The organism is Gordonia sp. KTR9 (genome assembly GCF_000143885.2).
Taxonomy (GTDB): Bacteria; Actinomycetota; Actinomycetes; order Mycobacteriales; family Mycobacteriaceae; genus Gordonia.
The window spans coordinates 5,103,707-5,159,653 of record NC_018581.1 but is presented as its reverse complement, the minus strand read 5'-3'; the positions used below and the strand labels follow the sequence as shown (position 1 = coordinate 5,159,653).

Below are 55,947 nucleotides of genomic sequence, written 5' to 3'. Positions count from 1 at the left end.
GGCCGAGTCTCGGTGTGGCGCGTCGATTCGAGATGTGGTGAGTCGCAGGGTTCCCGGGCAGCCGGGGAAGCTGGCTTTGTTGGGTGTGGGGCGTCGTAGTCGTGTGCCGACCAAGGCGTTGGTGCGGGCGTTGTTTGTGCGGGATCGGTGTTGTCAGATGCCGGGGTGTGGTCGGACGCGTCATCTGCATGCTCATCATGTGCAATTGTGGTCGGTGGGTGGGCGGACGGATCCGGACAATCTGATCTTGTTGTGCGGGTCGTGTCACCGGTCGTTGCATCGGGGTGAGTTCTCGATCACTGCGCATGGGTTGCAGCGGTTCACGTTTCACCGGCCTGACGGTGCCGAGATCGCGGTTGCTCCGCCGACGGTCAAACCCTATGGGTGGCGGCCTGATCCGCGGGTCGGTGTGGAGGCGACGGTCCCGGTCGGCGGGGGTCGGATGGATCTGGGGTACACCACCGAGGTGCTCTACGCCGTATGGGAATGGAAGGAACGCAACTCGTCTCGCGCAAATTTCGCAAGGTCGGCAGCGTAGTCGTCGATCGTCGAAGGCCAGTGATCACCGCGGTGCCCGGACAACGACGCCAGTCCGTCCCCGAGGGTGCAGGCCGATCCGGCGATGAGTTCTGGCGAGCAGGCGTGTCTATCCCTGCACAACCCACTCGCACCACTCGCCAGGAGGCCATCATGACTCGCAACAGCACCACCGGAGACACCGCCAGCCCGGCGGCCACGACCAACATCACGTCCTCCGACGAGGCGCGACCGGCCCGCCGGAACCGGCGGCGCACCACGGGAATCGTCATCAGCGTCCTCGTCGGCGCGTTCCTCGCCTTCGACATCGTCATCAAGCTGACGCGCCCGCAGGAGGTGGTCGATTCGATGGCGAAGCTGGGCTTCCCGATCGACCAGGCGCTTGTGATGGGTGTCGTCTTGCTGGTCTGTCTCATCGTGTTCGCCATCCCGCGCACCGCGGTCCTCGGCGCTCTGGGCATCACGGCCTACCTGGGTGGTGCGGTGACCGCCAACATGCGGATCGAGGCACCGCTCTTCGACACGGTCCTGTTCGCGGTCTACACCGGCGTGCTGATGTGGATCGGTCTGGCCCTGCGTCGTCCGGAGCTGCTGAAGGTGGCCGGCCTGAAGCGATGAGCCGGTCAACGTGACGGTGTTCGGCCCCGCGCCCGTTACCGATCTGGGATCGGACGGGTGTGGGGTCGTTGCGTATCTCTCGTACTGTTACGCGAGTGACTGGTGTTACCAGAGTTAAGCGGAGGACAACTGCGGCGGTGGCGGCGATCGCCGTCGCCGCGCTCGGTGGCGTCGCGGTCGGGACATTGCCGGCGCAGGACGCCTCGGTGGTGACGACAGCGTCCGCGATCGACCCAGCCGGTCTGTACAACAACGCGCAGTCGAAGTTCGCCGGGGGTGACGTCGCGGGCGGCCTCGAACTCCTGCAGCAGGTCCTCGCGGTGGCGCCCGCCGATTCCGATGCACTTGCACTCCAGGCGATCTGGTCGGACCAGCTCGATGACGTCGTGGTGGGCCGGTCCGCACTCAACCGACTGGCGATGATCAATCCGGCGTTGGCGACGACGGCGCGCAACATCATCTCGGGTGTCGCGACCGCCGCGCAGATCGTGCCGGCGACCACACCTCAACCGGTGTCCGGGCGAGTGGCCATCGTCGTGCTCGGGTACGGACTGAATGCGAACGGGAAGATGGCGCCGGAACTCGTCAACCGGGTGTCGGCCGGCAAGGCGCAGTCGGAGGTGACGCCCGGGGCTCCCCTCGTGGTAACCGGAGGCGTGCCGAAGAAGGGCATCACCGAGGCGGCCGCGATGCGGACGTGGCTCCTGGACAACGGTGTCAGCGCGAGCCGCATCCTCGTCGAGGACAAGTCCGGGTCGACGGTGGGCAACGCGCAGAACACCGCCGAGATCCTGCGGGCGCAGGGTATCCGGGACATCGTGCTCGTCACGTCGCCCAATCACATCCGACGCGGTGCCGCGGACTTCGGAGCCATGGGTCTGCGGGTCGTCGGGTCCCTCACCACCGCAACGGACCTCGAGAAGTACCGAACCCCCCTCACCAAGGCCCAGCAGACCGGTATCAGGTTGGAAGCCACCCGGACCGCACGCATCCCGGCCACCCATGAACCCGGTCTGCTTCCGCAGAATCTCCCCGAGACCGGCCCCGGTCTCATCCCGGAGATCGGCGGGAAGATCCTCCAGGAACTCCTGAAGGCGGGATCGTCGGCCTGACACCCGAATCCGGCCCCCGTGGCCGATCGGCGTGAAGTGAATCACAGTGCCGCCCTGCTGCGCTGCGGTTTCACAGCATTCCGCCGCGGGAGTTCATCTGATGTCAACAAACCGTCGGTAGCGTCGGACATATGCGAAAAATGGGGAGTCGGGGCCCCGGAATTCGCGAGGTGGTGCGGTACGACCTACCCGCATCTCTCGTTGTTTTCCTTGTGGCCCTTCCGTTGTCATTGGGTATCGCGATCGCATCGGATGCCCCCGTACTGGCCGGGCTCATCGCCGCGGTCGTCGGTGGGATCGTTGCCGGGCTGATAGGTGGTAGCGCACTACAGGTTTCGGGACCGGCCGCCGGTCTGACCGTGGTCGTCGCCGACATGGTCGCCAACTTCGGTTGGCGCGTCACATGTTTCATCACCGTCGGTGCGGGCGTCTTGCAGATCCTGTTCGGTCTGAGCCGGATCGCGGGCGCCGCGCTGGCCATCGCGCCGGTGGTCGTCCACGCGATGCTCGCCGGTATCGGCATCACCATCGCGTTGCAGCAGATCCATGTGCTGCTCGGCGGGAGTTCGGCGAGCAGTGCGTGGGAGAACGTGACCTCGCTGCCCGCGGGACTGGCGGACATCGAGACTTCGGACGCGCTCGTGGGTGGTACGGTGATCGCCGTCCTGCTCATCTGGCCGCTGATGCCGGCCGCGGTGCGCAAGGTGCCCGGCCCGCTCGTGGCGATCGTCGGTGCGACGGCGTTGACGATCGTCTTCGGCCTCGACGTCGAACGGATCAGCATCGACGGCAACTTCTTCGAAGCCATCACTCTTCCCGAACTCCCCGACAGCAGTTGGGCTGCAGTGCTTCTCGGGGTGCTGACGGTCGCGCTGATCGCCAGCGTCGAGTCGCTGCTGTCCGCGGTCGCGGTGGACAAGATGCACACCGGTCCGCGCAGCGACCTCAATCGCGAACTGCTCGGGCAGGGCAGTGCGAACATCACTTCGGGGATGCTCGGCGGACTGCCGGTCACCGGCGTGATCGTGCGCAGCACCACCAACGTCAACTCCGGCGCGCGGACCTCGGCGTCGGCGGTCATGCACGGCGTGTGGGTGCTGGTCTTCGCCGCGCTGCTCACCGGGCTGGTCGAGCAGATCCCGATGGCCGCTCTGGCGGGCCTGCTGGTGGTCATCGGCATCCAGCTGGTGAAGCTGGCGCACATGCGGATCGCGCTGCGCACCGGAGATCTGTGGGTCTATGTCATCACGGTGGTGGCGGTGGTCTTCCTCAATCTGCTCGAGGGCGTGGGCATCGGCCTGGCGGTGGCGATCGGACTCGTCGTGTGGCGGGTGGTCCGCGCCGAGATCATCTCGGAGGCAAGCGGTACCGACGATGGTGCGCAGCAATGGACAGTACGCGTGCGCGGCTCGCTGAGCTTCCTGTCGTTGCCGAAGCTGAACAAGGCGTTGTCGCAGGTGCCGGACGGGGCGCACCTGACGCTCGAACTCGACACCGACTTCCTCGACAACGCGGCGTCGGAGATGCTCGAGGACTTCCGCTGGGCGCACGAGGCCGGCGGCGGCACGGTGCTCGTCGTCGAGAAGGGGCGTGCCCGGCTCGTCGACGCCCCTCGACGTCCACCGCGGCGCCACACCTCCGGTTTCGCCGGACTGACACCGTGGCGCAATCGAACCGAGTCGGAGACGTCGGTGGACTCGGACCGTCCGGCCGCGCTCCGGTCGGTCCTCGGCGGAGTCGACGAGTACGAGAACGAGCATGCCGACGCCCTGCGCGCGATGCTGGCCGATGTCACCGAGGCGCAGGACCCCGATTCGTTCTTCGTGACATGTGCCGACTCGCGGCTGCTGCCCAACATCATCACCGCCAGCGGTCCGGGCGACCTGTTCACGGTGCGCAACGTGGGTAATCTGATACCGACCGACAGTGACGACGTATCAGTCGAGGCCGCACTGGAGTTCGCGATCGGGGAGCTGGGGGTGTCGTCCATCGTCGTCTGCGGTCACTCGTCGTGCGGGGCGATGCACGCGCTGCTCGACAGCGAACGGTCAGCCGATCACGACCACCAGACCGGATCGGCGACGCCGTCGGAGCAGACGCCGATTCAGCGTTGGCTCAAGCACGCGGTCCCGAGCCGAGTGGCCTTCCGGCACGGGCACCCGGCCGGACGCGCCGCGGCCGAGTTGGGAATGGCCGAGGTCGACCAGTTGGCCGTGGTGAACGTCGCGAAGCAGATCGAGACGCTCGCGCGGCACCCGCTCGTCGGACGCGCCGCGGCAGACGCGCGACTGCGCATCGTCGGACTGTACTTCGACATCGCGACCGCACGTGTCTACGAGGTCACCCCGCAGAGCATCGCGCCGGTCACCGGTGACGATTCGCTCCGCTCCCGGCGCCGCGATCCCGAAACGACATCTGCGCGTTGACGATGCTGCTGCGGGCACGCGTCAGAACATCACCGATCGGAAGTGGGTGACGAACCGCTCGTCCTCGTAGAGGTGGAACGCGATCCCCGGCGGCTGACCGCGATTGACGACCTCCCGGCCCTCGAATGGGAGGTTGAGCGTCGACGACACACCCGGCGCGACGCACAGCGGGCGTTCGGCGAAGGTGGTCACCGCCGGGGTGTGCGCGTGTCCGCAGAGGAACGCGACGATGTTCGGGTGTTGTCCGACCAGGGCGGCGAGGCGGTCCTCGTCGTACTGGCGGATCGAGTCCATGAACGGCATGTGCAACTCGACCGGCGGATGGTGAAAAGCGATGAACACCGGGGTGTCCGAGGGTGTAGCGCTGAGCCGGTCCGACAGCCAGGCGATCGTCGCGTCGTCGAGGCGGCCGTCGTTGCGGCCGGGTATGGAGCTGTCACACATCAAGAAGAGAACATCGGAACCGTCGCGTCCGCGCACCGTCCGGGCGTGATTGATCGGACCGGAGGTCTCGGTGCCGATGAGGGCGGCGCTGAACGGTTCGCGGACGTCGTGGTTGCCGGCCGTGATCAGCATCGGCAGCGGACTGTCGAGCACCCCGTGGGCCTCGCGGTACTCGCTGGCCGCACCCTCATCGGCGATGTCGCCGGTCACCAGCAGGACGTCGATGCCCGCGGCACGAGCATTGATGTAGCTCAGTGCGGCCTGGATGCGGGCCCGATTGAACCGCGTCCCGTTGAAATGCAGGTCGCTGATGTGGGCGACAACGAACACGAAGAGCTCCTGTCACGGTTCCTGACTCCCACGAGGCTAACCGCAGGCAGGGTCCGGCGATGCATCGCCCACTGCGCCACGAGGCGCAACGCACTTCCGCGCCGCCGATGTGGCTCAGCCCGCTTCTCCGATCGACGCCGGTAACGTCGGACGGCCCGCGAGCGACATGTGGGTGAGTCGCCGACCTGCCAACCCCCGACCTGGCAGGTCGGCGGCTGTCTTCGGGTGCGTCCCCGGGCGACCACCCGATCCCCGGCATCGAACTGTTTGCATTCTCTCCCGTGTGCGTGCACACTTGCGTTCGGCAACTAGTTGCACACCGCAACTAATTGCAAAGTGAAAGTAAAGACGTCGCCCGGAGGTGAGTGCTGTGCCGGCTCTCGATCACCAGGCGTTCGACGACCTGTTCGAGACGCTGCAGCGGTTCGTGCGGATCCGCGAGCGGGCGGTCCACACCACGTTCCGGACGCGCGAGGGTGAGTTCGAGGCGGCAGCGTTCAAGGCACTGTTCCCGCTGTCCCGACGATCGATGCGATCCCGTGAGCTCGCCGAGGCGATGAGTGCCGATCCGTCGACGGTGAGTCGTCACGTGGCACAGCTCGTGGACCACGGACTGATCCGCCGTGAGGCGGACCCCGACGACGGCCGCGCCACCCTGCTCGTCATCACCGACGCGGGCCGGGACCGCGTCCTGGGTATGCGCGAGATCCGGCGATCAGCGATGGCCGGCGTGATGGCGGATTGGTCGGACGACGAACTGCACACCCTGGTCAGGCTTCTCGGACGATTCGTCGACGCTGCCGATGCGGCCCTCAACCCGGCGTGCCCAGCCCGCACGCCGGACGCGGATGCATGAAACCCGTGAAAGGACGACAATGACAGACTCCCCGTCGGGCGCCGACACAGTGGCCCACGACGATGAGGTCGCCGGTGCCGGACTGACCCATCGCCAGATCCTGACCATCCTGGCCGGACTCATGATGGGCATGTTCCTAGCCGCGCTCGACCAGACCATCGTGTCGACTGCGATCCGGACCATCGCCGACGACCTGCAGGGCTACGACATGCAGGCCTGGGTGACCACGGCCTACCTCGTCACCGCGACGATCGTGACACCCCTGTACGGCAAACTGTCCGACCTCTACGGCCGCAAACCGTTCTTCCTGCTGGCGATCTCGATCTTCATCGTCGGTTCGTTGCTGTGCACGATCGCCACGTCGATGTACGAGCTGGCCGCGTTCCGCGCTTTCCAGGGACTCGGCGCGGGCGGGCTGATGACCCTCGCCTTGACCACCATCGGCGACATCGTGCCGCCGCGCGAACGTGCGAAGTACCAGGGCTACTTCCTCGCCGTGTTCGGTACCTCCAGTGTTCTCGGCCCGGTCCTCGGTGGCCTGTTCGCCGGCCAGACGACGATTCTGTGGGTGGCCGGCTGGCGCTGGGTGTTCCTCGTGAACGTGCCGATCGGCCTCGTCGCACTCTTCGTGGTCTACAAGGTGCTCAACTACGACCAGCAGAAGGGTGTCGGCGGGCGTACCGACTACTGGGGCGCGACAGCGCTCGCCGTCGCGGTGGCGCCGCTGCTCATCGTCGCCGAACAAGGGCGCCAATGGGGTTGGAGCTCCGGGCTCTCGATTCTCTGCTACGTGATCGGCGTGCTCGGTATCGCCGCGTTCATCTGGATCGAGCACAAGATGGGCGACGACGCGCTGATTCCGTTGCGCGTCTTCCAGAACCGGGTGTTCAGCCAGGGCATCATCATCTCGGTCGTCATCGGTGCCGTCATGTTCGGCGGAATCTCGATGCTGCCGCAGTACTTTCAGGTCCTCCGCGGATCGAGCCCGATGGTCGCCGGGTTGCAGATGCTGCCCATGGTGCTCGGTCTCATGACCGGCTCGATCCTGTCGGGCCAGCTGATCTCCCGTACCGGCCGCTACAAGATCTTCACGATCATCGGCGCGGTGCTGATCACCGCCGCCACCTTTCTGCTGCACCTGGTCGGCACCGACACCCCGGTCTACCTGGTCATGCTGATGGCGGCGCTGCTCGGTTTCGGTCTCGGCAACCTGATGCAGCCGATCACCCTGGCCATGCAGAACATCCTGCCGCCCACGGACATGGGCCTGTCCACCGGTACCGCCACCTTCTTCCGCCAGATCGGCGGGACACTCGGCGTCGCGGTCTTCTTCTCGATGCTGTTCTCGTTCATGGGGCCGAGCATCCAGGACGAGATGGTCGCCGCGGCAGCCCAGCCCGAGTACCGGGCCGCGGTCGTGGAGGCCTCCCAGAGCAGCGACCCGCAAGTCAGCGCGTTCGGACAGTCGCTCATCGCGGCCGCGCAGAACCCCGGCGCCGCGGCCGGATCGTCGGACAGCGTCATGAGTGACACCTCCGTGATCGAGAAGCTGCCCACCGAGGTGGCACAGCCGATCAAGGAGGGCTTCGCCGACTCGATGGACCGCGTGTTCCTGGCGGTGTCGATCATCTCGCTGCTGGCCATCATCGGCACGATCACGTGGAAGGAACTCCCGCTGCGCCAAGGGCGCCCGATCGGTGCACCGGGGTCGACGCCCGCCTCGTGAGGAGGCCTGATCCCAGAGGTGGGTCCGTGATCCTCAGGAGGCGCGGGCGGTGGGGAGATCGGTGGCGTAGCGGATCACGGAATCGACTCGGCCGAAGCGCCGTTCGATGATCACGATCGCCTCGGCGAGCTGCTCGGGATCGTCGACATCGGCGACGAGTGCCGTCGTGTACCCGTTGTTTCCCACCATGAACGGCAAGACGGCGGAGTACTCGCTGCTGACGACGGCCACCGGGATGTCGAGGCGGAACAGGGCGTGGGCGTAATCGATGGCGGCGGGATCTTCGAGGACCACGAGCGGGACGGAGACGGTGTTCTTGCTTCTTCTCATGTGTCGAGAGTGGACTCGTAGTGTGGTCGGGTTCGGAATCCTCTGTGGATTGGCTGTGAACGTCGCAGCGACAGCGCATCTCATTGCCGGTTGTCCGGCCACGTGCCGCGACCGACTCACTCGGACAAGGTCCTGCCGAACAGGGCCTCGAGTTCGGTGAAGTGATGTTCGCAGGCCTCGTGGTGGTAGGCCTCCAGGTCGGACATCGTATAGCCATGCGGTGCACCGGGGTAGACGGTCGCCGAATGCGCCACGCCCCCGCCGATCAGGGCGTGTTCGAACTGGGCCACTGCCATGGCGGGTAGCGACCGGTCCCTGTCGGCGTGGATCGCGAGGACGAATGCGTTGATGCCGACCAGATGCAGGTGCGGACTGTCGTGGTCGTCGGTGACGAGTTCGCCGGTGTGGAACATGCCGACCGCGGCCACATCGTCGGGCCGGGCGGCTGCGATGTTCAGCGCGAGCCGACCGCCCATGCAGTAGCCGGTGACACCGATCGGGCCGGGCGCGACGCCCGGCAGGGAGCGCAGCGCGTCGAGGTAGGCGACGAGGTCGGGGCGCACCGCGTCGGGGGTGAGGGTCCGCGCCCGAGGCATCGCGGATCCGAAGAACGCGGCCCGAGCCTCGGGCAGCAGGAGATCCTCGGTGGGTGCCCAGTCGGCGGGGGACCCGAACCGGTGGAACAGGTGCGGTACCAGCACGACATAACCCCACGACGCGATGCGGTCGGCCATGGCCTCGATCCGAGGTCGTAGTCCGATCACGTCGGTGAGGAACAGCACGCCGGGTAGAAGGGCGCCGGGTGACGACGAGTCAGGCCGGGCCACATAGGCATCGGTGTCATCGTCGGCCGCGGCGATGGTGATCGTCTCGCCGGTCATGTCCACGCTCCTGTTCTCGTCCGGTCGCAGTGCCGTCGCAGCTCAGAGGTCACCGGGCAGTTTGTCCCGGCGGATTCCCCGCCAGCTGGGGTGACGCAGGTGCCCGGCCGTCGTCCAGTCCATGAAACGGACCTCGCCGACGATCTTGGGGAGCACCCACACCGCACTCGACTCGACCGGGCGGTCGAGTTTGTCCAGGAACGGCGACCGCGAGATCTCCAACGGGCCGAGTTCCTCGGCGAGCGAACGCAGCTGGGCGTCGGTGAAACCGGTGCCGACCCGACCGACGTAGCGCAGTCCCGTCTCCTCGGGCAGACCGATCAGCAGGGACCCGATGGTGTGCGCGCGGTTGCCGCGCCCCGGTCGATATCCGCCGACGACGACCTCGATGTCGCTCCAGTTCTTGTGCTTCAGCCAGGTCGTCGACCGGCGCCCCTGCTGGTACACCGAGTTGCGGCGTTTGGCGACAACGCCTTCGAGATTGTGTTCGCGGCTGTACTCGACAGCGGCCGATCCCGGGCCGGGGAGCAGCGGCGGAACTTCGACGAAGGCGGAGTTGCGGAACGCAGGTGCGAGTTCCTCGAGGAGCTCGCGCCGGACCGACCACGGCTTGCGCAGCAGCGACGAGCCGTTGAGGAACAGGATGTCGAACAGGTGTAACCGCAGCGCGTACGGCTCGTCGGTGTGCCGGCGCGAGGTCAGGAGGGTGAAGTTGGTGCGTCCGGAGGAGTCGATGGCGACGACCTCGCCGTCGAGTACCACGTCCATGAGCCCGAGATCGTCTGCGAGACCGGCGAGTTCGGGGAAGTCGGCGGTCATGTCGATGCCTGATCGGGAGGTGAGCCGGAAGTCGCCGCCGACCGAGCGGATGAGCAACCGGTACCCGTCCCACTTCCCCTCGAACGCCCAGTCGCGGCCGTTGAGACCGTCGATCGACTCATCGGTTGCGAGCATCGGGCGTGGATCGGTGAGGCTGTCGGGGACGATCGGCCGCGGCTCGTCGCTCATGAGGTGGGCGAGCCAGTTCTTCTCCCCGGTTCGGATCAGCGCGTACCGCCCCTGGACGCGCTCGCCGTGCAGGCGGACGATGACCTCCTTGTCCCGCCACTTCTCGAGCTCGAATGTGCCCTTGTCCCAGATGGACACGTGCCCGCCGCCGTATTCGCCCGCCGGGATGTCGCCTTCGAAGTCGGCGTAGTCCATGGGGTGGTCCTCGGTCTGCACCGCGAGCCGGTTCTGATCGGGATCGGTGGGCAGGTTCTTCGGCACCGCCCACGACACCAGGACGCCGTCGTGCTCGAGGCGGAAGTCGTAGTGCAGGCGTCGGGCGTGGTGTTCCTGGATCACGAAGATCGGTGCCCGGTCCGTCGGGGAGTCCGTGGAATCGGGCTCATCGGAGGGACTCTCGGACTCCACGCGCTGCCGGTACACCTCGTCGCCGAAAGGCTCGGGCGTCTTCGACTGGTCGCGCTTGCGCCGGTACTCCTTCAGATTGATGACCTGGCCCGCCGCGGGCTCGACAACGGGTTCCGACCCGCCGTCATCGGCGTCGCGGTAGGGGTCGTCGAGACCGTCGAGGAGATCGCCGAACTCGTCGACCCGGTCGAGCACCTCGGTGTAGAGCAGCTGGGAGAGCTTCGGGTCCTCCATCTCCTCCCAGGTGCGCGGCGCCGCCACCCACGGTTGCTCGCGACCACGCAGCGAGTAGGGGGCGAGGGTGGTCTTGGCGGCGTTGTTCTGGCTCCAGTCGATGAAGACCTTGTCGTCGCGCAGCGACTTGGACATCTTGGCGGTGATGAAATCGCTGTGCTGGCGCGCGAACTCGTTGGCGACCTCTTGTGCCACCTTGCGCGCCGCGTCGGACGTCACGGGTTTGGGAAGCCGTGCGTAGAGGTGGATGCCCTTTCCGCCGCTGGTCACCGGGTAGGTGGTCGCCCCGCCGAGCCAGTTGCGTATCTCGCACGCGACCTCCGCGGTCCGGTGCAGCGGCACCCGTGGACCGGGATCGAGGTCGAAGACGATGCGGTTGGCCATGGGCGCTCCGTCGGGCCCCATGGGGAGCCGCCACTGCGGTGTGTGGATCTCGAGCACGGCCATCTGGGCGAGCCAGACCAGCGTGGCGCGGTCGTCGGCCATCGCATAGGAGATGACCCGTTCACTGTGCTGGATGCCGTGGCGTCGAATCCATTCGGGCGCGCTCTCGGGGACGTTCTTCTCGAAGAACGGGGTCGATTCGACGCCGTTGGGCCACCGCTTGCGGGTGATCAGGCGATTGCGTACATGGGGGAGGAGGACGTCGGCGATGCGCGAGTAGTAGTCGATGACCTCGAACTTGCGGGTCCCGGTCGCCGGATAGAGCACCTTCGAGAGGTTGGTGATCGAGATCCGGCGGCCGTCGACCTCCAGAATCTCGCCGCCTGCCATGTCCCCCATTGTCCACAATGTCGGCTGGATGGGTCACCGGCCGGCGGATTCAGCTGTCTCGCCACAAGCGGCGCCGGCGGACCCGCCGACTATGTCGGCGGGTTGAGGAGCGTCGAAGCGCTTCCGGTGCTGTGCTTGTCGGTGGCTCGCGTCATGATCTCGCGCGCGGTCCGTGCATCGGTGTCCGGGGGGATCACCGCGAGTGTGAGCGTATTCGCGGCGCCCGTGAATCTGACGGTTGCCGGTGTCCAGACCGTGAACCCTTCCAGACTGATCCGTTTTCCGTCGATCGCGATCTTGGTGGTGTCGGAGGATTCCCAATCGCGGACGGCGTAGCCGACGCGTTCGAGTCGCTTCAGGTGTTCTTCGATCGCGGGTGCGATTGCGCGCGTCTCGTCGGCGAGGTCTCGGGTGTGGGGCCACCACGCTCCGTCGACCGAGCCGCGGTCTGATCCGGCGGGTTTGAACTGTATCCGTGACGAGGGTGAGGCATCTGGAGTCATGAGGTGCTTTCCTGGGGTTGATGTCCGTTCCGGCCATTCGCCGGGAGCGCAGAGGCGGAGGGGGCGGCGGGGGAGGGGGAGGAAGTTGCGGCCTTGGCGATGATGAGGTCGTTCTCCAATTCCGCCACGGCGCTGAGTATGTGGGCGCCGAGGTCCTTGATCACAGCCGCGGTCTCGGGGTCGAGCGAGCTGCCGGCGGCGAGGCCGAGGAGCTGGGAGTTGAGCTTGCGGGTGATGGGCGGGAGATCGGTTCGTGTCGTCATCGGCGTGCCGAGTCCGCTTCGATCAGCACATCCGAGAGAGTCCCGCCGCGTTCTGCCGCCAGGATCACGCGCTGCCAGATCTCTTCGGCGAACGACCGGTGGACGTCGGTCGCCAAGAGGATGACCGGGTGGGAGTCGTCGTCGACAGTCGCTGTGCGTGAATGGCGGGAGCGTCTCACGTTGCGCCGGGCGAGCACATCACCGACGGGTCGTCCCGGGGTCGCGGCGGTGGCGGGGGCGAACCAGACGTCCCATTCGGCCAGCGTGTCACCGGGTACACGCCGAGAATCCTCCTCCTGGATACCGGAGACGACGATGTCCGGATGGTGAGAATGCCCGGGACGCGCGCGGTGATAGTCCCCGGTGTGTCCGTACAGACGGCTGCGTGGGGCGGTGTCGAGAATTCGCGAGGTGGTGATCATTGGGCGACCGCCCTGCCTGACCGCCAACGTCGAGCGGCCATACGGCACCGGGGCGCTGGCAGAATGCCGCCAGATATGAGATCCGGTGTATCGCCAAGCCTACACCCGGAAATCCACTCCGGAGCGGTGCTCACCCACCGGATTGCCGTTCCCTACCGCCATCGGAGGCCAAGTCCTGGCAGAATGGCATCCATGCGCTCGATCTGGAAGGGCGACCTCAGCTTTGGTCTGGTCAATGTGCCGGTCAAGGTCTATTCGGCGACCGAGAGCCACGACCGCAAGTCCTACCAGGTCGACTCGTCGGACGGCACCCGCATCCGCTATCGCCGCGTGCGCGAGGGCACCGACAGCGAGGTCGACTACGGCGACATCGCCAACGCCTACGAAGCCGAGTCCGGCGAGACGGTGATCCTCACCAAGGAAGACCTCGCGTCGCTGCCGGTGCAGAAGAGCCCCGAGATCTCGATCCTGGAGTTCGTGCCCGCCGAGCAGGTGGACCCGATCTACTTCGACAAGCCCTACTATCTCGAGCCGTCGTCGAAGTCGCCGAAGGCCTACGTCCTGCTGGCGAAAGCGCTGGAGGAGACGGACCGGCTGGCTATCGCCACGTTCACCCTGCGCAACCGCACCCGCGTGGCCGCGCTGCGTGTCGTCGACGGCGTGATGACGCTCCAAACCCTGTTGTGGCCCGACGAGGTCCGTAAACCCGACTTCGGCTTCCTCGACGACGACACCGAGATCCGCGATCAGGAACTCCAGATGGCGGCGTCCCTGATCGAGTCGATGGCGTCGGACTACGACCCCTCGGAGTTCGAGGACACCTATCAGAACGAGTTGACCAAGCTCATCGAGGCGAAGTCCGAGGGGGGCGAGGCGTTCCCCGAATCCGACGACGAGGACAAGGACACCGACGACTCCGACGTCGCCGATCTCCTCGCCGCACTGCGTGCCTCGGTGAAGGACCGCGGGGGTTCGGACTCCGACTCGAAGGACGCCGACTCGAAGGACACCGGCACGGAGGGCACCGGGGCCGAGAAGGCGCCGGCCAAGAAGGCTGCGGCGAAGACCGCCGCGAAGAAGGCCCCGGCCAAGAAGGCGGCCGCCAAGTCGACCGCGAAGAAGACGTCCTCGGGCGGTTCGGCAGGCAAGACGACGGCCAAGAAGTCCCCGGCCAAGAAGTCCTCGCGGAAGGCGAGCTGACCGCACCACCGGAGAACCGGCGTTTGCGAAAATCGGCTGGCACTCCGCCCGGCGGTTCGGGCAAGCTCGAAGGGTGACATCCGCCGTCGACTCCCGTCTGCCCCGCGCGCTGTTGCCGTTCGCGCGCCGGCAGTACCGGCTGCTCGCGTCCGGACTGATCCTCGCGATGTTCGCCGACGGTGTGTGGACGATCGCGGTGATCTGGCAGGTCATCGCGCTCGGTGGCGGCCCGGGCCAGGTGTCGCTGGCCACCGGCGTGGCCGCGGTGGGGATGCTGTTCTCCACACTGGCCGGCGGTGTGCTTGCCGACCGTATCTCGCAGCGCCACATAATGATCGGGCTCGAGGTCGCGAAGATGGTCGCATTCGGTGCGATCGGTCTGGCGTCGATCACGGGTGTGCTGCAACTCTGGCATGTGGTGCTGGCGTCGCTGCTGGGCGGTATCACCACCGGGATGTACTACCCCGCCTACTCGGCGCTCCTGCCCGGCATCGTCGCGCCTTCGGAACTGCAGGCGGCCAACGGGATCGAGGGATTCTTCCGTCCCGTCGTCTTCCAGGCGGTCGGCCCGATGGTCGCCGGTGCCGTCATCGGTGCCTGGGCGCCGGGACCCGCGGTGCTGATGGCGGCGATCGCGGCGATCGCCTCCGGTGCTTGTTATCTCGCGATGTCGCCGGTCACCGCACGGCGCTTCGGAGAGGCGGCGCAGGACCAGTCGGAAGTGGCGGTCGAGGGCGCCGGCGTCCGCCGGATCGTCACCGACCTGGCCGAGGGATTCGTCTACATGGCGCGGACCCCGTGGCTGTGGGGGACGCTGCTCTTCGCGTGCGTGCTGGTGCTGGCGACGCTCGGTCCGATCGAGGTCCTCGTCCCGTTCGCGCTGCGCGAGCGTATCGACGGAGGCGCGACCCAGCACGCCTGGGTTCTGGCCGGGTTCGGGCTCGGTGCGGCCGCGGCCTCGTTGGTCTTCGCCTCGATCCCGATGCCGCGCCGGTACCTGACCGTCATGTTCTCGCTGTGGGCGTTCTCGAGCCTGCCGCTGGTGTTGATGGGTCTCGCCGATTCGACCTGGATGTTCATCGCCGCCGGGGTGACCATGGGCATCTTGTTCGACGGCCCGATGGTCCTGTGGGGGACGCTGTTACAGCGTCGGGTCCCGCCCGCGCTGCTGGGTCGCATCGCCAGCCTCGACTTCTTCGTGTCGGTCGCGCTGATGCCGGTGTCGATGGCGATCGCCGCCCCCATCTCCTCGGCCATCGGACTGACCGCCACGTTCGTGCTGGCCGGGTTGTTACCGGTGCCGATCGCGTGGGCCTTCTACGTCGCCGCGCGCATGTGGCGCGACGAGATCGAGAACCCCCTCGTCGACGACGCGCACCCGAAGCTGGTCGACCCCGCCGTCCTATAGTCCGAAATCGCGCGAACCGCGGCTTCGGGCTATGGAATCGGCTCTAGAGAACACGGGCGGCGCCTTCGACGACACTTGCCGTGAGTGCTTGTAGCAGAGGTGAACTCAACTTCCAGTACTGCCAGTACAGCGGGACGTCGATGTGATGGTCGGCGATGAGGCGGACGCGACCCGCGTCGAGAGCCTCGGCGATCTGGACGACGGGGACCGCGCCCCAGCCGATCCCGAGCGTGACGGCGCGGTGGTATTCGGTCGACGCCGGGATGTAGACCGCCGGCGGGTCGACGGGCCGGCCCGCGAGGGCCGCCGAGATGTTCCGCTGAATGTGATCGTTGCGGTCGAACTGCACCATCGGGGCGCGGGCCAGGGAATCGGCGTCGGGTCCGTCGGGCAGCCAGGTCTCGATGAATTCCGTTGTGGCGACGGGCAGATAGCGCATCGTGCCGAGCGACTGGAGTGCACACCCGCGAATCGCCAGAGGCTCCGAGGTCACCGCGGCGAGCACGTCGCCGGTGCGGAGCAGGGTGCTGCTGCGTGTCTCGTCGTCGCGGAAGATCTCGACCGCCACCGCGTGTTCCCGGTGGAACTGTGCCAGTACCGGCAGCAACCAGGTCGCGAGGGAATCGGCGTTGGTGGCGATCGGGAGGTGGATGCGTGGACGCTCGACCAGTGGCAGCCCGTCGTCGTCGGGGGCGCCGACGAACTCGGCTCGTGTCTCGGCGAGGAGGAGTTCCCATTGTTTGGCCAGGCGGACCAGCACCTCGCCGTCAGGGGTGGCGGTCGCGGGCTTGGTCCGCCGCAACAGGACCCGGCCGGCAGCGGACTCGAGCGCCTTGATCCGCTGGCTCACCGCCGACGGGGTGATGTGCAGGGCGGTGGCCGCGGCGTCGAACGTTCCCTCGCGCAGCACCGCGGCCAGCGTGCGCAGGCCTTCCTGGCTGATGTCCACGAGCCGAGGCTAGACGACCCGGATCAGGCCGGGACGGAACTCGGCTCGGCGGCCCGGCGCCCGCGCATCACCCCGAGTGCGAGCAGTCCGGCGCCGATCGCCACCCAGCCGACGAGCACGGCTGCTTCTCCGGTGATGCTCGCGGCCGGGAAGTACGCGACCGAGCGGAGCAGCGTGCCGCCTGCGCCGGGTGGCAGCCACTGTCCGATCGCTCCCCACGGGGCGGGGAGCAGGTACGGGGACGACGCCAGACCCGACAGCGGGTTGGAGATCAGCACCATCACCAGCGCGGACACCCCGACACCCGCGGTACCCAGAAGGCTTCCCGCGCCGACCGTGAACCAGGTGATCGCACCGATCATCAGCGCCGCGGCGAGACCGACGGCGCCGACTGCACCGTCGATGACGCCCAGCCATGACCATGTCGCCGCGAAGCCGAAGCCGGCCATCAGCGGACCCAGGACCGCCAACGTCACCTGCATCGCGACGCGCCCGCGCAGCGCGACCGCCGCTGCTCCGCCCAGTGCCATGCCGGCGATCAGCAACGGCAACAGTCCGGCGGCGAAACCGGTTCCGCGGGCGTCGGTTTCGGGGGTGGGGACGACTGCTTCGATGGCGACGGGTACGCGTTGAGCGGTGGCGATGCCACTGCCCACCCCGGAGACGACCTGCGCCAGCACGGGGGATCCCGCCTCGGCGGTCAGGACCGTGACCCCGCCGGGTCCGACCGCGATCGCGCCCACCAGATCGCGCCGTTCGATCGCGGCGCGGGCGTCGTCGACGTCGGTGAGTCGTTCGACGACGAAGGCGTCGGGGCCGGCCCGCTCGGCGAGTGCCGACTCGATCGTCTGCGCGGCGGCCGGAGGTGCGACGAGACCCAGTGGGGCCTCGTGTGGTTCGGGATCGACGGCCAGCGACACGAACATCGCGGCGATCGCGACCACGAGCGTCGGGATTCCGACGATCATCGCCGCCACCTGCCGCCAGCTCGGTGCATGGCCTGACGCGGGTCCCGCGGTCGCGCCGGGGCCATCTGGTCGGGTATCCGTCGGGTGCAGCTCGGTGGTCATGACGCCTCCTAAAAAGAACGAGCCTTCGTTTTGGAAAGTATGCGCCGACCGTCGGGTGGAATCAAGAACGAATATTCGTTTTAGACTGTCCGCATGCCGAAGATCAGCGACGAACGCAAGCTCGAACGAAGTCAGCAGATTCTCGACGCCGCTCGCCGCTGCTTCATCGACAAGGGGTTCCACCGCGCGTCGATGTCCGACGTGATCCGGGAATCCGGGCTCAGTGCGGGAGCCGTCTACTCGTACTACTCCTCGAAGGAGGAACTGATCGCCGCGGTCGCGCGGTCGATCTTCGTCGCATACGAGACGGGCATCAACGGCTTCGACGACCCGGGGGCCCGACCCGCCTCACCCGAGGCCGCGGTGCGTTCGCTCGCGGAACGGATCCTGCTCGAGATCGCCCCGCTGACCGACGGTTTCCGGATGGTTCTGACGGTATGGGGTGAGGCCTCGAACAATCCCGCCCTTCGCGAGACCGTCGGCGACATCGTCCGTGGATTGCGCGGGGTCTTCGAGCGTGTCCTGACGGACTGGCGGGCGGCGGGTCGCGAACTGCCCGCGGAACCCACGATCCTCGCCCAGGTGATGGTGTCGGTCATGCAGGGAGCGGTCGTGCAGCAGGGACTGGTCGGCGACGTGGAGATCGACGACTACATCGACGCGTTCTGCGCGGTCCTGCGCGTCGCGGGACTGGGCGACGACGGCGCCTAATCTGAAGCTCAGCTGTTGATTCGTGAAAAACTTTCGCTGTACTGAGGCAGGTAGGCGCTCCTAGCGTCGTCCCGGTGACCGTCTATCTAGTTCCCGCGCTCGCCGGACTCCTGACCGGAGCCGGCCTGATCATCGCCATCGGACCCCAGAACGTCTTCGTGCTGCGCCAGGGTGTCGCGCGCCGACACACCGCGTCGATCGTGGCGGTCTGTGCGGTCTCCGACATCGTCCTCATCGTGGCGGGTGTCGCCGGACTCGGCGCCCTCGTCGGCGCGCATCCGGAGGTGGTGACGTTCGCCAAGGCGGCCGGCGGACTCTACGTGGGGGCGCTGGGGGTGCTGGCCGTCAGACGCTGCCTGCGCAGCAACGAGGTGATCGAGGCCGAGGCCACGGGGGTCGACGACAGGGGAGCCGAGTCCACCGGACGCTGGATCGCGGTGGGCACGGCGCTGGCCCTGACCTGGCTGAACCCCCACGTCTACCTCGACACCGTCATCACCATGGGCGCCATCGCGAACGGACACGGAAACGGCAAGTGGGCGTTCGCTTTCGGTGCGTGCATCGCGAGCGTTCTGTGGTTCACCGCCCTCGGCGGCGGGGCACGCAGGCTGTCCGGGTTCTTCGCGAGTCCGCGTGCGTGGAAGGTGCTCGACGCGGTCGTCGCCCTCATCATGCTGGGTATGGCGGTGGCTCTGTTCGCCTCGATCTGACGCCGGATCGGAGTCGTCCGGAGATCGCCCGACACGACCAGCGGCAAGCCACTGCGGCGTAGGCGTGGAGTTTTCGGGTATCCCGGAGGGGTGACACCGCGCCGATCGGCCCCCACGGTGACTCGCGAGACCTCGTTCCGCGAGCACGCGAAGACGCTCGACGTCCGTGCGCTGGTGACGGATGTCCGTACCACCCTCGGCCGCGGGGACCTCGCGGCTGCCGCCGCCACGCTGACCTACTTCGCCGCGATCGCCGTCGTCCCGTGGGCGCTCCTCGGGATCTGGTCGACGACGTGGCTGCGCGGCCCGTCGGCCGCCGAGTCCCTGTCGGAGCTTCGCGTGCTCATCCCGCCGGCGATGGGCGGCCGCGGTGTCTTCGACGAGGCAGTCGTGATCGGCACCGGGCTGTCGCTGATGAGCGCTGTCGTGCTGCTGTTCCCGGCGTCGTTCTACGGCGAGGGACTACGCCGTGCGTGCATGACGCTGTATCCGCGGGACGACCGGTTCACCGGCTGGCGGTCGCGGATCTGGGTGCTGGGGCTGGTCGTCGTCGTGCCGCCGCTGGCCTTCGTCGTCGTCGGCGTCGCGGGCACGCTCACCACGCTCGCGCCCGACGGCGGCGGGACGGGCGGTCTCGGGGATCTCGTGGTGCGGATCGTGGTCGAGTTCATCGTCGTCTGGCTGACGGTGGCCATTGCGCTGACGTGGGTGTATTGGCGGGTGACGCCAGGTGAGCCGACGCTGGGAGTCGCGGCGGTCACGGCTCTCGGGACCGCGTCGTTCATCGCCGGGTTCTTCCAGGGCTTTCTGCTGTTCCTGTCCCTGCCGATCGACGTCGGTATCCCGTACGGGGGGCTCCGGGTGATCGGCGGCGTGGTGGCGGTCGGGCTGTGGCTCTACGTCGCGCATGTCATCGTGATCGTCGGATGGGCGGTCGGGCAGGCGATCTCGAAGCAGAGGAGGGACCGTGTCCGCGGAACCTGAACACCTCGCGGCCGACCGGATGAAGTCCGCCCGGGACGAGGCACTCGACGCCTGGTCGGAACTCCACGGCGGTATCGATCCGAGGCAGAACCCGTGGGTGCGCGGCTGGGTGCTGATCAGTCATTGGTGCGCGCGCCCGCTCGCACGGCTCGGTGTGTCCGCCAACACCGTCACGGTCCTCGGCGTGGTCGCCACCGCGACGGCACTGTGTCTGACGATCCTCGGGGGCTGGTGGCCGTTGCTCGCCGCACTGGTCATCCTGGTGGCGGCGCTGCTCGACGGCGTCGACGGCGCGATCGCGGCCCAGACGCGAACGGCGTCGCGGTGGGGCCGGCTCAACGACGCCGTCGCCGACCGGTGCTCCGACGTCATGCTGATCGGCATCGTCGTGGTCGTGGGAGCGCCGTCGTGGCTGGGCGTCTCGATCGTGGTGCTGACCCTCATCCTCGAGACGACCCGTGCCACGGCGCAGGCGGTCGGGATGACCGGGCCGGGTGCGGTCACCGTGTGGGAACGACCGTCGCGGGTGATACTGGCGATCATCGCCGCGCTGTGTTCGACCTGGTGGTGGGCTACCGGCCTGGCCTCCGGCACCGTCACGGTGCTGGCCGCAGCCATCGCGGTGACCGGAGCCGTACTCGCGGTCGTGGGCACGATCCAGCTCGGAGTCGCGGTGCGGAAACAGACCCGACGGCTCGGATGATCCCGGGTGACGGACAGCTCCCCATCCGGATCGGGCGTCGGCGACGAAGTGCCCCCTGAACGACAATGCCCCGTGACGAACAATGGGGAACGGCGGGTGCCCGCTTCCAACGATCTCGACGCGATGAGGAAATCTTCGATGACCAACGACTCGGTGGTTCTCGCCGACGCCGACGGCCGCCCATGCGGCACCGCCGACCGCGAGGCGGTGCACGGGTTCGACACCCCGCTGCACTTCGCCTTCTCGTGCCACCTCGTCGTCGACGGCCGCATCCTCATGACGCGTCGGGCATTGTCCAAGCGGAGCTGGCCCGGTGTGTGGACCAACTCGTTCTGCGGGCACCCGCGTCCGGGTGAGGACGTTGTCGACGCCGTGCACCGGTACGCCGTGCGCGAGCTCGGTATCGAGGTCGCCGACGTCCGCTGCGTCCTGCCCGACTTCCGGTACCGGGCGGTCGACGCGAGCGGGATCGTGGAGAACGAGATCTGCCCGGTGTTCGTCGCGCGCCCGCTGGCAACGCCCCGACCCGCGCCCGACGAGGTCGCCGAACACGTCTGGGCCGATGTCGCCGACGTGTGGTCGCTCGTCGAACGCACCCCGTGGTCGGTCAGCCCGTGGTTCGTCGAACAGGTGCGCCAGCTGCCGAATGGTCACGACGGTTCGGTCCACGAGACCCATCCGGCGATGTCCCGGGCATCGAATTCATGACGTCAGGCAACCCGCGAAGTCACCAGGTCGAGGAGCGGTCGGATGATGCACATTCCCGGTCACACTGAGGTGGTCCCACCTCACCGGCGGTACGACGAGGTCGCCGAGGCCAGCGCGGCGCTCGTCATCAAGTCGTATTCGAGTTCGTTCGGGCTCGCCTCGCGGCTGCTGCCCCCGCGGATCCGTCGCGACATCCAGAACATCTACGCACTCGTCCGGGTCGCCGACGAGATCGTCGACGCCCCGCGCCCCGAACAGGGACTCGTCGACCGCAGCAACGAGCTCGACCAACTCGAGGAGCAGACCAGCGTCGCGCTCGTCACCGGCTCGAGCAGCAACCTCGTCGTTCACGCTTTTGCCCAGACCGCCCGCCGGGTCGGCATCGACCTCGATCTGGTGGGGCCGTTCTTCGATTCGATGCGCAGCGACCTGACCCAGGTCCAGCACGACTTCGACTCACTGGCCACCTACATCTACGGCTCGGCCGAGGTGATCGGTCTGATGTGCCTGCGCGCGTTTGTCGCCGACGAAGCCAAATCTGCGGCCCGGTACGACCACCTCGCACCGGGTGCCCAGCGGCTGGGCGCCGCGTTCCAGAAGATCAACTTCCTGCGCGACTTCGGCGAGGACAGCGACGGGCTGGGGCGACGCTATCTGGTCGGCCTCGATCCCGACGATCCGGCGGAGTCCGCCTGGGCGCTCTGGCTGGACGACATCGATCTCGACCTCAGCGCCGCCGCGGCCGCCATCCCGCACCTCCCGGTCGGAAGCCGGGTCGCGGTGTGCACCGCGCACGATCTGTTCGCCGAACTGACTGCTCGTCTGCGCGAGTCGTCGGCCGCGGAGGCCCGCCGCAGCCGCGTCCGCATCCCGAACCCCGGGAAGGCCCGGATCGCGGCGGCCGCCGTCGCCCGGCGCGGCATGCCGCGGACCGCTTCCCGCGCCGAGGCCGTCGACGTCCGCAGAAGGAAGATCAACGCATGAGCGACCCCAGACGTGTTGTCGTCATCGGTGGCGGTGTCGCCGGACTGGCCACCGCCGCCCTCCTCGCCCACGACGGGCATGACGTCGAACTCGTCGAGAAGAACGATGATCTCGGCGGTCGTGCCGGTTCCTGGGACCGCGACGGTTTCCGCTTCGACACCGGCCCGTCGTGGTGGTTGATGCCCGAGGTCTTCGACCACTTCTTCGAGATGCTCGGGACGTCGACCGCCGAACAGCTCGATCTCGTCCGACTCGATCCCGGGTATCGGGTGTTCTTCGGCGACAGCGAGGACGCCGATGAGAAACCGATCGACGTCTTCGGCGACCGCGAGCGCAATCGCGCCCTCTTCGAGCAGATCGAACCGGGCGCCGGAGCTGCGCTCGACGACTATCTGCGCACCGGTCGGCAGGCCTATGACCTTGCGGTGGAACGCTTTCTGTACACCAGTTTCGACTCGCCGCGCGCTTTCCTGGGTCTCCCGGTGTTGCGGCACGCGAAGACCCTTGTCAGCCTGTTGACGACGTCGTTGCAGTCCTATGTCGTGGCCCGCTTCACGGACCGCAGGCTCCGGCAGGTCCTCGGGTATCCGGCGGTGTTCCTGGGTTCATCGCCCGAGCGCACCCCCGCGATGTACCACCTGATGAGCTGGCTCGACCTCGCCGACGGGGTGCGATATCCCAACGGCGGCTTCACCACGTTCGTCGACGCGCTGGAACGGGTGGCCCGCGAGCGGGGTGTGCGGATCCACACGGGGACCGCAGCGACCACCGTCCTCACGCGGGAACGTGTGGGAACGAAGCGGGTACCGTGGCGCCGTCGCGCTGAGGTGGCCGGGGTACGCGTCGAAGGGCCCGACGGCACCTCGCGAGACCTGCTGGCGGACATCGTGATCGGTGCCACCGATCTTCATCACCTCGAGACGCGTCTGCTGCCCCGGGAACTCCGGACGTTCCCCGAGCGCTACTGGGACCGCGCCACTTCCGGTCCCGGTGCGGTGCTCGCCCTCCTCGGAGTGCGCGGTGAGGTGCCCGAACTGGCGCACCACTCGCTGTTCTTCACCGAGGACTGGAAGACCAACTTCGACGCCATCTTCGAAAGCCCCACGCGGGTGCCGGACCCGGCCTCCCTCTACGTGTGCAAACCGTCGGCCACCGACGCCTCGGTGGCGCCGTCGGATTCGGAGAACCTCTTCATCCTGGTGCCGGTTCCGCCCGATCCGGGTCTCGGTCACGGCGGTGTGGACGGCAGCGGTGACCCCGACATCGAGAAGGTGACCGACCGCGCCATCGCGATGATCGGACAATGGGCGGGTGTGCCCGACCTCGCCGATCGCGTGGTCGTCCGGCGCACCATCGGCCCTGCCGACTTCGTCGACTCGGTCAACTCCTGGTGCGGCGGCGCCCTCGGCCCGGCGCACACCCTGCGTCAGAGCGCGTTTCTGCGTTCGACGAACAGGTCGCGCAAGGTCGACGGCCTGTACTACGCGGGATCGAGCACACGCCCCGGCATCGGCTTGCCGATGTGCCTGATCAGCGCCGAACTCATCCGGAAGAAGCTGCGGGGTGACCGGTCGGTGGGCCCGATGCCGGTCGGGAACCGCTGACCTGCGATGTCAGCTTTCCCATAGAGGTTTGGAATCCAGGTCACCCGGGTACGGGCGCGTGACAGTGCTCACAGCGAGAGGTGCGGGTGACATGGAGAAGACACGTCCGAGTTCATGGTGGCGCGGTCCCCGGTGGATCTGGTCGCGGCAGGATCTCACCCCCCAGGAACGGCACAATCTCCAGGCATCACGGGTACCGGTGGCAGTCGTGACCGCGTCCCTCGGTGGCCACGCGTACACCTATCGCGATCGGGTCTGACGCGGTCGAGGTCGTCGCGGTCATCACACCGCGCCGAAGTACTCGTTGCGATACTCGTCATCCGCTGAGAGCTGCAGGCGGATCCTCAGGTCTCTCAGCGGCTCCCCTGCAAGGCTGCGTCGGTGTCGGCGATGGCGAGCATCCTGTTGATGTCGGCGCCGGCCAGTGCGCCGGCAGCTGCCGCGGGCCCGACCTGGGCGGTCAGATCGGTGGCGTTGCCGGACACCCATATACCCGGAACCTCGGTGATACCGGCTGGGCCGGAGGCGAATCCGTGGCCCAGGTTCGGCGGTTCCTGCAGCGGCAGGTTCAGGCCTTCCAGGCCGTGGGTGCGGGCCCGCAGCTGTGCGAGGACGGCGATGACGCGCCGGGGCACGACCTGGCCGTCGGTCAGGCGCACCCCGGCGAGGGCACCATCGTCGTCGTTGACCATTGCGGCGACCGGGGTGTCGATGACGCGGATGGCGCGGGCGGCGAAGCGGGCGCGGTTGTCCTCGTCGAGGTCGGTGCCGTTGGTGAAGTAGGTCAGGTCCTCGGTCAGCTGACGGAACAAGAACGTGTGGACGATGGAGACCGGGCCGGTGGCCAGAATGCCGATGGGCTCGTCGCGCACCTCCCAGCCGTGACAGTACGGGCAGTGCAGAACACTGTGCCCCCAATGCTCGGCGAGCCCGGGCAGCTCCGGCAGGACATCGGTGAGGCCGGTGGCCACGAGGATGCGGCGAGTGGTGATGATCCGGCCGTCTGCCAGGGTGATGGTGAACCGCAGGTCTCCGTCCGCTGATGGGTCTGCAGGCCTGGCCGAGACCACCTCTCCGTGGACGATGCGTCCGCCGTACTGGCGCACTTGCTCGCGGCCCCGGTGAAGGATCTCGGCCGGCGAGGTGCCGTCCAGGACGATGAAGCCGTGCATGGACTCTGCGGGTGCGTTGCGTGGGGAGCCGCTGTCGACCACGACGACCGAACGGCGGGAGCGGGCGAGGATCAGTGCGCCGCCCAGGCCTGCGGCGCCGCCGCCGATGACCGCCACGTCGACGCTCGCCTCGGTCAGTGCGTCGCTCTCGTACGGGGATGTGGTTGCAGTCATGGTTTCTGCCTTTCGTTGTCGGTCATGGTCGGTAGCCCTTTCGAGTTCGGTCCGTACTCGGATAGGAGTCGGCGAGGGGTCACAACGGTCGGAGGTCGAGGCGGGGCGCATGGTGGTCCGCCGGATCCGTCACCTGGTTTGCCGACGTCTCGGCTCGCGGTTCGTCGATCCTGCTCGCGAACCCTCGCCGTCCCGGCAGGACTGCGAGGACGATCAGTGTTCCGGCGGCCATCACGATCGCGCCGATGAGGCTGGTGTGGGCGACGCCGTAGGCGAAGGCCTGGTCGACGGCCTCCAGGACTGCCTGGGCGGTCTCGACCGAGGGGCCCTGCGCGACTTGCCCCGCGACGGCCAGGCCTGCGCCAACGGAGTCCTTGGCGATTTCCATCGCTTCGGCCGGGAGCGGGTCGCCCGCCAGGTCGGTCAGCTCGTCCCGGTAGGCGGTGCCCAGTACCGAGCCCAGTATCGCTATGCCGAGTGCCCCGCCCAGCTCGAGCGCCGTGTCGTTGGCGCCGCCGGCGACGCCCAGCTCGGAGTCGGGGAAGGAGCCCATGATCGTGTCGGTTGCCGGTGCGATGCTCAGGCCGAGCGTGAAGCCCAGCATCAGCAGCGGCGCCACGAAGTCGGTGTACGTCGAGCCGGCGTCGATCCGGGCGAGCAGGAACATACCCGCGGTGCCGATGATCATGCCGATCACGACCGTGGCCCGCACTCCGAGTTTGGGGGTGAGCTTTCCGGTGATCGCAGATCCGAGGAACACCGCGGCGCCCAGCGGCAGCAGCCGGATGCCCGTCTCCAGGGCGTCGTAACCGAGGACGAACTGCAGGAACTGCGTCGAGTAGTAGAGCACGGCGAACATGCCGAAGAAGAAGACCAGTACCGCGAGCATCGAACCGGTGAAAGGCCGCACCGCGAACTTTCGGACGTCGAGCATCGGGTGGGGGTGACGTAGCTCCCAGGCCACGAAGGCGGCCAGACCGGCAGCGGCGACGACAAGGGCGGTGACCGGGCCGGCGCCCCAGCCGGAATGCGGGCCCTCGATGGCTCCGTAGATCAGGGAGCCGAGGGTGACGATGGACAGCAGACCGCCGACATAGTCGATCCGACCCATGCCCTCCGCCTTGGACGGCGGCACCAGGACGAGCGCGCCGATGACGGCGACGAGGGCGATCGGCACGTTGATCAGGAAGGTCGCGCCCCAGGCATGGTCCTCGAGCAACCAACCCGAGACCAGCGGGCCGATGGCCACCGCGACTCCTGAGGTCGCGGCCCAGGCGGTGACGGCCTTGCCCCGCTCGCCGCGAGGGAACGTCGCGACCAGGAGAGACAGCGTCGCCGGCATGACGACCGCGGCACCGACACCCATGATCGCGCGCGCCGCGATGACCAGTGCGGTCTCGTCGACCATGCTTCCCATCACCGAACCGGCGGCGAACATCAGCAGACCGAGCACCAGTGCGCCGCGTCGGCTGTATTTGTCACCGATGGAGCCCAGCACCAGCATGAGCGCCGCGTACGGAACCGTGTAACTGTCGATGACCCACTGCAGATCACTGCTGCTCAGGCCGAGATCTGTGGTCATATCGGGGGCGGCGACGATCAGTGACGTGTTCGCCATCACCGTGATGAGCAGGCTCAGGCACAGGACCAGCAGCGCCCACCAACGCCGTGCGTAGGGCTCCGCCATGTTCGACACGGGGGTGTTTGCAAGTAAGGGCATCAGTAGCTCCTGAGAAGCGGCGGACGAGCGCAGTCGCTCTCTCGCCGTGATTCGGACGGGTCAGGGGGCGAGTCGGTTGAGTTTGCGGATCTGTCTGTCGAACGCGCGCGAGGGCACGAGCCTGCGCAGGACGCTGACACGAGCCGCCATCGGGCCCGCGGTGTACCGCAGCTTGGGGTGGGTCGCGGTGGAGGCCGCGACGATCTTTTTCGCGACAACGACCGGGTCGTCGGCATTGCGCACGGCCGTGGCGAGCACGTCTCGGGAGATCTCACGCTGTTCGGCGTAGATCGGCAGGGGCACGTCGGGTGCCAGGCTGCTCGCTTCGAAACCCGTGCGTGTGTAGGCCGGCTCGACCAGCAGCATCCGGATGCCGTGCTCGCGAAGCTCGTGGTCGACGGACTCGGAGTAACCCTCGACCGCATGCTTGGTGGCGGCGTAGACCGCCATGTAGGGGGCGGCGATCAGACCTAGTACGGAGGAGACGTTGACTACGCGCCCGCCGCCCTGAGCGCGCATGTGGGGCAGTACTGCGTTCGTCATCCGTATCAGCCCGAACACATTGATGTCGAAGACCTCCCGGGTCTGCTCGATCGAGCTCTCTTCGCCGGCGCCCACCGCTCCCACGCCGGCGTTGTTGACCAGCACGTCGATCCGACCGAACTTCTCGATGACCTTATCGACCAGTGTGCGGACCGACTCATCGCTGGCCACGTCGAGGTCGAGGAACGTCACCCCGGCAAGCGACTCGATGTTCGCCGCGTTACGGCTCGTGCCGACCACCGCGAAGCCGGCGTCTATGAGGGCGAGCGCTGCCGCTCGCCCGATTCCCGAGGAAGCGCCGGTCACCAGGGCCACGCGAAAAGGGTTCTGCATGTTCATCTTTCGGCTGCGGGCGTGAATCCTTCACGCCCAGGAGGATGGGTCATCAGATGTTTTGTACTGAACGGTCAACAGCGAACCAGTTATGTACTGACTTGTCAACAATGAGGGGCCGGCCTACTGTCTGGGTATGGCACGACCACGAACATTCGAGCGGGACCACGTCGTCCACGCCGCCGAACGGCAATTCCGCACCACCGGCTACAGCGGGACGAGTGTCGATGACATCAGCGCCGTGACGGGCCTGGGGCGCGGCAGCCTGTATGCCGCGTTCGAGGGCAAGCGCGGGGTGCTGCTGGAAGCAATGTCCGGGTACTCCGCCCGGTTGAAGCAGTTCGTCCCCACCGCGCTCAACGGCCCGGACGAGGGTGCTCTGGAACGACTGCACGAGTTTCTGCTCCGCGCTGTCAACGGTGTGCCATTAGCCGCCGACGTACCCCCCGCTTCCGATCGGGCTGCGGCGGCCTGTTTCGCTGCCAAGATGGCGCTCGAACTCGGGAGCTCTGACCCCGAGATGAAACGCCTGGCCGAGGCCTGCTCCGCGACGGTCGCGACAGCGGTGGCCGAGTGTCTGCGAGCAGCGCAGCGCGTCGGTGACATTGATCCCGACGCGGACCCCGACGATCTCGCCTACCTCCTGATGGCCGTCGTCCGTGGAATGGATGTCGTTGGCGCACAAGGCCTCAGTCCTGCTCGCCTGACCTCGATCGCGGAGAGCGCGTTCGCCTTACTCCCTCGCCCGGTGCCGAGCTGAGGCGGCGTCGGTGACCCGCAATCGCGATGCGGTCGCCGGAGCATTCCGGGTCCCTCCGCCCGTCGGCTGGACGAAAGCACTACGCCGGACCCCCTTGACCGACGAACAGGTCGCGCAAGGTCGACGGTCTGTACAACGCGGGATCGAACACACGCCCGGGCATCGGCTTGCGGATTGCTTGATCAGCGCCGAACTCATCCAGAGGAAGCTCCGGGGAGTCACACCAGCCGGCCCGACTCAGATGACTCCGTCCTGCCGGACCGCGGCCATCGCGTCGTCGAGGTAGCGGGCGAGCGGTTCACCACGGTCCGACGCGAGATAAGCCGGTCGCGCCGCCTGCACGCAAGCGAATGCCGCGCCGACGACTGATGCGGGTCGAGGGTCGGTGGGTTCGAGGTGCTCGCCTCCGAGCCGATGTCGGACATGTTCGGTCAGCAACCCTGCACGCGCTGCATCTTCTCCAGGTATCGCGCAGTCAATTGTGGAGTGGTGCGAACGATTGCTTCCATCGCGTCGTTGCGCGCCCGTTGGTGGTCATCCTCGACGTAGTCCAGCGTCATGTCGAAGACCGACGCAGGGACTCCCACACCGGCTCGTCGACTGGACGGGCATCGAACGCTTCAGCCATCCGCTCGGCGAACAGGTCGTACTTCCCGATGACGAGATCGTCCTTCGACGCGAAGTATCGGAAGAACGTACGCTTCGACATCCCGCCGCAGCCGCGATCTGCTCAACCGTCGTGTCCTCAAAGTCCTGGGCAAGAATCAGATCCTGAGCGACTGCGGTCAATTCGGGTTGCGCGACCTTGCGGGTGCGCTCACGGATCGACAAGGTCGCGGCCACCGCGCGCAACTCCGACACCCTTGTCGACCTCGTCGACAAGTACGGCGACGCGATTCTTCCGATTCAGCTCGACGTGACCGATCGCTGCCAGGTGTTCGACGCGGTCACCTCGGCGCACAAGTCTTTCGGAACCCTCGATGTCGTGGTCAACAATGCCGGCTATGGGTTGTTCGGCACCGTAGAGGAGATCACCGAGCAGCAACTCCGCGACCAGCTCGACACCAACCTGTTCGGCGTCTTTCACGTCACCCAGGCAGTACTTCCCATTCTGCGCAAGCAGGGCTCCGGCCACATCATCCAGATCTCCACAATCGGCGGCGTCGCCGCCTTCCCGACCCTCGGCGGTTACCACGCGCCGAAGTGGGCGCTGGAAGGACTGACGGAATCCCTCGCGCAGGAGGTGTCCGGATTCGGAGTCGACGTCACCCTCATCGAACCCGGGGGCTTCGACACCGATTGGAATGGCGCCTCGGCCACCGTCGCCGAACCACTGCCCGAATCCGCGGCCACCCACGATGCCATGGCGCAACGGGCAGGCGGTGCGAGCCCGAAGCCCGTCGGCTTCGGCTCGGCCATCCTCAAGATCGTCGAAGCGGAGAAGGCGCCACTGCGCGTGTTCTTCGGCGAGCAACCCACCCGGATCGCCCCGCACATCTACCAGCAACGCCTGGATGAATGGGCCGAATGGGCGCCGGTGTCCCGCGAGGCCGAAGGGAAATGAAGTGCGAAATCCACCAGGACATAACGGAATCCGGGCATCTCGGCTACCTGATCATCGGATCACCCTGAACCGATGTGCCCCGGAATGACGCGGATCAGCGCACCAGCGACGCGTCAGGCTTGCGCCCCGCGGAACACGAGGGCGAGCTTTCGTCGGAGCATCTCTTCGGGCGGCAGCGACAGTGAGGCCGCGAGCGCGTCGCGCAGCGTCCCGCCCACACCCCGAAGGGTCTGCGGATCGTGGTCGTCGGAGCGCCACCCGGCTGCGCCGTGGGCATACGAGATCTCCAGCAGGATGTCGGCCAGTGCGATCACGTCGATCGGATCGAGGCCACTGCGGGCGACGGTGGTACGGAGGCGTTCGACGAAGGCCCAGAGATGCGGCTGCAGTTCTTCGAGCGCCTCGGACACCCGGTATCGCCCGGCCAGTTCGTCGGCGAGACCGGGGTGCGAGCGCAGCAGGCGCCACAGCTCGACCACCAGCGCGGTCGCGTCGTCCTCCCAGCTCCCGGTGATCTCGGGCCACGGCGCATTCGCGAAGATGCTGTCCACCGCCAGGACGACCATCTCCTCACGTCCGGCGACGTGGTTGTAGAGCGTGGAGTGATTCACTCCGAGGGCTTCCGCGACGCCCACCATGCTCAGCTGGTCGATGCCCACCCGGACGGCGGCCTCCACGACCTGCTCGCGGGTGATCTGCGGCGGCCTCCCCACGCGGCGTCGTGGCTTGCCGTCCCTGGTCTGTTCGCTCGTCATCCGTCCTCGATCGTTGAATCCGAAGAGGCGCTCGTGACCTCGGCCACTGCTGCTGTGAACCCCGTGTAACAGTTTCCGTCAGCCTGTTGTAAATGTCCACAGCGCCGTGGACTCTTTTTAACAACACGTTGTCAGTAACTGTCGCGAGGAGCGTCATGACTCAGAGACCCGACGAGGCGATCGCCGTCACCGGAAGCCTGGACGAGACGATCGTCGTCCGAGACCTGACGAAGATCTACGGCGCGGGCGCGAAGGCCGTCACAGCTCTGGCCGGCGTCGACGTCGAACTGGCACCGGGATCGTTCACGGCGTTGGTGGGCCCGAGCGGCTGCGGCAAGTCGACCCTCCTACGCATCCTCGCCGACCTCGAGATCGGCTCGAGTGGCTCGGTCACCATCGGCGACCGATCGCCACGGGATATCCGGACCAGCGGTGAACTCGGCATCGCCTTCCAGGAGCCCGCTCTGCTGCCCTGGCGCTCCGTCCGTCGGAACATCGCGTTCCCCGCGCGCGTGTCGCGTCGTCGGATCACTCCCGAGCGCATCGAGGAACTCGTCGGTCTGGTGGGCCTGGACGGATTCGCCGACAAGCGGCCCTCCCAGCTCTCGGGCGGGATGCGGCAACGCGTCGCGATCGCACGCGCCTTGTCGACCGATCCGCGGCTGCTGCTGCTCGACGAGCCGTTCGGCGCACTCGACGAGTTCACCCGGCAGCGCCTGAATCTCGAGCTCCAGCGCATCTGGATGCACGAGCGCACCACGACGGTGATGGTCACGCACTCCATCACGGAGGCGGTGTTCCTCGCCGATCGGGTGGTGGTGATGTCACCGCACCCTGGCCGCGTCGTCGAGGTCGTCGACGTGCCGTTCGACCGTCCACGTGCGCCCGAACTCCTGCTCGACCCCGCCTTCACCGAGATCGCAAACCACGTGCAGCGCCTCATCTTCGAGATGCAGGGCGAGCAGATGCGGAGGACCGCGTGATCACCGCCGCCGCGCCGCCACTGACCGTCGCCGCACCCGCCGTCGCCCCCGTACGGTTCGGGCGAGTGGGCCCGCCCCTGCTGGCCACGGCGGCGCTGCTCGTGCTCTGGCAGATCGCGGCGTGGGCCGGTCTGGAGAGCGCGCAGATCCTGCCGGGTCCGATCGCGATCGCACGGGGATTCGTCGACGCAATCCCCGCGATCACGGCGAACCTGCCGCTCACCGCCGGGGCCGCCCTCTCGGGGTTCGTGGTTGCCGCCGCACTCGCCATCGCCGTCGCCTGCCTTGCTGCGACCTGGGCGCCTGCGCTCACCCAGGTGGTGCGCTCGGCGATCGTGCTCGAGAGCCTTCCGGCACTCGCGCTCACCCCCATCGTGGTGATCGTCGCTCCCGGCCACGCCGCGGGCGCGATCCTGGCGGGTCTCGCGGTGTTCTTCATCGTCCTCATGGGCACGGTGACAGGTCTCGGCAGCGCATCACCTCTCATGCTCGAGGTGCATCGGGCGGCAGGTGGCCGCCCGGCAGGCGCCGTGTGGAGCGTCCGTCTGCCGGCGGCCCTGCCCTCGATCTTCTCCAGCCTCATGATCGCCGTGCCGGTCGCCGTCGTCGGCACGATCATGTCCGAGTACCTCGTCGTCGGGGAGGGTCTCGGCGGCGTGATGATCGCCGCGTACGAGGCCATGGACGCCCCTCGTGTGTGGGCGGTCGCGCTCGTCAGCGCCGCGTTCACCGGAGTGCTCTACCGTGCGATCGGGCTGGTGCGCGACCTGGTCGTGCCATGGGCGCAGTCCCGTTCCACCGAGTACCGCGCGGCCGCGGCGCCGACCACCGGCCCGGCCAGGCGCATCGCCTCCGTCGTGCTGACCGGTGCCACCTCGGTGCTGGTCGTGCTGGGCCTCTGGGTGCTCGCGCTCCGCGGCTTCGGACTGAACTCGTTCTTCGCGAAGTCGCCCGCCGATGTCTGGGGATACCTCGTCGCCTCGCCGGACGCCGGCGCCCATCTCGACGAGATCCTCGGCTACCTCGCGCCGACACTCGTCAAGGCGTTCGCAGGTCTCGTCGGTGGCACCGTCGTCGCGGTCCTGGCCACCTGGGTGATCTTGAGCGTCCCTCTGCTCGAACGCGCCACGATGCCGCTCGTCGTCGGCTTCCGGGCGGTACCGCTGCTCGTTCTCACGCCCGCCATCGGCCTGATGGTCGGCTCGGGCGCGGCAACCGCGATCGTGCTCGCGGCCGTCCTGTCGTTCTTCACCACCCTCATCGCCCTGGTGCAGGCGGCCCGCTCCACCCCGACGGACATCCTGCTGCTGGCGCGCAGCGCGAACGCGGGCGCCTTCGACACCCAGTGGCTGGTGACGGCGCCGTTCGCCTTGCCTGCCCTCTTCGGCGCCCTACGCATCACGGCTCCCGGCTCCCTCGTGGCAGCCATGAGCGCGGAGTGGTTGATCACCGGCGACGGCATCGGCTTCCTGATGATCCAGGGCGGCATGGAATCCCGCTTCACCACGATGTGGTCCGCCTTCGTCGTCCTCGCCCTCGTCTCCCTCCTCATCTTCGCCGCGGTCACTCTCGCCGAGCGTGTCGTGCTGCGCCGCCTCTCCTGATCCGAACGAAACCCCCTCCCTCTCAAAGGACATGTCATGAATCTGACCCGTGCCCTACTCGCTCCGGTCGCGCTGGCGACGGCCGCCGTCATCCTCAGCTCGTGCGGGAGCACCGACGGCGGCACCACCGCCGACGGGACCGCGGTCTCGACGCTCGCCGTGCAGAACCGGTGGGTCGACAACGTGCAGTTCGCCGGCGGCTTCGTCGCCCAGGCCTCGGGGTACTACACCGACCAGGGCCTCACCGTGACGACCACTCCGGGCGGCCCCGGTGTCAACGTCGAACCCCTGGTCGTGCAGGGCACCGCGGATGTCGGGCTGAGCAATCCGACGAACACCGCCAACGCTGTCGCCGAGGGAGCTCCGCTGACCATCATCGGTGCCGGATATCAGACCAGTCCGTCCGCGGTGATCTCGTTGGCCGACGATCCGATCGAAGAGCCGGCGGACCTCGTCGGGCGGTCGGTGGGGGGTGACCGCGGCTTCGACGGCGGACTTCGTCGCGTGGCTCGAGTCGACAGGCGTCGACGAGTCGGAGGTGACCATCGTCCCGATCCAGGGTGACGCCGCTCCGCTGATCAGCGGGCAGGTCGATGCCATCTCCGGCCTCGCGACCAATCAGCCCGCCGCGCTGGAGCTCGCGGGGAAGGACCCGGTTCTCCTCCTGCTCAGCGACTTCGGACGCGAAACCATGGACCTCACCTACACGGTCGCCACGGCCGATCTCGAGAACCCTGAGAAGCGGTCGGCCCTGGTGCGCTTCCTCGCCGCGGAGATCCGCGGCTGGCAGAGCGTGATCGCCGACACCCAGGCCGCCGTCGACACTGTGCTCGGCGGGCCGGGGGCCGACCTCGACCTCGATCCCGAGCAGCAGTTGCAGCAGGCGACCCTGACCAATCCCTACATCCAGCCGTCAGATGACGTGCGGGTGCTGTCCATGTCGGACGCACTCATCGAGGAGACGATCGCGGCGTTGGCCATGGACGGGGTCTCCGCCGACGCGGAGATGTTCGACGCCTCGCTCGTCGAGGAAGCGTACGCACTGATCGAGGAGACCGAGTGACCACTGTGGCCGACGTCGAGGTCGTCGTCATCGGGGGCGGCCCGACGGGCCTCGCGCTGACCCTCGACCTCGGACGACGAGGCATCCGGACCGTCGTCGTCGACCGTGGTCTCGCGCCGCTGCCCGGTGTGCGCGCCGGTGGACTGAGTGCGCGGATGATGGAGCACCTCCGCCGTCTCGGTGTCGCGCCGATTCTCAAGGATGTCGCTCCGCTGCAACCGGGTTGGCCGAAGTCGAACATTCTGACCACCCGGCTGGCCGGGCATCTCGTGGGCGAGTTCACCCCCAGCGAGACGACTCTGGACTTCCTCTCCTTCGCGGCGGAAATGCCGCAGAATGCGCCGTCATGGCTGGTCGAGTCGGCCATTCGTGGTCTGCTCGTCGAGGAGCCGACTGTCGAGACACTGTTCGGCTGGCAGTTCCGTGATGATCTCGTCGATCTCGGGGACTGCGTGGAGATCGGGCTCGAGGGGCCGAACGGTGCGGTGCGGCGGATTTCGGCGGCTTATGTGGTCGCTGCGGACGGGGCGAACAGCCGCGTCCGCCGCACGGCAGGCATCGAGGTCGAGGGGAGCGCCAGGTTCGACACGCGGTGGACTGTCGAATTCCGCTCGGTCCTGCTCCGCCACATCATGGGCAAGGGGCGCCACAACGGCTACAACTTCACCAATGCCGACGTCAGCGGCGGGGTGTTGCAGCAGGATGCGACGTCGCTCTGGACCATGCACTTCCATGCGATCGCGCCAGGCGTCGACCGGGATCCGCGCACGCTCATCCGCCTCGCCGTGGGCGCCGACGTACCCGTGGAATGGACCAGCGAGTTGACACAGTGGCACGCGAATGCGTTCTCCGCGACGACCCTCGTCAAAGGCCGCGTCCTGCTGGTCGGTGATGCGGCCCACGCGATGCCGCCCGGCGGTTACGGTCTGCACCTGGGCAATTCCGACGCAGCGGACCTCGCGTGGCGACTCGATGCGGTGCTGCGCGGCTGGGGAGGGCGCACCGTCCTCGATGCTCTCGATGCCGAGCGGCTCCCGCTCGGTCGGGCCTACGTCGGGATGGTCGACACATCGGGGAACGCACCGTCTGCGCCCGCCGACGCCGAACTCGACACCCCGGAGGGAACCGCGGTGCGCATCGCCTGGGAAGCCGCGGTTCGCGAGGGTGTCGTGCGACAGATGGAGCGGTTGGCCACGTCGCTGTTCGACACCGTCGGGCCGTCGCCGCTCATCCTCCGGGATGACACCGACCCGCTGGACTGGTCTCGGCGGGAGGAGGTCGTGCCCGGCCGTCGCCTGCCGCACAGCTGGCTCGCGGACGGCCGGTCTCTGTTCGACGTGCTCGGACCGGGCTTCACGATCGTCTACGTCGACGACGCAGCCGGGGACGCGGCGACCCTGCTGACCGCGGCGCGCGACCGGGGCATCCCGACCACCGCCGTGCGTGTGGACCGGCTCGACCCGATCACCAGAGTCGCTCTCGTCCGTCCCGATCATGTCGTCGCGTGGCGGTCGTCCGACGCCTGCTGGGACCCGCAGCACGTGGTCGCCGCCGTCGTGGGGGCCGCGGTACCGGTTGATCCGGCGAGCGCAACGCTCCGCTGAGTGTGAGTAGGGCCTCGACAGGGTGGCGTCTCGCCGCGGAACAGGTAGTAACGGTGGTGTCCCTGGTTCCTGCGCAACTCGTCTCAGTGATCACGAAATACGTTGTCGCGCAGATAATTTTGCGGACCGACGGATTGCGTTTCGGAACAATCCCTTTCGCCAGGTCACACCGAGTAGTCAGTCGCGTGGGATATCGGTGTCGGCCCAGACGGCGTCGGTGAGTTCAGCGAGGAGTCGGGCAATCTGACGGGGCTGGTCGTGAGTGGCCAGGTGCCCGGCGTCGCGGAGAACGCGCACGTCGGTGTGCAGGCGGGTGCGGACGGCCGGGCCCACTCGTCGCAACGGCAAGAACACGTCCTGATCGCCAGAAGCGACGAGGGTGGGTGGTGCGGTGGAGATGGTGGTCAGTGGTGGTGGCGCCAGGGTTGTGTGGCAGCACTCGGCCACGAGTGTCATCCACGAGATGAGCGATGAATTGACGGATGTGGTGGGTGCAGTCAGGTGTCGCAACAGGGCATAGGACCGCGCGGGTGTCGGTACGGCCATCCACGCGAGGGTGGTCGCCAGCACCTGTGGCGGGACCCTCAGCCGGGTCAGTCCGCCGGGTGAGATCAGCAGTCGGCCGGCGACTGCTGGGGAGGTGCTCGACAGAGCGATCGCGGCGCCGAGCGAATGTCCCAGGACGATGACCGGCTCGGAGGTGGTGTGGGTGAGGACGTCGTCCAGCCACTGTCCGTAGCGGGCGAACCGGTCCCGCCCGTGCGGACGTTGCCCGGTGCTCAGACCTGGCTGTCCGGGAACATCGACGCCGAGGACACGGTGGTGCGCTGCGGCGAGTCCGCTGAGGAGCGGCAGGTAGGTGGCGGAATTCATGTTGGTCCCAGGAACAACCACCACGGTGGCCGGCGACACGGATGGGCGGGGCGGGAGTAGCTCCACGATCCGAGTGTGTCCCAACGATGTCGGTATATCCCACTGTGAGGTGCAGGATTCTGCAATCGCCAGTCGGGTGCGGCACCAGCGCTGAATCGCGTCACGGCCCGCGGCGTTCTTGTATGCCGACGTCATTGTTCCTCCTGGGGGAAGTCTCGGCTGAGGTTCATGAGGTCAGTCCGGGAGCGATGAACGCACGACGAGCAGCCGGTCGGTGCTACCGAGCGCATCGAGATCTGTTGCGCGATAGAGGGTGTCATCGCGGAGGACGCCGATCACGACATCGGCGACGGCACGAGGTGGTTGCCCGATCTCGGTGGGATCCACGAGGCGTTCGGCGATCGAGAGACCGGTGACCGGTGTCAGGAGATCTTCGATGGCATCGACGACGCGTGGGGTGCGGGTGGCCATGCCCAGCAGGCGTCCCGCTGTGGCCGAGGAGGTGACGACGGTATCGGCTCCCGAACGTCGCAGCAGGGCAGCGTTGTCGGTGTCGCGCACCGCGCAGACGATGCGGGCGGTGGGATTGAGTTGGCGGGCGGTGAGGGTGATCAGCACTGCGGTGTCATCGCGGTGGGCGCCGACGATGACCGCCCGAGCGTGTTCGGTCTTGGCCAGGCTGAGCACGTCACGCTGGGTTGCTTGACCGCGGACGGTGACCACTCCGAACGCGGCGGCGGCCTCGAGCGCCGCCGGGTCGTCATCGACCACCACGATGCCGGTTCTGGGGACCTCAGCGTCGACCAATGCCCGTGCCGCGTTGCGGCCCTTGGTACCGAATCCGACGATGACGACGTGATTGTGCAGGTTCTGGCGCCACCGCTGAATGCGCCACGCTTGTCGGGAGCGTTCGGTCAGCACCTCCAGGGTGGTGCCGATCAGAACGACCAGAAACAGCACTCGCAGCGGGGTGACGAGGAAGACATTTACAGCGCGCGCACCCGGGGTGATGGGTGCGATGTCGCCGTAGCCGGTGGTCGACAGTGACACGGTCACGTAGTAGAAGCAGTCCAGCACTGTCAACGGTGTATCGCCGGCGTGGCTGTAGCCGTCGCGGTCCAGGTAGACGACACCGGTTGCGGTGCAGATGATCACGACGGCGATCCCCAGTCGCCGGCCGATGGCCCGTATGGGGCTGGGGGCATGATCGGGAACCGTGATGATTCCGATCCCCAGTCCCTCGGCGTCATCGACACCCGACCGTCTGGTCAGGCGTGAGCGCCATGGCGAGCCCATCACTGTCTCCGCTGATACACGTCGGGGATACCGTCGTGGTCGTCGTCGCGCTGCTCCAACTCCGCCACGGTGCGGTAGTGGCGGTTTCGTATCCGCAAGATGACGGCGGCGCATGCTGCAGCGGTCAGCGACCCGGCCAGGACCCCGATCTTCACGTGCTCGTCACGGTCTGTGCCCATCCCATAGGCCAGATCGCCGATGAGTAGCGACACGGTGAACCCGATACCGGCGAGCATCGCGATACCGATGACGTCGATCCACTTCACGCTGGCATCGAGGGTGGCCCGAGTGACCGACGACAGCAGCGCCGTGGTGCCTACGATGCCGACGGTTTTGCCGATGACCAGGCCGCAGATGATGCCCACCGCGATGGGGTCGGTCAACGCGTCGGTCAAACCGCCCGACCCGCCGACGGTGACTCCGGCGGCGAAGAACGCGAACACCGGCACCGCCACCCCCGCCGAGAGGGGTCGAATTCGATGTTCAAAGTGCTCGGCCAGCCCTGGCCCGTCCGCCGCTTTCCCATCCTCCGTGGCGCGGCGACGGACCGGAACGGTGAATCCCAGCAGCACCCCGGCCACCGTCGCGTGGACACCGGACTCGTGCACCAATGCCCACGTCAACGTGGCCAGGGGAAGCAGAATCCACCACGCCCGCACGCCGCGCTGCACGCACACCGCAAACGCCGCGAGTGGCACCACCGCCAGCGCCAACGCCCCGGTGCTGATGCTGTCGCTGTAGAACAGGGCGATCACGGTGATCGCCAACAGATCGTCGACCACGGCCAGGGTGAGCAGGAAGGTCCGCAGTGCGGCCGGCAGATGGGTCGAGATGACGGCCAGCACCGCCACCGCGAATGCGATGTCGGTGGCTGTCGGAATCGCCCAGCCCTGCGTCGCGCCGTCTCCAGCCCGGGCGGTGAATGCGAGGAAGATCAGCGCGGGCACGACCATCCCACCGATCGCGGCGGCGATCGGCAACGCTGCGCGGGCCGGATCCCGGAGGTCTCCGGCAACGAACTCGCGTTTCAACTCCAGCCCGATGACGAAGAAGAAGATCGCGAGCAGACCGTCAGCCGCCCAGGTGCTCAACGACAGATCCAGATGAAGACCGAGAGCGTCGGTGCCGATCTGCCACTGGCCCAGGCTGTCGTACGCCGCGGACCACGGCGAGTTCGCCCACACCAGAGCAACGACGGCGGCGACCAGCAGCAACGCCCCACCCACGGTTTCCTTGCGGAAAATATCGGAGATCCGCGATGCCTCCGAGTAGGAGCCGCGCGCAAACAGCGTGCCCTTCGCCCAATCACGCGGCCGCGCGATCATCCGCACACCCCGGCATCTGCTACGACGGAGACAACCCGCAGCCCAACCACGTCTGCGCGCACCAGGCGAGAACCCGCGGGCTGAAGAGGCAAGGGGGATATCTCGACGCGTGACGGCGTGACAACATTGCCCCGAAACAGGTGTGAGAGACAGGCACTACGACTCATGAAGTTCCTTAGCGGAAGGGTCGACACTGCACACGTCGCCGACTCCAACGAGCCATCAGCAACGCGCAGCCGACCAGACTTCCCGGCACTCCGTCTGCAAGATTATCAGTAGGTGCTCAACCGCGTGGGCCCCCACCACCAGAAACCCAGACCCCCGCGGGATCTTCTCGACGATGCTCTGTCGCGGATGTGCTGTTCAGCGTGCGTAAATCCAGGACGCGGTCTGGGGTTGCCAACAGGACGCCGGAGGTCGTCGCCGCCCACAGCAGCTCGTTGGTGGTCCGGTAGTGCCCTTGCCCGGACCTGATTGCCGCGCTGACACCTGTTTGCAGACAGGGAGTCCCATGGCACTCCGCTGGGCTCAAGTGCAGTCGGTGCCGGCCGAAGAGGCATTGATCCTTCCGTCGGCGAGCGTGCTCGCGAGGCCTTGGGCCATCACCGACTTGCCCCGATCGCTCACGCACGCAAACAGAACCGAGTGTGGTGTGCTCATCGCGCACGCGAGGTGTTGTCGGCGGGTGCGATCTCGGCGAGCAGGTCGACCACGAGCGAACGAATCTGATCCCGAATCGGGCGCACCGCATCGATGCCTTTGCCGGCCGGGTCGTCCAGGGCCCAGTCGCGGTAGCTGACGCCAGGAAAGACCGGGCAGGCGTCGCCGCAGCCCATGGTGATGACCACGTCGGAGGATTCGACGGTGTCGGGGGTGAGGATCTTCGGTGACTGGTCGGAGATGTCGATACCGATCTCGGCCATCGCCTCCACAGCGGCGGAGTTGATGGCGTCGGCGGGGGCCGATCCCGCGGAACGAACCTCGACTCGACCGCCGCCCAGGGCGGTCAAGAACCCGGCGGCCATTTGAGAGCGGCCTGCGTTGTGGACGCAGACAAACAACACACTCGGTGTCTGTGCGGACATGGGTGCAGCTTCCTTTTCGGTGTGACGGGGTTATGCGGGGTGAGGGGCGAGTTCGTCGAGCAACCGTTGAACGCGGGTGTCGAGGTCGTCGCGAATTGCGCGCACTCGATCCAGCGGGAGGCCTTCGGGATCGGTGACCGTCCAGTCGAGGTATCGCTTGCCCGGATAGATGGGGCACGCATCACCGCAGCCCATCGACACCACGACATCGGCGGCGGCGACGACATCGTCGGTCAGCGGTTTGGGGAAGTCGTTGCCCAGGTCGATCCCGATCTCGGTCATCGCTTCGACCACGGTCGGGTTGATCGAATGCACCGGTGCGGAACCCGCCGATCGGACATGAACGCTGCCGCCGGCCCGGTGGGTCAACAGACCTGCGGCCATCTGCGACCGGCCGGCATTGTGCACACACACGAACAACACCTCGGGCACGTCTTTGGCGATGGTGCCGCCGGCTTGCGCCAGTGCGCGCAACCGGTCGGCGGCGAACCGGCTCGCCAGCGAGGTGAGATGCGCCTGTACCCGAGACGTGCGGCGCAGTGCCGCATATGACTCGAAGACGCAGCGCTCCACAGTCTGCCGCGACACCACGCCCGCGTACTCGGCGGCCAAGTCCGCGGCGATACGACTGAGCACTACGTGGGGCATGAGGAGTTCGGGCTGTGCGCGATGCTCGCCCGCTGCCAGGTGCTGATCCAGGGTCGAGTCGTCCATCACTGTGCCTCCTTGACCGGACTCGGTCGGACTGGTGAGTGAGGGTCGGTGAAGTGTGTACGCAACGCCAGCGAGACGTAGACCAATCCCACGAGGACCGGCACCTCGATCAGCGGCCCCACCACCCCGGCCAGGGCCTGGCCCGAGGTGGCCCCATACGTCGCGATCGCGACCGCGATGGCCAGTTCGAAGTTGTTGCCCGCGGCGGTGAACGCCAACGTGGTGGTGCGTTCATACCCGAGCTTCATGGCAGCGCCGAACGCATACCCGCCGCCCCACATCACCGCGAAGTACACCAGCAGCGGGACCGCGATCCGGACCACGTCGAGGGGCTGTGACGTGATCTGGTCCCCTTGCAGGGCAAAGAGAATGACAATGGTGAACAGCAACCCGTACAACGCCCACGGACTGATTCTGGGAATGAACTTCGACTCATACCAGTCGCGTCCCTTGCTCCGCTCCCCCAGATACCGGGACAGGAACCCGGCGACCAGTGGGATACCCAGGAAGATCAGCACCGATGTGGCGATCTGCCACACCGAGGCGTCGATCGTTGTCTGTTCCAGACCGAGCCAGCCCGGCAGCACCGAGAGGTAGAACCAGCCCAGGACCGCGAACATCACGACCTGGAACACCGAGTTGATCGCCACCAGCACTGCCGCTGCTTCACGATCACCGCACGCCAGGTCGTTCCAGATGATGACCATCGCGATGCACCGGGCCAACCCGACGATGATCAATCCGGTGCGGTACTCGGGCAGGTCGGCCAGGAAAATCCAGGCCAGCGCGAACATCAACGCCGGGCCGACAACCCAGTTCAGAACCAGCGATCCGATGAGCAGGCGCTTGTCCCCGGTCACGGTGTCGAGACGGTCGTAGCGGACCTTCGCCAGCACCGGATACATCATGATCAGCAGGCCGATCGCGATGGGCAGCGAGACACCATCGATCGAGATGGCCGAGAGCGCATCGTTCAGACCGGGGATCAATCGACCCAGGAGCAACCCGGCGACCATCGCCACCCCGATCCACACCGGCAGGAACCGGTCGAGGGTCGAGAGCTTGCCGACCACCGCGGGATGCTCGGGCGTGCTCGTAGCGGTGCTCACGCGGTCACCATCGTGTCTGCGATGGGATCCGCTGAATAGAGAATCGACGAAAGCTGCTGTAAGGCAGCAGGAACAACCCAGTAGTACACCCACGTTCCCCGGCGCTCGCAGTCCAGCAAACCCGCCTGCCGCAACACCTTGAGATGGTGGGAGATGGTGGGCTGAGACAGATCGAACGATTCCGAGATGTCACACACGCAGGCCTCCCCGCCGGCATGGCCGGCCACCAAGTTCAGCAACCGCAGCCGCACCGGATCACCCATCGCCTTGAACATGCGCGCCAGCTCCACCGTCGCATCGACAGTAAGAGGCTTCTGCACCAACGGGGTACAACACGGCTCGCCCGACACGGCAGGCAACCGACCTTGTTTCGACATGCGTCTATATTGACAGGGTTCAAAGCCGCAGAACAAATGAACATCGGTTGAACATTGCCGGCGATGAGGCGTCGTCCTGCGATCGCATCGACGATCGCGGACAACCAGGACAAACTCTTCCAGCGCGTTGAGCGGGAGTTCTGCAACCACTGCGGAGATGCGCGGTCACGCTGCGCAGGGGTTAACGCTTCCGAAAGGTATGACGCGCGGGCGCGGGTCCGATCAGGTCGGCGACGATCTTCGCCGACATGACCACGAGCGGCAGACCGCCACCGGGATGCGACGATCCGCCGACGAGGTAGAGACCCGGAACCGGTGAGGTGTTCGACGGCCGCAGGAACGCCGAGCGGGGTCCGTTCGACGACGAACCGTAGATCGAGCCGCCCGGTGTCCTGGTCCGGCGCTCGAGGTCAGCGGGCGAGACGATCAGACGGTGTCGCACGTAGCCGGCCAGGTCGAGTCCGCGGTCGGCCATCACCTCGAGGATCTGGTCGGCGTAGGAGTCGGCCAAACCCTCTGTGTCCCAGTCGACGCCGTGGTCGGGATCGTGTCGGGGTGCGTTCACCAGCACGAACCACGCACCGGTTCGCGGACCGGGGACGATCGCGGGATCGGCTGGCGCTGAGATGTACACGGTAGGTCGCGCGACGGGACGCGGTGGGCCGCGGAAGCCGAAGACCGCGTCGAACTCCTCGTCGTAGTCCTCGGCGAACAGCACCTGGTGGTGTGGCTGAGGGGGAGGGTCGTCGAGGGCGAGCAGCAGCACGAACCCGGACAGTGACGGCGTGGTCCGTCGCAACAGCGCTGCAGGCCGGCGGGCGGCCCGACGCGGCACGAGGCGGTCGTAGACCTGCCGTGCATCGGCGTTCGCGACGACCAGATCGGCGGAGCGTCGGCTTCCGTCGGTCAGCACCACACCATCGGCTCGGCCGTTGAGGCCCACCGAGATCCGGTCGACCTCGACGCCCAGTTCGACCCGCCCGCCGAGTTCGGTGAGCCGGTCGCGCATGGCGCTCGCGATGCGGCCCAATCCGCCTCGGACGTACCACGATCCGTACGCCTGCTCGGACCAGGGCACGGAGGCCAGTGCCGCTGGTGCGCGACGCGGGTCGGAGCCGGTGTAGGTCGCGTAGCGGTCCAACAGCATACGCAGGCGCGGGTCGTCGAGGTAACGCTCGCCGAGACCGCGCAACGTTTGCCACGGCGCGACGGCGCGCACGTCCGACGGGGTGGCGATTCCGCCGATCATCGTGCGAATGCTCATCGGCGATTCGAGGAAGGGTTCATGTGTGACGTCCCAGACACGTTGGGCGCGTTGGAGAAACGACGACCACTCGGTGCCCCGCCCGGGTCCGAGCGCGGCGTCGAGGGCGGCCGGGATGTCGTCGAGGTGTCCCGGCATGTCCAGGCAGGTGCCGTCGGGGAATCGGTAGCGGGCGGCGACCGGGAGTCTTTCGAGGGTCAGGTGGTCATGGATCGACGAGCCCGTCGCCGCGAAGAGTTCTTCGAACACGTGCGGCATGGTGACGAGCGAGGGGCCGGTGTCGAAGACGAAACCGTCGTGCTCGATGACCCCGAGCTTGCCACCCACATCGTCGAACTGTTCGAGGACGGTGACGTCGTGACCGGTCGCGGCGAGACGCATGGCGACGGCGAGCCCGCCGACGCCCGCACCGATCACGAGAACCCGGGTCATCGACGGACCTCGATGGGGCGTCCCTTCCATTCCAGGACTCCGCGTTGTCGGGCCAGCGTCGAATCGACTGCCAGGCCGGTGAACACGAGTATCGACAGCGGGTGACCGAAGGCGTCGGGCCACGCACGGCCGCCGGTGCGCTGCGCCGACACCGCCCGGGACGCCACGCCGGCCGCGTACCCGACCAACCCCACCCGTGAGCCGAACAATGCTGCGGCCGCGGGCAACACGTACATCAGGCAGAGCAAACCGGTGACGACGAGTGTCCCGCCCGGTGACCCGAATGCGGACCACAGCGATTTGCGATAGCCCGCGCGGACCTCTCGCCAACCGTGGTACATCCGGCAGGTGGCGACGTCGCTTCCCTCCGCGACCACGCCGCGGCCACCGGCCGCCTTGATCGCCCGCAGCAGTGCGATGTCCTCGAGGACGACGTCGTGCACTGCCGCGTGACCGCCGGCGCGCCGATACGTCGCGGCATCGACCACCAGGAACTGTCCGTTTGCGGCCGAGAGGGATTCGCGCGGCGACCGCTCGGCGAGCCCGAGTGGCAGGGTGCTCAGCCACGACCATTGCAGGAGTGGTTGCACCAGTCGCTCGCCTGCCCCGACGGCGACCTGTCGTGGATACGGGCTCACCAGGTCGAGTCCGGCGTCGCGGAGAAGGGCCGACGACGAGGTGAAGGCATGGGGCTCGACAACGACGTCCGCATCGAGGAACACGTGGATCCCGTCGGTAAACGCCTTGTCCGCGAGTTGGGCGCAGGCCCAGTTTTTCCCGAGCCAACCGGGAGGTGGCGCAGTGCCGCGGTGGACGTGAATCCGGTCGTCCGATGTGGCGAGGCGGACGAGCACGGCATCGGTCCCGTCCACCGATCCGTCGTCGAGCACGAGAATCCGGATCGGTCCGGGCCATCGGTCCGCCGCCTCGACGACGGCCAGCAGGCACCGTTCGGCGGATTCCACCTCGTCGCGCATCGGGACGAGTACCGAGAGCGGTTCCGGCGCAGGGATATCAGTCGGGACGGGTCGGCGTACCCGGCGCGCGTTGTCGAGGGTCAGGGCCAACGACACCAGCGACAGCGCGGTGCCCGCCGCGACCAGCGGCCGCACCAGGTCAGACGGCCGCACGGCGCCCCCTGATCTCGACGACCAGCAGCGGGATGGCGACGACACCCATGAGGAGTCCGCCGGTGAGGGCGACCGTCGGGCGCCCGAAGAAGACCGCGTGGGCCGTCACCGACGAGAAGTAGGTCCACAGGTACGCCGTGACGGGCACGGCATCCATTCCGGCGCGGTCGGTCTCGGCATTTTCGTCGCGACGGATCAGGAGATCCAGCGTCGCGACGATGAGGAACGAGACCAGCAGCCAGCCGGCGAAGTTCGTCAACGGGATGTCGGCGACCCCGGGTAGGGAGGGTGTCGGGTACCGCCACACCCAGTTTCCCTGATCGACCATCTGCGGGTCGAGGAACACGTCCCAGGCCGTGAGTGCGTATGCACCCACCACGGCGGTGGCCGGCCGTACCCATCGCCGGGCCACACCCGACGCCCGGACCAGACGTCGGGTCACGACCAGCGCGGGCCACGACATCATGATCCAGGCCAGCGGGACCAGGACCGGCACGCCGAGGACCTTCAGTCCCAGGCCGTCGGTGTACTCGTAGGTCCCGAACGGGAATCCGGTGCTCACACCGACGGATTCGGCGATCAACCCGCCGCCACCTGCCACCACAGCGAGGGCGACCGCGGCGGCGGCGCCCCGGGTCGCGGCGACATGGACGAGTGACGCCGACGCCAGCAGCAGCACGCTTGCGACGGTCAGCGGAAGGGTTCCGCCACCGGTCAGCGGAAACGCGATCTGGACGCCGATCGTGGCGGCCAGCAGCGTCCATGCCAGGGTGACCAGACCCCGATTCCAGGACACGACGCCGACCACCCGCCGCGATCGGGACGGTGGGGTACGGTGAGAAGCGCTGCCGTGCAGCAGACTCACGCCGACCTCCCCTCATATGTGCCGACCACCTCGGTGACGGCGAGACGGGCGAACAGTTCCTCGGCGTACCAGCGTGAGGGTGCGGTCCGCCGGACCGCCGATAGATGTGCGGGGGAGCGATAGGCGAAGTCGGTCAGGTCCTGTGCGGAGTCCCAGATCGAGAAGGTGCCCTGCACCCCGACCGGGAGCTCGCCGACGCCGAGCGCCAGCCGATTGCCCTGTGCCCCGGCGAGTTCGGCTGCCACCGGCGGGACGGCGCGCCAGAACGATGCCATCTTGGTCGGCCTCAGCCGCGCCCGCGTCAACGCTGCGACGGGGCCTGTCCACCCCTGCCCGGGTGCACGGTGGGCGTCGGACGACGGTGCCGTCTCGAAGGGGTCGACGCGCGACCATCGTCCTCTCGACCGGAGCGGTCGCATCGTGACCCGGAGCTCCTCGGTGCTGGAATCCTGCCAGCGGTCGAAGATCGGGGAATCTCGTGCCGCCGAGGCGGCTTCGTCGTCGTGCCAGACCGTGAGGGCGGCCCAGTGCTTCAGGTCGGCGCTCTCCAGGGTGAATGTGCGGGCGGTGCCGGTGCCGAGGAGCTTGACGAAACGCAGACCGGGGGCGCGACGAAACGCCCGGCGACTCGACGACATCCGTCCGAGCGCGGGTAGGACCCGATCGACACCCCAGACGCGGAGTTCGACCGTCGGTCCGGAAGGAGCGGTCATGCGCGCCGCCACACGCAGCGTTCGATCAGGGAGGTCAGGGCCCGTCGGCTCTGCGAATCCATCGGAGCATCGTCGACGATGCCGAGCGCGTCCTCCGCCAGATCGACGATGCGCTGTTCCACGTGTTCGACGGCGCCGGTGGAGTGCAGGACCTCGCGCATCCGTGCGGCGCCCTCCGCATCGAGATCCGGGTTGCCGAGGCAATCGGCCATCACGCGGCGCTCCATCCGCCCCGCCGATGCCTCGGCCACCGCGATGAGCATCGTGCGCTTGCCCTCCCGTAGATCGTCGATGGCGGGCTTCCCGGTGATCTTCTCGTCGCCGAAGACACCCAGGATGTCGTCGCGGAGCTGGAAGGCCTCGCCTGCGGTGAGGCCGATTCGATCGTAGGCGTCGAGGAGCGCCGCGGGAGCGCCGGCGAGCGTGCCGCCGAGTCGCAACGGTTGGCCGATCGTGTAGCGCGCGCTCTTGTAGCGCAGGATGCGCGCCGTGCGGTCTGCGTCGGTGGTGTCCTCGGTCTGACTCAGCATGTCCAGGTACTGGCCGGCGTACGCCTCGTCGCGCATCGCCGACCACGTGTCTCGAACGGCCCGGCGGACGTCGGCGGTCGCGTCGTCGGCCGCAGCGGCGGCGAGGTCGTCGGACCAGGACAGGCACATGTCACCGACGAGGATTGCGACGGCGGTACCGTGTCGCTCGGCGTCCCCGCGACGCCGCGCGCGGCGATGATCGTCGGCGAAGTGCCGGTGCACCGTGGGCAGGCCACGACGGACGTCGCTGTCGTCCATCACGTCGTCGTGCACCAGAGCGGCGAGATGGAACAACTCGATCGCGGCCGCCATCTCGACGATGCCCGGAACGGTCCGACCCTCGGCCGCGCCACGCGCGCCCCACAGGCAGAACGATGCGCGCAGGCGCTTGCCACCGCCGATCCGGGCCGACACGACGTCGATCGCGGGCGTCAGTTCCGTACCGACCTGCCGCAGGGTCGAGGCGTGGCTGCGGAAGTGAGCGGCCAGCACTTCCTCGACGAGCTCGAGATCGGTCGTCGAGGAGTCGATGGTGTGCAGGTCGCAGGCCGGGGAGACCGACTGTGCAGGCGGTGCTGACGAGTCGGTCATCTCGGCGGTCGGTGTCATGACGGGGCCCTTCGAAGTCCGGGGGTGAGGCTCGGTTACCCCGTCTTCGGAGCAGTAACCGTCGACGGATGGGTGTCGGTGGTCGCGGTAGCGTGGGTCGCATGGCTGTGGATGCAACGGTGCCCGTGGTGGCGGTCGGTCTCGTCGGTGGTTTCGCTGTCGCCCGGTACAGCGGTCGCCGTGAACTCGGAGGTGTGGTGCTCGGCTCGGCCGGCGCCTGGTGCACCCGCCGGTGGGCGCTGACGAAGGGCCCTGCGGTCGCGGGCGGTCTGCTCGCCGGTTACCTGGCGGCGTTCGGCGGTTCGCATCCCCTGGCGAAGAAGATCGGTGCGTGGCCGTCGGTGGCGGTCGTGACCGTCGCCGCGGCGGGCGCCACCGCCGTCGCCACGCGCTGAGCGGCGCGCTCCGGCAATACCGGCCGGGCACCCGACGCCGGCGCTACCATCACCACCCATGACCGCGGGATACGGGCGTGCACGGCAGAACGACATCTACACCGCCGGGGTTCATCGGCGAAAGCCACGCGTACCAACGGATTTCGCCGAACTGGAGCGCCGCGCCAAGCGCGCGATGTCCGCCCGCGCCTGGGCGTACATCGCGGGCGGCGCCGGGGAGGGCCGCACGATGGCGGCCAACCGAGCGGCACTCGACCGCTGGGCGATCGTGCCGCGGATCCTGCGGGATGTCTCCCAGCGGAACCTGAGCACAGACCTGTTCGGCAGGCGGCTGCCGGCGCCGGTGCTGTTCGCGCCGATCGGGGCCGGTTCGCTCGCCGCACCCGGAGCCGACGCGCTCATCGGGCGCGCCGCCGCCGAACTCGGTGTGCCCTACATCTTCTCGAATCAGGCCAGCGTCACCATGGAGGACGTCGCCGCGGCGATGGACGAGGTGGACAGTGGTGCGCCGCGCTGGTTCCAGCTGTACTGGTCCACCGACGACGACCTCGTCGACAGTCTTCTGGAGCGCGCGGCGGCGATCCGCGCCGAGGCGGTGGTCGTCACCCTGGACACGACGATGCTGGGGTGGCGGCCCCAGGACCTGAACCTCGGCTCGCTCCCGTTCGCGCGTGGTGAGGGCATTGCCCAGTACACGTCCGACCGCAGGTTCGTCGACATCGTCGCCCAACGGTTGCGCGCCGCGACCGACGAACGCCCGGAGATCTCACTCGGCGCGATCGCGACCCTCATCTCCATCACCCGCAACGCACCGGGCAGGTTCTTGCAGAACGTGAGGTCGCCGCAGCCGCGTGCCGCGGTACAGACGTTCCTCGACATCTACTCGCGGCCATCGCTGAACTGGGACGACCTCGCCGGTCTGCGCGCACGCACCTCACTGCCGATCGTGCTGAAGGGTGTCCTGCATCCCGACGACGCGCGTCGTGCCGTCGACGCCGGGGTGGACGGCATCGTCGTCTCCAATCACGGCGGTCGGCAGGTTGACGGCGCGATCAGCTCGATCGACGCCCTCGACGCCATCGCGCCGGTCGTCGACGGCCGGATCAAGGTTCTCATCGATTCGGGGATCTACACCGGTTCCGACGTGTTCAAGGCACTTGCCCTGGGTGCCGACGCCGCGTGTATCGGGCGGCCGCACATGTACGGTCTGGCGCTCGCCGGCGCCGATGGGGCCCGAGACGCGGTCGCCGACATCATCGCCGAACTCGACCTCACCCTCGGCCTCTCCGGACACACCGACGTCGCCGACCTCGATCGCGAGGCACTGCGGCGGTTGTAGTCCCCCTGCCCGCTCAGACCAGCGGGCGACCGGTGCGCATGCGCCACCGCACATCGGCGAGCAGGACGTTGAACGGGAAGGCGCGTACCGGCCGCGGGGCCCGCGTGACGATCGCCCGCAGGATCGCGTTGTGCTTGTCGAAGTAGAACTCCTGCCACGGCGAGAGCTGGACGCGCATCTTGCGGCGGAAGTTCTCGGGCAGGAAGCCGATGGCCATGATCTGGAAATGCCAGCCGAACAGTCGCGAGATCACCGGACCGAGGAACTCGGCGCGGGCGATCGACATCAGGTACTCGCGGATGGTGTCGTCGATCTCGAGGGTCTCGACCGTGTCGTTCCAGTAGGTCTCGAAGTCCTCGCGCGTGGCGGGCCACATCTCGCGGGGGACCTGGAGTGTCGTGCCGAGGACCGCGCCGGCCTGGTAGCGCTCGTCGGTCACCTCGGTGATCCCGCCGAAGATGCGATGGACGTCCTCGGTGCCGCGGTAGAGACAGGCCGCGACCCACAGCTGCAGCTTCGGGTCGAAGGCGTTGTACTTCACCGGGCTGTCGGCGGTCGAACGGACCTGCGCGTGAGCCTTGCCGACCGCCTTGCGATAGGCCTTGCGGTCCTTGGCGCTTCCGAGCCCGGCGACGGCGAGGTAGCTCAGCGTGGTGCGGCCGCGCTTCATCGGGTGTTTGAACAGGTTCCCCGAGTCCACGCGGCTCTCGTACACGCCATAGCCGACCGCGGGGAGACTGAGCTGCATGATCACGTTCGCGGCGCCGGCGATCACCCCGATGCCGAGCGGGTCGAGATGGCTGGTGGGGAGAGCGTCGAGTTCCGCGCGGGACATCCGGGCGGTGGAGGGGAGGAACTCGGTGTCCGGTCGCTCCGCGGCGAGGAACTCCTCGACCTCGACGGTCACGTCCGTTGACGCCTGTGGTGACAGGGCCGAACTTCCACTGGTGATAGGCTCCGTTGCCATCGAGCACCCCTCCCGAATCTGGAAACGTCTGTTTCCCGTTTTATGACACACCTAACTTACCGGGGTGTCAAGATAGGAATCATGGGACGAGCACCATCGACTCCGTACAGCCGATCCGCTGCGGCGTCGGACTCGACCGGAACGCTGCGGGCCTACGGCGGCGAAGGCGGCGACACCCGTGTCGCGCGGCGTCGGTCGGCGCTGATCGACGCCGGTCTCGACCTGCTCGGGGCCGATGACGTCGGGGCGGTGACGGTGCGCGGCGTATGCCGGCGTGCCGGACTCACCGCCCGCTATTTCTACGAGAGCTTCGAGTCGGTCGATCAGCTCGTCGGCGTCATGTACGACGAGGTCATCGAGGAGATCGCGCAGGCCAGTCTCGCCGCGTTCTCCGAGGGTGCGAGCATGCGGGCGAAGGTCGCCGGCGCGGTGACGGCGATCGTCGACGTCATCGACGCGGACCGCCGCAAGGGCCGGCTGCTGTTCTCGCAAGCATTGCTGAGCCCCGTCATCGCCGCCAAGCGGATGGAGTCGACCGCGCTGTTCGCGGGCCTCACCCTGCAGAGCACATCGGCCATCCTCGACGTCCACGTGGGACCCGCGGCGGCGGTCGGCGTCGCGCACTATCAGGTCGGCGGACTCAGCCGGCTGCTCGCGGCGTGGCTCGAGGGTGACGTCGACCTGGACAAGGCCGAGGTGGTGGATCTGAGCATCTCGTTGCTGGTCTCGCCCGCCGAGATGCTGGAGAAGAGTCTGTCGCGCCGCACCGGCGATGCGGAGTAGTTCTGCGCGGCGGGATATGTTTGATGCCATGAGTGGCGGACCCGGCGAAGCAGACATCCGTCCGGCAACGCAACAACTGGACGGCTGGCGCGACTACGGCGAGCCCGAACTCCCGGTTCCGTTGGCGGCGGCGCTGGCCGCTTTCGCCGAGCAGGGCTACCACGGCACCTCGGTTCGGGAGATCGCCGCGCGCGCCAATCTGTCGGTGCCGGGCCTCTACCACCACTACCCGTCGAAGCAGTCGTTGCTGCAGGGTCTGCTCGAGCGGACCATGACCGATCTGCTGGCGCGCTCGGAAGCCGCGATCCTCGAGGCCGGACCCGAACCGATCCGGCAGTTCGACGCCGTCGTCGAGTCGCTCCTCCGATTCCACATGTATCGACGGGAACAGGCGTTCGTCGGTTCCACCGAGATCCGCAGCCTCGACGACACCTACCGGCCCACCTACATCGGGCATCGGGACCGGCAGCAGCGGATGGTCGACGAGATCGTGTTCGCCGGCGTCGAGGCGGGCGAATTCACCACCGAGTACCCGAAAGACGCGGCGCGGGCCGTGGCCACCATGTGCGTCGGGGTGTCCACCTGGTTCAAGCTCGACGGCCTGCTGGGCCCGGATGAGCTCATCGCGCGCAATCTGCAGCTGGCCCGCGCGCTGGTCGGCTACCGGGTGGACTGAGGGCCTGGGCCGACTCCATCGTCGGTTGAGCTTGACCAGGCGGGTGTGGCCTGGCAAGGTATGGGACGCCGAGCGAGCGATCGGTCGGCGATCGGGGAACTCACCAGCGCCGGGAGCGAAGCGAGCGGGCTGAACCGATACCGGCCCATGCGTTAAGGAGTCACCATGCCCATAGATCTTCGTCACGACGACGATGTGCTCGATGTGGTCGCGAAGACCGAGACCTTTGTCCGCGACTACGTCCTGCCGATCGAGGACGAGGCGGTGGGCGACATCACGGCCGCTGGTGGTGACGACATCCGCCGCGAGATGAATGCGAAGGCCAAGGAGGCCGGGATCTTCGGGCCCCACGCACCGGTCGAGTTCGGCGGACTGGGTCTCAACATGTGCGACCGCGCTCCGGTGTTCGAGGCGGCGGGCTACTCGACGTTCGGTCCGATCGCGCTGCACATCGGCGCTCCCGACGAGGGCAACGTGCACATGCTCGCCCACATCGCGAGCGAGGAGCAGCGGCAGAAGTACCTCGCTCCGCTCGCGGCGGGTGACGTCCGTTCGGCCTTCGCGATGACCGAACCCGCACCCGGTGCCGGCTCGGATCCCAGCGCACTGCGCACGGAGGCTGTTCGGGTCGACGGAGGCTGGAAGATCAACGGCGACAAGCACTTCATCACCGGAGCCGATGGTGCCGGGTTCTTCATCATCATGGCGCGGACCTCGGGGGCGCCCGGTGACCGCGGCGGGGCCACGATGTTCCTCGCGCCCGCCGACACCCCCGGGTTGTCCGTCGGTCGTCACATCAACACCATCGACAAGGCGATGATCGGTGGTCACTGTGAGGTGACCTTCACCGATGTCTTCGTTCCCGACGAGGACATCCTCGGCGAGGTGAACGAGGGCTACCGCTACGCGCAGGTCCGGCTCGGACCCGCCCGCATGACCCATGTGATGCGATGGCTCGGTTCGGCAAAGCGCTGCCAGGACGTCGCCGTCGACTATGTCTCGCGCCGTGAGGGATTCGGCGGACGCCTCGGAGACCTGGGCATGATCCAGCAGCTCGTCGCCGACAACGAGATCGATCTGGCGGCCACCCGCGCGTTGCTGCTGAAGGCCTGTCACGAGCTCGATCTGGGCAACCACGCCTCCGACGAGACGTCCATCGCCAAGACCTTTGCGGCCGAGGCGTATTCGCGGATCGCCGACCGCAGCATCCAGATGTGCGGAGGCCTCGGCGTATCCGCCGATCTGCCGCTGGCCCGCCTGTCGCAGGAACTCCGGCCGTTCCGTATCTACGACGGCCCGTCCGAGGTCCACCGGTGGGCGATCGCCCGTCGCGCCGTCGGGCGCGCGAAGAAGGCCCAGCAGGCGCTCGAGGCCAAGGCATCGGCGGGTGCCCGATGACCGCCGTGGATGCCGCGCTGGACCGAGACCGCCTGCGCCGGTTGCTGATCGACAACGGTGTCGAACCCGCCGGTGAACTCGCGATCGATCTCATCAGCGGCGGCAAGTCCAATCTCACCTACACCGTCACCGACGGGGTCACCACCTGGGTGGCGCGCCGGCCGCCGACCGGTGGGCTCACCCCGTCCGCTCACGACATGGGCCGGGAGTGGGCGGTCACCAGCGCGCTGCAGTCGACGTCGGTCCCGGTCGCGCGGACCGTCGCCTTCGATGCCGACGGTTCGACCATCGGCGCACCGTGCACCGTCGTGGAATTCGTGGACGGCCGAGTCGTCCGGACCGCCGCCGATCTGGACGCGTACTCCGATGACGAGGTCGCACGCAATCTCGACGCCCTCGTGCAGACCCTCGCCGACCTGCACGCCGTGGATTATCGCGAGGTCGGACTCGGCGAATTCGGTCGCCCGGCCGGCTTCGCCGGGCGTCAGGTGAAATTGTGGGCGCGACAGTGGGGGCACGTGAAGACGCGCGAGCTACCCGATGTCGAGCGGCTCGTCGACGCGCTGGCCGCACGGGTTCCGGAGCAGGCGCGAGAGTCGGTGGTGCACGGCGACTTCCGTGTCGACAACACCATCATCGACGCCGACGATCCGGCGCGGATCGCGGCGGTCGTCGACTGGGAGATGTCCACACTCGGTGACCCGCTGACCGATGTCGCCCTGATGTGTGTGTACCGCACCGGCGCCTTCGACCAGGTCCTCGGGTTCTCCGCGGCCTGGACCAGCGATCGGTACGCATCGGTCGAAGAGATCGCGCAGAAGTACTCCACCGCAACGGGGTCCGATCTCGGTGACTGGGACTTCTATCTCGGGCTGGCCAATCTGAAACTGGGCGTGATCGCCGAGGGGATCACCTACCGCGCGCTCTCGGGCGCGTCGTCGGGCGACGGTGCCGAGAAGGCGGCCGAGGCCACGGCGACGTTCATCGCCGAGGGATTGCGCCACATCGGCTGATCGAAGCCGTGATGTCAGAACACACCGCGCGGGTTCGCGCGCAGTCGAGGGAGTGACCGCATGAGTGAGACGAGCAAGAACCGTTCCGCGTTGGTGACCGGTGCCTCGCGGGGGATCGGTGCGGCCATCGCCGACCGGTTCGCCGCCGACGGCTGGGACCTAACCATCAGTGCCCGCGGGCGAGAGGCGCTGGAGAAGAAGGCCGCCGAGCTTCTCGAGCGGGGTGCCGGGCGGGTGGAGGTCGTGCCCGCGGACATGACCGATGCCGATGCGATCAGCGCGCTCGGTACCGCGCATGCGGAGGCGTTCGGACGGTTCGACGCGTTGATCATCAACGCCGGCATGGGCTCGAAGGGCATGATCGCCGACCTCCCGGTCAAGCGCTTCGACCGCCTCTACCAGGTCAACGTTCGTGCCCCCTATGTTCTGCTGCAGTCGGCGTTGCCGGCACTGCGCGCGACCGCAGAGGCGCATGGATCAGCGAAAGTGATTGCCGTGGCGTCGATCACGGGTGTGTACCCGGAGCCGGAGCTGTCCGCCTACGGTGCCACCAAGGCGGCACTCATCTCGCTGTGCGAGACCTTCAACCTCGAGGAATCGCGCAGCGGGGTCAGCGCCACGACGATCGCACCCGGGTATGTCAACACCGACATGACCGACTGGCTCAAGGATCGCATTCCCGCCGACGAGATGATCACGGCCGACGACATCGCGGTGGTCGCTCACTCGATCACGCAACTGTCGCGGTTCGCGGTGCTCCCGAACGTCGTCATCACCCGGCCGGGGGAGAACCTGCACCGGGCGTAGGGTTCTGGCTCTGCTCTCGTACCTGCCTCAGCGGAAGGTGGCGATTCCGCCTTCGCGGTCCGACAGGTG

59 protein-coding genes and 2 pseudogenes (2 of these 61 only partly in view) are annotated in these 55,947 nt (G+C 67.6%); 30 read left to right on the top strand and 31 right to left on the bottom strand.

What is annotated here, in order from left to right:
- The 4 genes from KTR9_RS23830 to KTR9_RS23815 all read left to right on the top strand — a co-directional run.
- On the top strand, positions 1-538 hold the 3' end of the coding sequence (locus KTR9_RS23830; protein WP_044507385.1) for an HNH endonuclease. It extends 839 nt beyond the left edge of the window; the window shows 538 of its 1,377 coding nt (coding positions 840-1,377); its start codon lies beyond the left edge, outside the window; its stop codon occupies positions 536-538.
- 152 nt (positions 539-690) lie between these two features.
- Positions 691-1,155, top strand: coding sequence for a DoxX family protein (locus KTR9_RS23825; RefSeq protein WP_014928519.1), 465 nt, complete (start codon positions 691-693; stop codon positions 1,153-1,155).
- 137 nt (positions 1,156-1,292) lie between these two features.
- Positions 1,293-2,267, top strand: coding sequence for a YdcF family protein (locus KTR9_RS23820; protein WP_014928518.1), 975 nt, complete (start codon positions 1,293-1,295; stop codon positions 2,265-2,267).
- A gap of 140 nt (positions 2,268-2,407) precedes the next feature.
- The gene (locus KTR9_RS23815) at positions 2,408-4,693 is read left to right on the top strand and encodes a SulP family inorganic anion transporter (RefSeq protein WP_014928517.1); all 2,286 of its coding nucleotides are present in this window, start codon (positions 2,408-2,410) and stop codon (positions 4,691-4,693) included.
- 21 nt (positions 4,694-4,714) lie between these two features.
- Here KTR9_RS23815 and KTR9_RS23810 read toward each other — a convergent pair whose 3' ends face one another.
- Positions 4,715-5,467, bottom strand: coding sequence for a metallophosphoesterase (locus KTR9_RS23810; RefSeq protein WP_010843152.1), 753 nt, complete (start codon positions 5,465-5,467; stop codon positions 4,715-4,717).
- A 370-nt stretch (positions 5,468-5,837) separates the two neighbouring features.
- Between KTR9_RS23810 and KTR9_RS23805 the strand changes: the two genes are divergently transcribed.
- Positions 5,838-6,323, top strand: a complete 486-nt coding sequence (locus KTR9_RS23805; protein ID WP_044507383.1) for a MarR family winged helix-turn-helix transcriptional regulator — start codon at positions 5,838-5,840, stop codon at positions 6,321-6,323.
- A 19-nt stretch (positions 6,324-6,342) separates the two neighbouring features.
- Positions 6,343-8,049, top strand: coding sequence for an MDR family MFS transporter (locus tag KTR9_RS23800; RefSeq protein ID WP_014928515.1), 1,707 nt, complete (start codon positions 6,343-6,345; stop codon positions 8,047-8,049).
- Positions 8,050-8,082: 33 nt separating this feature from the next.
- On the opposite strand, the gene KTR9_RS23795 is transcribed toward KTR9_RS23800, so the two are convergent.
- The 6 genes from KTR9_RS23795 to KTR9_RS23770 all read right to left on the bottom strand — a co-directional run bounded on the left by KTR9_RS23795 (position 8,083) and on the right by KTR9_RS23770 (position 12,872).
- Entirely contained in the window at positions 8,083-8,379 is a 297-nt protein-coding gene (locus KTR9_RS23795; RefSeq protein ID WP_044507381.1) for a hypothetical protein, read from the bottom strand.
- Positions 8,380-8,495: 116 nt separating this feature from the next.
- The gene (locus tag KTR9_RS23790; protein ID WP_014928513.1) at positions 8,496-9,260 is read right to left on the bottom strand and encodes a dienelactone hydrolase family protein; all 765 of its coding nucleotides are present in this window, start codon (positions 9,258-9,260) and stop codon (positions 8,496-8,498) included.
- A gap of 42 nt (positions 9,261-9,302) precedes the next feature.
- Entirely contained in the window at positions 9,303-11,684 is a 2,382-nt protein-coding gene (locus KTR9_RS23785; protein ID WP_014928512.1) for an ATP-dependent DNA ligase, read from the bottom strand.
- Positions 11,685-11,773: 89 nt separating this feature from the next.
- Positions 11,774-12,187, bottom strand: coding sequence for a DUF5994 family protein (locus tag KTR9_RS23780; RefSeq protein WP_010843144.1), 414 nt, complete (start codon positions 12,185-12,187; stop codon positions 11,774-11,776).
- Entirely contained in the window at positions 12,184-12,450 is a 267-nt protein-coding gene (locus KTR9_RS23775) for a hypothetical protein (protein ID WP_010843143.1), read from the bottom strand. The genes KTR9_RS23780 and KTR9_RS23775 overlap by 4 nt, the downstream gene beginning before the upstream one ends.
- The gene (locus KTR9_RS23770; protein ID WP_014928511.1) at positions 12,447-12,872 is read right to left on the bottom strand and encodes a hypothetical protein; all 426 of its coding nucleotides are present in this window, start codon (positions 12,870-12,872) and stop codon (positions 12,447-12,449) included. The genes KTR9_RS23775 and KTR9_RS23770 overlap by 4 nt, the downstream gene beginning before the upstream one ends.
- Before the next feature lie 192 nt (positions 12,873-13,064).
- Here KTR9_RS23770 and ku point away from each other — a divergent pair, with 192 nt between their 5' ends.
- Positions 13,065-14,072, top strand: a complete 1,008-nt coding sequence (gene ku, locus KTR9_RS23765) for a non-homologous end joining protein Ku (protein WP_014928510.1) — start codon at positions 13,065-13,067, stop codon at positions 14,070-14,072.
- A 73-nt stretch (positions 14,073-14,145) separates the two neighbouring features.
- Entirely contained in the window at positions 14,146-15,480 is a 1,335-nt protein-coding gene (locus tag KTR9_RS23760) for an MFS transporter (RefSeq protein WP_014928509.1), read from the top strand.
- A gap of 43 nt (positions 15,481-15,523) precedes the next feature.
- Here KTR9_RS23760 and KTR9_RS23755 read toward each other — a convergent pair whose 3' ends face one another.
- Together KTR9_RS23755 and KTR9_RS23750 are read right to left on the bottom strand one after the other, a co-directional pair.
- Positions 15,524-16,429, bottom strand: a complete 906-nt coding sequence (locus KTR9_RS23755; RefSeq protein ID WP_044507377.1) for a LysR family transcriptional regulator ArgP — start codon at positions 16,427-16,429, stop codon at positions 15,524-15,526.
- 23 nt (positions 16,430-16,452) lie between these two features.
- Positions 16,453-17,499 carry a hypothetical protein gene (locus KTR9_RS23750; protein WP_014928507.1) on the bottom strand — a complete coding sequence of 349 codons (1,047 nt, stop codon included), beginning with the start codon at positions 17,497-17,499 and terminating at the stop codon, positions 16,453-16,455.
- Positions 17,500-17,592: 93 nt separating this feature from the next.
- Here KTR9_RS23750 and KTR9_RS23745 point away from each other — a divergent pair, with 93 nt between their 5' ends.
- From KTR9_RS23745 to KTR9_RS27775, 8 genes are all read left to right on the top strand, one after another.
- Entirely contained in the window at positions 17,593-18,210 is a 618-nt protein-coding gene (locus tag KTR9_RS23745; protein WP_014928506.1) for a TetR/AcrR family transcriptional regulator, read from the top strand.
- 74 nt (positions 18,211-18,284) lie between these two features.
- Positions 18,285-18,920: a LysE/ArgO family amino acid transporter gene (locus KTR9_RS23740; RefSeq protein WP_014928505.1), complete on the top strand. Its 636-nt coding sequence runs from the start codon at positions 18,285-18,287 to the stop codon at positions 18,918-18,920.
- A 117-nt stretch (positions 18,921-19,037) separates the two neighbouring features.
- Positions 19,038-19,904 carry a YhjD/YihY/BrkB family envelope integrity protein gene (locus KTR9_RS23735; protein WP_014928504.1) on the top strand — a complete coding sequence of 289 codons (867 nt, stop codon included), beginning with the start codon at positions 19,038-19,040 and terminating at the stop codon, positions 19,902-19,904.
- A 19-nt stretch (positions 19,905-19,923) separates the two neighbouring features.
- Entirely contained in the window at positions 19,924-20,607 is a 684-nt protein-coding gene (locus KTR9_RS23730) for a CDP-alcohol phosphatidyltransferase family protein (protein WP_014928503.1), read from the top strand.
- A gap of 138 nt (positions 20,608-20,745) precedes the next feature.
- On the top strand, positions 20,746-21,315 hold the full coding sequence (gene idi / locus KTR9_RS23725; protein ID WP_014928502.1) for an isopentenyl-diphosphate Delta-isomerase: 570 nt from the start codon (positions 20,746-20,748) through the stop codon (positions 21,313-21,315).
- Between the two features lie 42 nt (positions 21,316-21,357).
- Positions 21,358-22,299, top strand: a complete 942-nt coding sequence (locus KTR9_RS23720) for a phytoene/squalene synthase family protein (protein ID WP_014928501.1) — start codon at positions 21,358-21,360, stop codon at positions 22,297-22,299.
- Positions 22,296-23,903, top strand: a complete 1,608-nt coding sequence (gene crtI / locus KTR9_RS23715; RefSeq protein WP_014928500.1) for a phytoene desaturase family protein — start codon at positions 22,296-22,298, stop codon at positions 23,901-23,903. The genes KTR9_RS23720 and crtI overlap by 4 nt, the downstream gene beginning before the upstream one ends.
- Before the next feature lie 91 nt (positions 23,904-23,994).
- The gene (locus KTR9_RS27775) at positions 23,995-24,162 is read left to right on the top strand and encodes a hypothetical protein (RefSeq protein WP_014928499.1); all 168 of its coding nucleotides are present in this window, start codon (positions 23,995-23,997) and stop codon (positions 24,160-24,162) included.
- A gap of 94 nt (positions 24,163-24,256) precedes the next feature.
- Here the strand turns inward: KTR9_RS27775 and KTR9_RS23710 are convergent, their stop codons facing one another.
- From KTR9_RS23710 to KTR9_RS23700, 3 genes are all read right to left on the bottom strand, one after another.
- On the bottom strand, positions 24,257-25,249 hold the full coding sequence (locus KTR9_RS23710; RefSeq protein ID WP_014928498.1) for an NAD(P)/FAD-dependent oxidoreductase: 993 nt from the start codon (positions 25,247-25,249) through the stop codon (positions 24,257-24,259).
- A 79-nt stretch (positions 25,250-25,328) separates the two neighbouring features.
- Complete coding sequence (locus KTR9_RS23705) at positions 25,329-26,969, bottom strand: MFS transporter (protein WP_014928497.1); 1,641 nt, start codon at positions 26,967-26,969, stop codon at positions 25,329-25,331.
- Positions 26,970-27,029: 60 nt separating this feature from the next.
- Positions 27,030-27,845, bottom strand: coding sequence for an oxidoreductase (locus KTR9_RS23700; RefSeq protein ID WP_044508251.1), 816 nt, complete (start codon positions 27,843-27,845; stop codon positions 27,030-27,032).
- A 136-nt stretch (positions 27,846-27,981) separates the two neighbouring features.
- Between KTR9_RS23700 and KTR9_RS23695 the strand changes: the two genes are divergently transcribed.
- Entirely contained in the window at positions 27,982-28,605 is a 624-nt protein-coding gene (locus tag KTR9_RS23695) for a TetR/AcrR family transcriptional regulator (protein WP_014928495.1), read from the top strand.
- Positions 28,606-28,842: 237 nt separating this feature from the next.
- Here KTR9_RS23695 and KTR9_RS27480 read toward each other — a convergent pair whose 3' ends face one another.
- The 3 genes from KTR9_RS27480 to KTR9_RS27475 are packed head-to-tail and all read right to left on the bottom strand — an operon-like array spanning position 28,843 to position 29,314.
- Complete coding sequence (locus KTR9_RS27480; RefSeq protein WP_014928494.1) at positions 28,843-29,043, bottom strand: acyl-CoA-like ligand-binding transcription factor; 201 nt, start codon at positions 29,041-29,043, stop codon at positions 28,843-28,845.
- The gene (locus KTR9_RS28180; protein WP_274518054.1) at positions 29,037-29,165 is read right to left on the bottom strand and encodes a hypothetical protein; all 129 of its coding nucleotides are present in this window, start codon (positions 29,163-29,165) and stop codon (positions 29,037-29,039) included. The genes KTR9_RS27480 and KTR9_RS28180 overlap by 7 nt, the downstream gene beginning before the upstream one ends.
- Positions 29,162-29,314, bottom strand: coding sequence for a TetR family transcriptional regulator (locus KTR9_RS27475; protein WP_014928493.1), 153 nt, complete (start codon positions 29,312-29,314; stop codon positions 29,162-29,164). Before KTR9_RS27475 ends, KTR9_RS28180 begins: the two co-directional genes overlap by 4 nt.
- A gap of 90 nt (positions 29,315-29,404) precedes the next feature.
- Between KTR9_RS27475 and KTR9_RS23685 the strand changes: the two are divergent.
- Positions 29,405-30,169: pseudogene (locus KTR9_RS23685) on the top strand (SDR family NAD(P)-dependent oxidoreductase); the annotation flags it as partial.
- A gap of 113 nt (positions 30,170-30,282) precedes the next feature.
- Here the strand turns inward: KTR9_RS23685 and KTR9_RS26605 are convergent.
- Entirely contained in the window at positions 30,283-30,924 is a 642-nt protein-coding gene (locus KTR9_RS26605) for a TetR/AcrR family transcriptional regulator (RefSeq protein WP_014928491.1), read from the bottom strand.
- Positions 30,925-31,079: 155 nt separating this feature from the next.
- Here KTR9_RS26605 and KTR9_RS23675 point away from each other — a divergent pair, with 155 nt between their 5' ends.
- Genes KTR9_RS23675 through KTR9_RS23655 form a run of 5 tightly spaced genes read left to right on the top strand, consistent with a single transcriptional unit; the run spans position 31,080 to position 36,178 of the window.
- The gene (locus tag KTR9_RS23675; protein WP_014928490.1) at positions 31,080-31,907 is read left to right on the top strand and encodes an ABC transporter ATP-binding protein; all 828 of its coding nucleotides are present in this window, start codon (positions 31,080-31,082) and stop codon (positions 31,905-31,907) included.
- Positions 31,904-33,511, top strand: a complete 1,608-nt coding sequence (locus KTR9_RS23670) for an ABC transporter permease (protein ID WP_014928489.1) — start codon at positions 31,904-31,906, stop codon at positions 33,509-33,511. Before KTR9_RS23675 ends, KTR9_RS23670 begins: the two co-directional genes overlap by 4 nt.
- Before the next feature lie 36 nt (positions 33,512-33,547).
- Positions 33,548-34,075, top strand: a complete 528-nt coding sequence (locus KTR9_RS28175; protein WP_014928488.1) for an ABC transporter substrate-binding protein — start codon at positions 33,548-33,550, stop codon at positions 34,073-34,075.
- Positions 34,050-34,574 (top strand): ABC transporter substrate-binding protein, encoded by a 525-nt coding sequence (locus tag KTR9_RS28170; RefSeq protein ID WP_044507376.1) that lies wholly within the window; start codon positions 34,050-34,052, stop codon positions 34,572-34,574. Before KTR9_RS28175 ends, KTR9_RS28170 begins: the two co-directional genes overlap by 26 nt.
- Positions 34,571-36,178: an FAD-dependent monooxygenase gene (locus KTR9_RS23655; RefSeq protein WP_014928486.1), complete on the top strand. Its 1,608-nt coding sequence runs from the start codon at positions 34,571-34,573 to the stop codon at positions 36,176-36,178. Before KTR9_RS28170 ends, KTR9_RS23655 begins: the two co-directional genes overlap by 4 nt.
- Before the next feature lie 177 nt (positions 36,179-36,355).
- Here the strand turns inward: KTR9_RS23655 and KTR9_RS23650 are convergent, their stop codons facing one another.
- The 13 genes and pseudogenes from KTR9_RS23650 to KTR9_RS23595 all read right to left on the bottom strand — a co-directional run bounded on the left by KTR9_RS23650 (position 36,356) and on the right by KTR9_RS23595 (position 48,500).
- A complete protein-coding gene (locus tag KTR9_RS23650; protein WP_014928485.1) occupies positions 36,356-37,246 on the bottom strand; it encodes an alpha/beta fold hydrolase in 891 nt (296 codons plus the stop codon).
- Positions 37,247-37,285: 39 nt separating this feature from the next.
- A complete protein-coding gene (locus tag KTR9_RS23645) occupies positions 37,286-38,347 on the bottom strand; it encodes a potassium channel family protein (protein ID WP_014928484.1) in 1,062 nt (353 codons plus the stop codon).
- Positions 38,347-39,672, bottom strand: a complete 1,326-nt coding sequence (nhaA, locus tag KTR9_RS23640) for a Na+/H+ antiporter NhaA (protein WP_014928483.1) — start codon at positions 39,670-39,672, stop codon at positions 38,347-38,349. Before nhaA ends, KTR9_RS23645 begins: the two co-directional genes overlap by 1 nt.
- 537 nt (positions 39,673-40,209) lie before the next feature.
- A pseudogene (locus tag KTR9_RS28030) lies at positions 40,210-40,332 on the bottom strand (low molecular weight phosphatase family protein); the annotation flags it as partial.
- Positions 40,329-40,757: an arsenate reductase ArsC gene (locus KTR9_RS23635; protein WP_014928482.1), complete on the bottom strand. Its 429-nt coding sequence runs from the start codon at positions 40,755-40,757 to the stop codon at positions 40,329-40,331. The gene KTR9_RS23635 and the pseudogene KTR9_RS28030, both read right to left, overlap by 4 nt.
- A gap of 30 nt (positions 40,758-40,787) precedes the next feature.
- The gene (locus KTR9_RS23630; protein ID WP_044507374.1) at positions 40,788-41,471 is read right to left on the bottom strand and encodes an arsenate reductase ArsC; all 684 of its coding nucleotides are present in this window, start codon (positions 41,469-41,471) and stop codon (positions 40,788-40,790) included.
- A complete protein-coding gene (arsB, locus tag KTR9_RS23625) occupies positions 41,471-42,580 on the bottom strand; it encodes an ACR3 family arsenite efflux transporter (RefSeq protein ID WP_044507372.1) in 1,110 nt (369 codons plus the stop codon). The genes KTR9_RS23630 and arsB overlap by 1 nt, the downstream gene beginning before the upstream one ends.
- On the bottom strand, positions 42,577-42,957 hold the full coding sequence (locus KTR9_RS23620) for an ArsR/SmtB family transcription factor (protein WP_044507370.1): 381 nt from the start codon (positions 42,955-42,957) through the stop codon (positions 42,577-42,579). The genes arsB and KTR9_RS23620 overlap by 4 nt, the downstream gene beginning before the upstream one ends.
- Before the next feature lie 181 nt (positions 42,958-43,138).
- Complete coding sequence (locus KTR9_RS23615; protein WP_014928478.1) at positions 43,139-44,653, bottom strand: phytoene desaturase family protein; 1,515 nt, start codon at positions 44,651-44,653, stop codon at positions 43,139-43,141.
- A complete protein-coding gene (locus KTR9_RS23610; RefSeq protein WP_014928477.1) occupies positions 44,650-45,783 on the bottom strand; it encodes a glycosyltransferase in 1,134 nt (377 codons plus the stop codon). Before KTR9_RS23610 ends, KTR9_RS23615 begins: the two co-directional genes overlap by 4 nt.
- The gene (locus KTR9_RS23605; protein WP_014928476.1) at positions 45,770-46,648 is read right to left on the bottom strand and encodes a carotenoid biosynthesis protein; all 879 of its coding nucleotides are present in this window, start codon (positions 46,646-46,648) and stop codon (positions 45,770-45,772) included. The genes KTR9_RS23610 and KTR9_RS23605 overlap by 14 nt, the downstream gene beginning before the upstream one ends.
- On the bottom strand, positions 46,645-47,361 hold the full coding sequence (locus tag KTR9_RS23600; protein ID WP_014928475.1) for a hypothetical protein: 717 nt from the start codon (positions 47,359-47,361) through the stop codon (positions 46,645-46,647). Before KTR9_RS23600 ends, KTR9_RS23605 begins: the two co-directional genes overlap by 4 nt.
- Positions 47,358-48,500, bottom strand: coding sequence for a polyprenyl synthetase family protein (locus tag KTR9_RS23595; RefSeq protein ID WP_014928474.1), 1,143 nt, complete (start codon positions 48,498-48,500; stop codon positions 47,358-47,360). The genes KTR9_RS23600 and KTR9_RS23595 overlap by 4 nt, the downstream gene beginning before the upstream one ends.
- Before the next feature lie 101 nt (positions 48,501-48,601).
- Here KTR9_RS23595 and KTR9_RS23590 point away from each other — a divergent pair, with 101 nt between their 5' ends.
- Positions 48,602-48,895 carry a hypothetical protein gene (locus tag KTR9_RS23590; RefSeq protein WP_014928473.1) on the top strand — a complete coding sequence of 98 codons (294 nt, stop codon included), beginning with the start codon at positions 48,602-48,604 and terminating at the stop codon, positions 48,893-48,895.
- A 58-nt stretch (positions 48,896-48,953) separates the two neighbouring features.
- On the top strand, positions 48,954-50,234 hold the full coding sequence (locus tag KTR9_RS23585) for an alpha-hydroxy-acid oxidizing protein (protein ID WP_014928472.1): 1,281 nt from the start codon (positions 48,954-48,956) through the stop codon (positions 50,232-50,234).
- Positions 50,235-50,247: 13 nt separating this feature from the next.
- On the opposite strand, the gene KTR9_RS23580 is transcribed toward KTR9_RS23585, so the two are convergent.
- Entirely contained in the window at positions 50,248-51,201 is a 954-nt protein-coding gene (locus KTR9_RS23580; RefSeq protein WP_014928471.1) for an oxygenase MpaB family protein, read from the bottom strand.
- A gap of 81 nt (positions 51,202-51,282) precedes the next feature.
- Here KTR9_RS23580 and KTR9_RS23575 point away from each other — a divergent pair, with 81 nt between their 5' ends.
- From KTR9_RS23575 to KTR9_RS23555, 5 genes are all read left to right on the top strand, one after another.
- Positions 51,283-51,984, top strand: coding sequence for a TetR/AcrR family transcriptional regulator (locus KTR9_RS23575; RefSeq protein WP_014928470.1), 702 nt, complete (start codon positions 51,283-51,285; stop codon positions 51,982-51,984).
- 28 nt (positions 51,985-52,012) lie between these two features.
- The gene (locus KTR9_RS23570; RefSeq protein WP_010843115.1) at positions 52,013-52,660 is read left to right on the top strand and encodes a TetR/AcrR family transcriptional regulator; all 648 of its coding nucleotides are present in this window, start codon (positions 52,013-52,015) and stop codon (positions 52,658-52,660) included.
- 165 nt (positions 52,661-52,825) lie between these two features.
- Positions 52,826-54,058, top strand: coding sequence for an acyl-CoA dehydrogenase family protein (locus tag KTR9_RS23565; RefSeq protein WP_014928468.1), 1,233 nt, complete (start codon positions 52,826-52,828; stop codon positions 54,056-54,058).
- Positions 54,055-55,071, top strand: coding sequence for a phosphotransferase family protein (locus KTR9_RS23560; RefSeq protein WP_014928467.1), 1,017 nt, complete (start codon positions 54,055-54,057; stop codon positions 55,069-55,071). The genes KTR9_RS23565 and KTR9_RS23560 overlap by 4 nt, the downstream gene beginning before the upstream one ends.
- Before the next feature lie 60 nt (positions 55,072-55,131).
- Positions 55,132-55,878 carry an SDR family NAD(P)-dependent oxidoreductase gene (locus tag KTR9_RS23555; RefSeq protein WP_014928466.1) on the top strand — a complete coding sequence of 249 codons (747 nt, stop codon included), beginning with the start codon at positions 55,132-55,134 and terminating at the stop codon, positions 55,876-55,878.
- 27 nt (positions 55,879-55,905) lie between these two features.
- Here KTR9_RS23555 and KTR9_RS23550 read toward each other — a convergent pair whose 3' ends face one another.
- On the bottom strand, positions 55,906-55,947 hold the 3' portion of the coding sequence (locus tag KTR9_RS23550; RefSeq protein WP_014928465.1) for a histidine phosphatase family protein. The gene runs 669 nt beyond the window's last position; 42 of the gene's 711 nt are visible here — the last part of the coding sequence; its start codon lies off the right edge, out of view; its stop codon occupies positions 55,906-55,908.

Bases quoted from the DNA above. Each gene is read 5' to 3' on its own strand.
- KTR9_RS23635 (WP_014928482.1), bottom strand. From the start codon at position 40,757: ATGTCCGCACAGACACCGAGTGTGTTGTTTGTCTGCGTCCACAACGCA.
- KTR9_RS23705 (WP_014928497.1), bottom strand. From the start codon at position 26,969: ATGCCCTTACTTGCAAACACCCCCGTGTCGAACATGGCGGAGCCCTAC.
- KTR9_RS23565 (WP_014928468.1), top strand. From the start codon at position 52,826: ATGCCCATAGATCTTCGTCACGACGACGATGTGCTCGATGTGGTCGCG.
- KTR9_RS23630 (WP_044507374.1), bottom strand. From the start codon at position 41,471: ATGGACGACTCGACCCTGGATCAGCACCTGGCAGCGGGCGAGCATCGC.
- KTR9_RS23775 (WP_010843143.1), bottom strand. From the start codon at position 12,450: ATGACGACACGAACCGATCTCCCGCCCATCACCCGCAAGCTCAACTCC.
- KTR9_RS23825 (WP_014928519.1), top strand. From the start codon at position 691: ATGACTCGCAACAGCACCACCGGAGACACCGCCAGCCCGGCGGCCACG.
- KTR9_RS23570 (WP_010843115.1), top strand. From the start codon at position 52,013: ATGAGTGGCGGACCCGGCGAAGCAGACATCCGTCCGGCAACGCAACAA.
- KTR9_RS23560 (WP_014928467.1), top strand. From the start codon at position 54,055: ATGACCGCCGTGGATGCCGCGCTGGACCGAGACCGCCTGCGCCGGTTG.
- KTR9_RS23750 (WP_014928507.1), bottom strand. From the start codon at position 17,499: ATGACCACCGAGCTGCACCCGACGGATACCCGACCAGATGGCCCCGGC.
- KTR9_RS28175 (WP_014928488.1), top strand. From the start codon at position 33,548: ATGAATCTGACCCGTGCCCTACTCGCTCCGGTCGCGCTGGCGACGGCC.
- KTR9_RS28180 (WP_274518054.1), bottom strand. From the start codon at position 29,165: ATGACGCTGGACTACGTCGAGGATGACCACCAACGGGCGCGCAACGAC.
- KTR9_RS23745 (WP_014928506.1), top strand. From the start codon at position 17,593: ATGCCGAAGATCAGCGACGAACGCAAGCTCGAACGAAGTCAGCAGATT.
- KTR9_RS23720 (WP_014928501.1), top strand. From the start codon at position 21,358: ATGATGCACATTCCCGGTCACACTGAGGTGGTCCCACCTCACCGGCGG.
- KTR9_RS23585 (WP_014928472.1), top strand. From the start codon at position 48,954: ATGACCGCGGGATACGGGCGTGCACGGCAGAACGACATCTACACCGCC.
- KTR9_RS23800 (WP_014928515.1), top strand. From the start codon at position 6,343: ATGACAGACTCCCCGTCGGGCGCCGACACAGTGGCCCACGACGATGAG.
- crtI (WP_014928500.1), top strand. From the start codon at position 22,296: ATGAGCGACCCCAGACGTGTTGTCGTCATCGGTGGCGGTGTCGCCGGA.
- KTR9_RS23795 (WP_044507381.1), bottom strand. From the start codon at position 8,379: ATGAGAAGAAGCAAGAACACCGTCTCCGTCCCGCTCGTGGTCCTCGAA.
- KTR9_RS27775 (WP_014928499.1), top strand. From the start codon at position 23,995: ATGGAGAAGACACGTCCGAGTTCATGGTGGCGCGGTCCCCGGTGGATC.
- KTR9_RS23710 (WP_014928498.1), bottom strand. From the start codon at position 25,249: ATGACTGCAACCACATCCCCGTACGAGAGCGACGCACTGACCGAGGCG.
- KTR9_RS23650 (WP_014928485.1), bottom strand. From the start codon at position 37,246: ATGACGTCGGCATACAAGAACGCCGCGGGCCGTGACGCGATTCAGCGC.
- KTR9_RS23580 (WP_014928471.1), bottom strand. From the start codon at position 51,201: ATGGCAACGGAGCCTATCACCAGTGGAAGTTCGGCCCTGTCACCACAG.
- KTR9_RS23600 (WP_014928475.1), bottom strand. From the start codon at position 47,361: ATGACCGCTCCTTCCGGACCGACGGTCGAACTCCGCGTCTGGGGTGTC.
- KTR9_RS23590 (WP_014928473.1), top strand. From the start codon at position 48,602: ATGGCTGTGGATGCAACGGTGCCCGTGGTGGCGGTCGGTCTCGTCGGT.
- KTR9_RS23645 (WP_014928484.1), bottom strand. From the start codon at position 38,347: ATGGGCTCGCCATGGCGCTCACGCCTGACCAGACGGTCGGGTGTCGAT.
- KTR9_RS23790 (WP_014928513.1), bottom strand. From the start codon at position 9,260: ATGACCGGCGAGACGATCACCATCGCCGCGGCCGACGATGACACCGAT.
- KTR9_RS23675 (WP_014928490.1), top strand. From the start codon at position 31,080: ATGACTCAGAGACCCGACGAGGCGATCGCCGTCACCGGAAGCCTGGAC.
- KTR9_RS23785 (WP_014928512.1), bottom strand. From the start codon at position 11,684: ATGGCAGGCGGCGAGATTCTGGAGGTCGACGGCCGCCGGATCTCGATC.
- KTR9_RS23730 (WP_014928503.1), top strand. From the start codon at position 19,924: ATGAAGTCCGCCCGGGACGAGGCACTCGACGCCTGGTCGGAACTCCAC.
- KTR9_RS27475 (WP_014928493.1), bottom strand. From the start codon at position 29,314: ATGTCGAAGCGTACGTTCTTCCGATACTTCGCGTCGAAGGACGATCTC.
- KTR9_RS23555 (WP_014928466.1), top strand. From the start codon at position 55,132: ATGAGTGAGACGAGCAAGAACCGTTCCGCGTTGGTGACCGGTGCCTCG.
- KTR9_RS23700 (WP_044508251.1), bottom strand. From the start codon at position 27,845: ATGCAGAACCCTTTTCGCGTGGCCCTGGTGACCGGCGCTTCCTCGGGA.
- KTR9_RS23770 (WP_014928511.1), bottom strand. From the start codon at position 12,872: ATGATCACCACCTCGCGAATTCTCGACACCGCCCCACGCAGCCGTCTG.
- KTR9_RS23695 (WP_014928495.1), top strand. From the start codon at position 27,982: ATGGCACGACCACGAACATTCGAGCGGGACCACGTCGTCCACGCCGCC.
- KTR9_RS23815 (WP_014928517.1), top strand. From the start codon at position 2,408: ATGGGGAGTCGGGGCCCCGGAATTCGCGAGGTGGTGCGGTACGACCTA.
- idi (WP_014928502.1), top strand. From the start codon at position 20,746: ATGACCAACGACTCGGTGGTTCTCGCCGACGCCGACGGCCGCCCATGC.
- KTR9_RS23615 (WP_014928478.1), bottom strand. From the start codon at position 44,653: ATGACCCGGGTTCTCGTGATCGGTGCGGGCGTCGGCGGGCTCGCCGTC.
- KTR9_RS23595 (WP_014928474.1), bottom strand. From the start codon at position 48,500: ATGACACCGACCGCCGAGATGACCGACTCGTCAGCACCGCCTGCACAG.
- KTR9_RS23575 (WP_014928470.1), top strand. From the start codon at position 51,283: ATGGGACGAGCACCATCGACTCCGTACAGCCGATCCGCTGCGGCGTCG.
- KTR9_RS23780 (WP_010843144.1), bottom strand. From the start codon at position 12,187: ATGACTCCAGATGCCTCACCCTCGTCACGGATACAGTTCAAACCCGCC.
- KTR9_RS23620 (WP_044507370.1), bottom strand. From the start codon at position 42,957: ATGTCGAAACAAGGTCGGTTGCCTGCCGTGTCGGGCGAGCCGTGTTGT.
- ku (WP_014928510.1), top strand. From the start codon at position 13,065: ATGCGCTCGATCTGGAAGGGCGACCTCAGCTTTGGTCTGGTCAATGTG.
- KTR9_RS26605 (WP_014928491.1), bottom strand. From the start codon at position 30,924: ATGACGAGCGAACAGACCAGGGACGGCAAGCCACGACGCCGCGTGGGG.
- nhaA (WP_014928483.1), bottom strand. From the start codon at position 39,672: ATGATCGCGCGGCCGCGTGATTGGGCGAAGGGCACGCTGTTTGCGCGC.